This window comes from Streptomyces sp. NA02950 (assembly GCF_013364155.1).
In the GTDB taxonomy this organism is placed as follows: Bacteria; Actinomycetota; Actinomycetes; order Streptomycetales; family Streptomycetaceae; genus Streptomyces.
The window spans coordinates 173,015-230,685 of the sequence record NZ_CP054916.1 but is presented as its reverse complement, the minus strand read 5'-3'; the positions used below and the strand labels follow the sequence as shown (position 1 = coordinate 230,685).

The window sequence follows — 57,671 nt, the reverse complement described above, 5'->3', positions numbered from 1 at the left end:
CACGGCCTTGACGATCTCTCGCATCGCGGCCAGTGCCTTCGGCTCGTCATCGTCGTAGACATCGCCCTGGAGCATTTTGAGCACGTCGATCCGGTACCGAGGATCCTGCACGAACGCTGTGAACAGGATGTTGAGGCGATAGTAGATCGAGATGAACTCGTACCAGTTGCTCACCCCGCGCCGCAGCTGGGTCTCATAGGCGGAGAACCGCTTCTTGGAGTAGTCCCCCGCGCGGGCGGCGGCGATGATGTCCTCGCAGGCGATCCGGGCGCTGTTGAGCGCGACGGAGACACCGCTGGAGAAGATCGGGTCCACGAAGCGCGCGGCGTCACCGATCATGAGGAAGTTGTCGCCGCAGATCTGACTGAGGGCGTAGCTGTAGTCGCCCTCGGTCTTCAACGGCCGCATCTGGGTGCTGCTCTTGAGTGCGCTCAGCAGCTCCGGGCGGCTCGCGATCGTGTCCCAGAAGAACTTCTCCAGGTTGTCCTTGGATGCCTTGAGCCTGCTCTTCTGCGTGACGACGCCGATCGACGTGACCGTGTCCGTGATCGGGATCTGCCACACCCAGGTGTCGACCACGGGCAGGAAGTGGATGAAGATGAAGTCGGACTGCTCTTTGTTGACGGCCAGCGCCTTGCGGTCGAAGTGGTCGAACCAGGTGTGGATGGCGTACTGGTTGAACACCGGGTCCGGCTGCTTCACCTTGAGCTGGCTGCCCAGCATCGTCCTGCGGCCGCTGGCGTCGACCACCATCCGCACGGGCACGTCCACCCTCCGGCCGGCCAGGTTGCACTGGAGGACCGGATGCTCGGCGGCGAAGTCGACCCGGTTGACCCGGACCCCCTGGAACACCTTCGCCCCCTGCTCCTCCGCATGCTTGAGCAGGAGCAGGTCGAACTGGGAGCGGTCCACATGGAAGGTGTAGTCCTTCTGCACGCCCCGCTGGGCGCGTTCGTTGAACAGGATCTCCGCGGCGCGGAAGTCGTGGTCGAGTCCGGTGAAGCCCAGCTTGTCGATCGGGCCGCTTTCGGCGGAGGTCCATGCGGCGCCGTACTTCTTGGGGAAGCCGGCGGCCTCGACCTTGTCGAAGGCACCGATGTCCACCAGGACGGGTGTGGTCGCGGGGACCAGTGACTCTCCCACGTGGTCACGGGGGAAGTTCTCGGATTCGAACACGGCCACCTTCAGACCGGCCCTGGCGAGGTATGAGGCGGCGGTTGAGCCGGCCGGGCCGCCACCGATGATTCCTATCTCGAACTCGGGTTCCATCTGCTCTCCCCTGGTTGCCTTTGATGCGCTTGGGTGCTGGCCTCAGCTGATCTTGCGTCAGTCCTGGATGGTCTCGGTCTCGCGTGCCTCGGCGCGCAGCGACGTGACCATGTCCGTGATGGCGTTGAGGTCCTTGAGGTGCTTTCCGGTGATGTGGGTCGGGGGGACGGTGGTCCCGAGCTCCTCGCGGATATAGGTCAGGAGCCTCGCGGTGTTCATCGAATTGAGGATTCCCCATTCCAGAAGGGGGGTGTCCGAATCCAACGACGCGCTGCTGTCGTCGAGGAAGGTCCTTCGGATGTAGTCGGCGAGCTGGTCCTGGACTGCGTCGCGCGTCACGGATTCCTCCTGGGCGGTGACCTGTGGCGTGGGTGCGTGGCGAATGCCGCGTCAGAGTGGCTCCGGCTGCTCGGCGAGTGACCGGTGCGGTGTGGTGACTGGCCGGATTCCTCGGGGGAGCCCGTACGGACCGCGCCGGACTCCTCGGGCTCGGCGTCCAGCCCGGGCGAGCTGCTAAATCGTCGGGGAATGCGTGGGGGTCCGGTAGGCACGTGGGGACTCGACCAGGCGGAGGAACGCCTCGTCGAGGTCGTCCGTCGCCGCGGTGGCACGGATCGCCGCGGGCGTGTCGTCGGCGATGATCCCGCCTTCACGGATGAGGAGGATCCGGTCGCAGCGCGCGGCCTCGTCCATGACATGGCTGGAGACGAGGATGGTGACGCCGGAGGCGGCCAGATCCCGGAAGTGCTGCCACAACTCGCGCCGCAGCAGCGGGTCCTGCCCCACGGTGGGCTCGTCGAGCACGAGAACGCGCGGATCGGGGACCAGCGCACAGGCCAGCGAGGCGCGGGTGCGCTGCCCGCCCGACAGATCGCGTACGAACCGGTCCCTGGCACTCGTCAGGGCGACACGGTCGATCGCCCTCGCGGCTTCCTTCCTGCCCTTGCCGTGCAGTGCGGCGAAGTGCCTGACGTTCTCCTCCACCGTCAGATCCCCGTAGCAACTGGGGGACTGGGTCAGATATCCGACCTGACGGCGCAGGGCGGCCGAGCCCGCGGGCTGGCCGAGTACCGTCACATCGCCGCTCTTGATCTTCTGTACCCCGACGACCGACCGGATGAGTGTGGTCTTGCCACTGCCGCTCGGACCCAGGAGCCCGGTGACCGTACCCACCGCGGCGATGAAATTGACACCGCTCAGGACCGGCCGTCCGCCGCGGTGAACCACGAGATTCCTTACCTGAATAGCTGCTGGAGGCACTTCGTTCTCCGTCCTGGGGGTGGGAAACGCGGAAGACGCCCTCATGCCGTGCGCCGGCGCAGGGTCGCCGCGGTGGAGGCCAGGGCAGCCGCGGTCATGCCCACCATGACCACCACGCTCAACCACATGGAGGCGCCGCCGTAGGAATGCTCACGGGCCGCCGTCAGGGCACGGGAGACCGCCGAGAGCGGCAGTACACGTTCGAGTTGCTGGACCCATTCGGCCATGTCGGCGACCGGCCAGACGATTCCGCTGACGAGCATCTGTGGAATCATCACGCCGGGCAGGAACTGGAATGCCTGGCCCTCGTTCTGGCAGACGGCGCTCACCAGAAGCCCCAGGCTCATACCGAAGACACCGCTGAGCATGGCCAGAATTCCGAGGATCCACGGCGGACTGGCCGTTGACAGGTCACTCAGCCAGTACGCCACCGTCACGGTGATCACCGCCTGCGTCAGTGAGGCGATCACGGCGGCGCAGATATAGCCCGCGACGAGGTCAAGCCTGCTCGCGGGGGTCGAGAGGATCGCCTCCAGCGTTCCCCTGGTCCGTTCCCGGACGATGGCCGTGCTGCCGACCAGGAACATGGAGAACACCGGGAACACACCCACCATGATGACGCCGGTGGTGCTGAAGTCCGCCGCCGTCTCGAAGAGATGGCGCACGATGAGCAGGAGCAGTCCGGGAGTGATGATCAGCACCACCCTGGACCGGGGGTCCCGGAACAGCTCTTTGAGTACTCGACGGGTAATCGCCCGCGTCTTCTGGGGGGACATCAGGTCAGGAACCTCCGTGGTATTCCGCATGCTCGGCCCGTCACGGCGGACGAGCTACGCGCTCCGGCGTTGCAGGACGGTGAAGGCGCACACCGAGGACAGCAGGAGAATGATCAGGACGGTTGCGCCCAGGTTGAGCACGGCAGTCGAGGTGAGCGACGCGTGCGTCTGGAACTCGGTGACAGCCGCCACTGCGTACCGCCACGGGGCGACACTGGCGAGGACCTGCATCCACCGGTCCATGTCGTCGTACGGCCGGAACAGCCCGGACAGCATCAGATGGGGCGCGGCCGTCGCGGCCAGGACCTTGGTGAGCTGGATCTCATTGCGGGCGAGGTTCGCCGAGAATAGGCCGATCGCCACACCGAGGACGGAGCTGAGCAGGGCCATCAGGCCGATCACCCACCACGCCGCGGCCGTCTCCAGGCCGAGCGGGCCGTAGGTGACGGACAGCGTCATCCCGACCTGGACGACGGCCGGCAGGGTGAACGCGATTGCATAGCCCACGAGCACGTCGAGTCTGCTGACAGGGGCTGTGAGCAGGTATTCCAGCGTGCCCCGGTACCGCTCCCGCTGCACCGCGAAGGCGGCGAAGAGGAAGGTGGGAGCCGTCGGGAACAGGCCGACGACGATAGTTCCCACCCGATTGAACGACTCGGGGTGGTTGTTCAGGATCCCCGCGGTCAGCACCATGACGAAGGTGGGCGAGATCGTGAAGAGCACCATCGTCCTGATGTCTCTCCTGAGCTCCCGGAAGACCCGGTCCGCGATGCGTAGCGAGTTTCGTGTCAGCACGGATGATCACCTTTCTGGCGGCACGACCGTCGGGCCTGAGCGGTGCCGGGGGTTTCGGTGACGAAGGATGGCGGCCGGTTCACAGGACGCGGCGCCCCCTGACGAGCTCCCTGCTGCTCTCCCGCAGGAACCCGAGCATCAGCCTGCGCACGTCATCGGGTGCCTTGGTGGCGGCCCACCACATGGTCTTGGAGACCCTGCCGAGCGTGGGGTTGATGAACCGCAGGTCGCGCTCGGTCCAGCCCCAGTGCCGGGGTACGAATGGGGCGCGTTCGAGGTGGTCGTAGAGCGCGTCGGCCGCCTCCTGCCCGGTCACCTTGCCGGCCTCGTACGCGTCGCACTGCTCCACCATGTGGTTGAACAGCTCGGAGTAGCCCTCGTGGTCGGACCAGTGAAGGCCCGGGTTCTCGACGTTCTCCAGGTCCATCAGGTGGGCGTCGTCGCCGTCCTTGCGCCAGCGCCGAAAGGCTTCCAGGGAACGGAACGTTCCGGCATTGGAACCCCAGGCCCAGATGCGGAACACCGCCGACCACAGCTCATGGCTGGAGAACGACTGGTAGGCCGCGTTCACGAGCTTGTCGTTTCCGTCGAACAGCGCCTGCTGCCGGCTGTCGACATCGGCGAAGCGCTCCGCCGAGAAGTCGCCGTCCCTGACTGCGCGCAGGATGCGCCAGGCGAGGACGTTCACCGCCTCGCATGTGTTGTGCAGCCCTCGGGAGAACAGCGGGTCGATGAACGCCGCCGCGTGCGCGAGCAGCACCCAGCGGTCGCCCACGGTGCGCGAGGAGGAGTACTGCAGACGGTCGGTGGCCACCCACTCCCGCACGGGCCTGGACCCTGCGAACTGCCTGGCCACGTCGGGGAAGCGGTGAACATGCCGCCAGAAGTCCTCCTCGGGCATGACACCGGGCGTCTTCGGGTACCGCCGGTGATCGAGGGTGAGGCCGACGCTGCACAGCGGGTTCCGCGAGGAGGGGTGGTTGTCGAACGCGATGACCCAGAACCAGCCGTGATCGAACAGGTGGTGGACCGTGCCGTCGTACCAGGGCACCGGGGGAGTGTCCGCCTTGGCGTGCCGGATCGCGTCATCGGTCCTGGGGACGCCCAGCATATGGTTCCAGATCGCGCGTGAGTGGTGCTTGAAGCGGCACGGGTCCTCCCGCAGTCCGAACTTCGCGGCGAGCGGGGAGCGGTAGCCGCTGGCGTCGACCACGTAGCGGGCCCGGAACTGCTCGCCCCGCTCGGAGCTGATGGTCACCCCCGAGTCGTCGAAGTCGATGTCGTCCGCATGGAACCCGGTCCGCGTGGTGCAGCCGTACTTGACGGCGACGTTGTAGAGGTACGCGTCCGTGTCCTGGCGCAGCATGTGCGCGGCCGGGTGGAGCAGCAGCTTGGGAAAGTTGAACATCGTGAGCTGCCGGGGATCCTGGGGCTGGCCGTCCTGGTGGTTCATAAAGCCGAAGTGGATCTTCTGACCGTGTGCCGCGGAGATGATCTTCTGACATCCGGTGAACGTCGACAGCGTCATCAGCTCCGGCACGTCGTATCTCAGTGCCATGGTGCGCAGCGTCACCAGCATGTTGGGTATGGTGGACTCGCCGATGGCGAACTTGGGATGGGACTTGGCGTCCAGCAGGAGCACCTTGGCCCCGCCCCGCGCCAGAATGGCTCCGAGCATGGAGCCGGCGAATCCCGATCCCAGGACCGCGACGTCATAGACTGTCTTCTCTGCTTTGCCTGTTTCCAACCTGTCTGTGCCCACGCTCTGGCTCCCCGAGTGCGGTAGTCGGCCTAGTACTTGGTCGGTGCGGGAACCCGCAGTGAACGGCCGACCATCGGCCATCCGGCTACGAGGTGCTTGAACTCTTCCGAGATCTCGAACTCGCCCTTTCCGACGCGCTTTTTCATGAAGAGCGTGAGACCTTCGTGGGTGAGCTTTCCGATCTCCGGCGGTGCCTTCCTCTTCGCCCACCGGAGGGTGTTGAGAATTCCGAGGACGCTCGCGTCGATGCACTGCCGGTCCGGGTCCGCAAGGCCGAACGCGGGGGGAATGAAGTCGGCCTTCCGGAGGCGTTCGTGGATGGCGTTCGCCGCCGCTCCCGCGTCCAGCTCTTTACGCTGGACGGCCTGGCAGGCCTCGCTCACCTCGCGGAGCAGTTCGAGTACCGGCGCGTACGGCGACTCCTCGGGGATGGCCTTGCCCCGCCACCAGGCGTGCTCCAGCGGTTCGAGCGCAGCGGTGTCACGGGTGGCGAGGAACCGCGCGTAGGTCCGGTTGACCTCGAAGGTCGCCATGATCTGGCCCAGCGCCCAGATCCTGAACCAGGCGTTCCACAGGCGCCAGTCGCCGAAGGAGGTGTAGGCGTTGGCGCACAGGTCGTCGTTGAAGTCCAGCAGGCCCTGCTCCAGCTCCTGCATGTGCGCGAAGCGCTCGACGGAGAAATCGTTGTCGCGGATGGCGTCCAGGAGGCGGTGGGTCAGCGCGTGGACCGTCTCCATGGTGTTGGACATACCGCGGGAGAACAGCGGGTCGATGAAGCCCGCGGCGTGCGAGGTCAGGCACCAGCGGTGGCCGACGGTCTGGCGGGGCGAGTACTGGAGCCGTCCGGTGCGCACCCAGCTGCGGACCGGCCTTGCGCCCGTGAACTGGGCAGCGACGTCGGGGAACCGGGCGAGAAAGCGGCGGAACTCCTCCTCGGCGGAGCAGTCGGGCTCCGGGTGGAGGCGGGGATCCAGCTGGATGCCGACGCTGCACAGCGGGTTGGTCGCCCGTGGGTGGTTGTCGAAGGGGATGATCCACATCCAGCCGCCGCGGAACAGGTGGTGGAGGGTCCCCTCGTGCCACTTGGTCGGGAAGCCGCTGTCCGGGAGCCCGACATCGTCGAACGGGCGTACCCCGGTGAAGTGGTTGAACAGGGTACGCGAGTGGTGCTTGAACCGGGTCGGCTCCTCCCGCAGGCTGAGCTTCCTGGCCAGCACCGACCGGTAGCCGCTGGCGTCCACGATGAACTTCGCGCGCACCGACGCCCCGGTCGCCAGCTTCAGCGTCACCTCGTCGCTGCCGAGGTCCACGTCCACCACCGGCTGCTGCTGCCTGACGTGCGTGCCGTACTTGACCGCGACGGTCAGCATCCAGGAATCGATGTCCTGGCGGAAGTAGTGGTTCTCGGTATTGAGGACCTTGGGGATCTGGAAGTGGGTGCGTTCGCCGGGGAGCTGCCTTTTGCCTTCGCGGTGGTAAAGGAACCCGAAGTTGCGCTTGACCCCGCACTGCGTCGTGATGTTGGCGTAGACGCCTTCGAAGGTGGAGAGATGCTTGATCTCGGGCACCCCGTAGCGCTCGGCGACAAGGCGCATCATCATCGAGGTGAACGGAATCGTGGACTCGCCGATCGTGAACTTCGGGTGAGTGTCCGCGTCGATCAGCACCACATCCGCGCCGTTGCGCGCCAGACATGCGGCGAGGATGGACCCGGCCACCCCGGAACCGACGATCGCGACATCGTAGAGGTGGTCTCCGTCGCCCTTGTCAGCCATTGCTGCTCCTCCGTCTTCGCAGGGTTTCCGACGTGCCGTTGCGTACCGCGACGAGTACGTGTTCGGGCGGGCGGTTTCCTGGTGCTCGAGATGCCGGAATGCCGGAATGCCGGAACTCCTCGTCGTGCCGCCACGGCTGTCGGGACCGGGTTCGCGGTCCGGTCGGCGTGCGTGTCCAGCAGGCGCTCGTCGGACTGCGCTCCGGTGCCGGGCAACAGGTGCGGTCCCCTTCATCGGGTACCCGATGCGATGGCGGCGTCCGGAGCCGTCAGACTAATTCTTTCGCTGATGAACTCTACAGGCGGTGAATAATCGAGTTCAAGGCCTGACCGGGGACCCGTCTCCGTCAGGATGCCGTTTGCCGCTGTGACCTGCCGCTCGTCGCCCAGACCGAGCCGGTGCAGACGGGCGCGCACCGCCTCGGTGAAGGATGGCCCGTCATGGAAGAAATGGCCGCCCTCCACGACCGTGAGGTCGAAGGTGCCCGTTGTCTCCCGGCTCCAGGCGACCAGTCCGGCGGTGTCCGTGAGCCGGTCGCGCCGCCCCCCGAACGCCGCGACCGGGGTGGACAGCGGTGGCCCCGGCGTCCTGGTGTACGTCTCGGCCAGACGCAGGTCGGCTCGTAGCAGCGGGAGGTACAACCGCATCAGGTCCCGCTCTCCCAGCACCGGTCCCGGTGTGCCGCCCAGGCGTTCCAGCGCCTCCAGGAAGCGGGAGTCGGACAGTTGGTGGATGGGCCGGTGGGAGAGCCCGGCCGCCGGCCCGTTGCGGCCGGAGACGGCCAGGAGGCGGGGCGGGGTGCCGCGGGCCTCCTGTATCCGGGCGACCTCGTACGCCAGCAGCGCTCCGAGACTGTGCCCGGCGAGGACGTATGGGCCGGTCGTCCGGGCCCCCACCTGGTCCGCGAGGTCGTCGGCCAGGTGCGGCCACTCGGTGAGCAGCGGCTCGCGCATCCTGGTGAAGTGTCCCGGCAGGTCCAGTGGGACCAGTTCGACGGTGCCCGGGAGCCATCGCGACCAGCCGCGGTAGTAGCCCGCGCTGCCACCCGCGTGGGGCAGGACGAAGAGCCGGGCCGTGGGCTGCCGCGGTGATGCGGCGGACGGTTCCTGTGCGGCGTGCGCCGCGCCGACGTGAGGGCTGGTCACCGGACTCGTTCCTTTCGGGCGAGAGGGGGCGGGTGTGCCACGGACGGGCCGGCCGGATGCGCGGGCGGGCGCCGGGCGGGCAGCAGGTCGGCGAGCCGCCTGCGGTGGACCACGACCTCCACCTCCGGGGCGGCGACCGCCACCGCGGCGGGAAGGCGCCAGGCGTCGAACAGGTCGTGCAGCGTCCACTGCGCGGGCGGGCATCCGCCCTCGGGCACCGTCTCAAGTACCGTTTCGCCGTTCCCTCCCGGCCGGGTGGAGACAGCACGCAGATCGCCGCACAGACCCACGCCAAGCGCCTTGAGTACCGCCTCCTTGTGGGTCCAGCTCCGGAACAGCGCCTCCTGCGCCGCCGGTCCCGTGAGCCGGCGCCACCGGCCGTATTCGCGGTCGGACATCGCCGTGCGGGCCAGATCTGCGAGGCCCGACGAGACCCCGCGCGGCTGCTCCACGTCCACGCCGACCGGTCCCGCGGCGGTCAGGGCCACGGCCGCGAACCTCCCGGAGTGCGCGAGGTTGACATGCGGGCCCGAGCCGCCCGCGACACGCGGTTTGCCGCCCGGCCCCCGCTCCAGGCGGACCAGCAGCGGCGTCGAGCCGATCGCGTCGGCTACCAGAGCGCGCAGCGCGGCCTGCGCTCCCATGCGCTGCCCCCGGTGCCGGGGCAGCACGGTTGACAGTCGGTCGACCTCGGCCGCGGGCAGCAGCGCCCGGGCCCGTGTGGTGGCCTCCTCGTCGTCCACATCCACCAGCCACACCTGTGCTGTGGGTCGTGGCATGGGCCCTCCCTCCCTTGACAGAAAACTCATCATACATAGAATTCATTCACTGATGAATGAATTCCGTAGCCGACTGAAGGCGCTGTTGAGCTGGTCTTTTCGGGAGGGTGGTCACCGGTGCAGGGGGATACCGAGGCCGATATCGCAATCGTCGGAGTGGGGTGCCGCTTTCCAGGAGCAGTGGCGGACCTCGACGCCTACTGGGACCTGCTGGCCTCGGGCCGATCCACGGTGACGGGTGTCCCGGCGGATCGCTGGGGCGACCGCTTCCACGATCCGAGCCCGGAGCGCCCGGGCACCAGCTACTGCCCCCGCGGCTCCTTCCTGGAGGACATCGACCGCTTCGACGCCGACTTCTTCGGGATCTCCCCGCGCGAGGCCCACGAGGTCGACCCCCAGCAGCGGCTGCTGCTCGAGGCATCGTGGGCCGCGATGGAGGACTCCGGTGTCCCACGCGGCCAGTGGGCGGGCAGCCGCACCGGCGTCTACATGGGCATCCTCGCCGCGGACTACACGGTCCTGCACGCCAAGACCGCCGGTGCCGAGCGGATCAACCCGTACTACGCGAGCGGCAAGGAGTTCAGCTTCGGCGCCGGGCGGATCGCCTACACCTTCGGCCTGCACGGTCCCTGCCTGATGCTGAACACCGCCTGCTCCTCCTCGCTGATCGCGGTGCACCTCGCCGTGAAGGCGCTGCGTGCGCGGGAGTGCGACGCCGCGCTCGCCGGCGGGGTCAACCTGATGCTCACACCGGAGCTGAGCATCTTCATGAGCAAGGTGTGGGCGCTCTCCCCGAGCGGGGTCTGCCGGCCGTTCGACGCCGAGGCCGACGGTGTAATCCGCAGCGAGGGCTGCGGTGTCGTCGTCCTCAAGCGCTACCGGGACGCGGTCGCCGACGGTGATCGCATCTGGGCGGTCGTGCACGGCAGCGCCGCCAACCACGACGGACGCAGCGCGGGGCTCACGGCGCCCAACGCGGTGGCGCAACAGGACCTGCTCCGTACGGCTCTGCGCGACGCCGGCCGCTCTCCTTCGGACGTGGATTTCGTCGAGGCCCACGGCACCGGTACTCCGCTCGGCGACCCGCTCGAACTGTCCGCGCTGTCCGCGGTCCTCGGCGCCGGACGCCCCGCCGACCGCCCGCTGTACGTGGGCTCGCACAAGGCGAACTTCGGGCACATGGACTCCGCCGCCGGAATCGCCGGACTCCTGAAGGCTGTTCTCGTGGCCCGCAAGGGCACCACCCCACCGCAGATCAACCTGGAGCGGCCCACCCCGCAGATCGACTGGCAGCCCTCCGGCCTCGCTGTGCCCACGCGGCCCACCGCGCTTCGCCCCAGCGGCCGGCGGCCGCTCGTCGGGGTGAACGCGTTCGGGCTCTCGGGTACCAACGCCCATGTCCTGCTCGGGCCGCCGCCCGAGCCGCTCGACGTGCCCGCCGGGGTGCCCGGCGATGAGCGCACGAGCGGGAAGGGGCAGCCGGCCGGAACCGACGGGCACAGGCCGGTGCTGACCGTGTCCGGCCACACCCTCACCGCCCTGCGCGCCCAGGCCGCCGCCTACCGGGACCGCATCCGGCGGGACGACGGTGCGCCGCTGTCCGACCTGTTGCACACGGCCACGGCCCGCCGCACCCACCACGAGTACCGGCTCGCGGTGGTGGGCCGGACCGGACCGGAGCTGGCCGACCGGCTGGACGAGTACCTCGCGGACCGTACCTCCCCCTCCGTCATCGCCGGCGACGTCATGGACTGGTCCGCACGGCCGACCGTCCATGTGTTCTCCGGCCAGGGCTCGCAGTGGCCCGGTATGGCGATGGACCTCTACGGCGCGCAGCCGGTGCTCACCGAGACACTGGACGAATGCGACGCGCACTTCGCGCGGTACGGGGGCTGGTCGCTGCTGGACGAGCTGCGCCGCACCGAGGACAGCCGGCTTGAGGACACGGATATCGCCCAACCCGCCGTTTTCGCGGTCCAGTTGGGCCTGTCCCGACTGTGGGCGTCATGGGGGCTCGCGCCCGACGTGGTCGTGGGCCACAGTATGGGTGAGGTCGCGGCCGCCGTCGTCGCCGGAACGCTGACCCTTGCCGACGCGGCCGGCCTGATCGTGCACCGTGGCCGTCTCATGCGGGAGGCCGGCGGCTCCGGCCGGATGGTCGCCGTCGAGCTGCCTGCCGACGAGGTCGCGCCGATGCTCGAACCGTACGGCGACGAGGTCTGCGTCGCGGTCGTGAACGGCCCAGCCTCCGTCGTCATCGCCGGAGCCGCCGAGGCCGTGGAGCGGGCCACCGCCCAGCTGAAGGCCAGCAGGGCCCGCTGCCTGCCACTTCCCGTGGACTACGCGTTCCACTCACGGGCCGTGCGTCGGCACGGCGACGAGCTGGAACGGCTGCTCGGCGGCCTGGCCGTGCGCCCGCCGGAGATCACCATGCTCTCCAGCGTCGACCCGCTGCTGGACGTACCCGTTACCGACGCCGCCTACTGGGGGCGCAACGTCCGGGACACCGTCCGCTTCTGGCCCGCGATCGACCGCCTGCTGGAGCAGCACGACGCCGCCTTCATCGAGATCGGCGCGCACCCGGTCCTCCACCGGCCACTGCGCTCGGCACTGGCCCACCGGGGGCGCACCGGGCCCGTGGTGGCCTCACTCTCCCGGGACGAGCCCGCCGACGTCACGCTGGGACGGGCGCTGGGCGGTCTTCACGTCCGCGGCGTGGAGCCGGACTGGACACGGGTCAACGGAGGCCGGCACCGCCACGTCCCGCTGCCGCCGCTGCCGCTCGGCGGGGACTCGTACTGGCTGCCCGGCGTCGAGCGCGGCCGGCAGGGTGGAGTGCGCACGGGAACCGAAGGGCTCTCCGCCGAGGTGCGCATCCTCGACGCGGACGGACGGGTCGTCACCACGATCAACGGGACCGCGGGCACCGCCGCGGCCGTCACCCCTTCGGCTCCCGCCGCGGTCCCCGAACCCAACCGCCCCGGGGACGGTGCTGCCGCGCCGGCCCCCGCCGCGTCGGCGCAGGCGCCCGGCGCCACCGGAGACGGCACCGGGACGGCCGGCCGCCGGGAGCAGATCGCCGCCGTGGTGGGCCGGACCTGCGCCCAGGTGCTCGGGCACGACCCGGGCCGGCGCGTCTCCAGAATCAGGGGCTTCTTCGAGCTGGGCATGGACTCGTTCTCGCTCAGCGACTTCGTGAAGGCCCTGGAGCGGCACTTCGGCATCGAGCTGGGGGACAGCGCCGGTATCCACCACCCCACGATCGACCAGATCACCGACCACATTGCGGTCCTCGTCGCGGACCGGGCCGGTCAGGGGGAGACAGACGCCGGTAAACCGCCCGAACCGTCCGAGCTGCCCCCCTCGGCCCCGCCGGCCGTACCGGTGGCGCCGGGCCCGCCCGCGCGGGCGGGCCGCCCCGCACCGCCCGCCGCCGAGCCGCGGCCGGTGCCGGCCGCCGAGCCGATCGCGGTCGTGGGCATGGCGTGCCGGATGCCGGGCGCCGACGGTCTTGAGGAGTTCTGGCGGCTGCTGAGCCAAGGGACTGACGCCTCGTCGGACATCCCTGCCGACCGGTTCGACGCCGGAGCGCTGATCGCCCGCGGCACGGTCACCCCGGGCACGATCGTCACCGGCCGGGGCTCGTTCCTCGACCAGGTCGACGGCTTCGACAACGCCTTCTTCCGGATCTCCGCCCGCGAGGCGCGCAGCATGGACCCGCAGCAGCGGCTGTTCCTCGAAGTGGCGTGGGAGGCACTGGAGGACGCCGGTGTCCGCACCGCCGAGCTGCCCGGTTCCCGGGTCGGCCTCTACGTCGGGCTGAACACCACCGACTACATGCAGACGGTCACCAGCAACCCCGCCGACATCGACCTGTACTACGGCACCGGGAACTCGTTCTCCGGAACGGCGGGGCGGCTGTCGTACTTCCTGGGCGTACACGGCCCCAGCATGGCGCTCGACACGGCATGTTCCTCCTCGCTCACCGCCGTCCACCAGGCCTGCCAGGCGCTGCGGCTCGGTGAGGCCCAACTGGCCATCGCGGGCGGCTCCAACGTGATCACCACCCCCACCGTCTACCTGTCGATGTCCGCGGCCGGGGCGCTGTCGCCCGACGGGCGGTGCAAGACGTTCTCCTCGGACGCCGACGGCTACGGGCGTGGCGAGGGCGCAGGCGCCGTGGTGCTCAAAACACTCTCGCGCGCCCGGGCCGACGGGGACCGGGTCTACGCGCTCCTCCGCGGAAGCGCCGTCAACCACAACGGGGCCAGCGGCGGGCTCACCGTGCCCAGCGCCCAGGCGCAGCAGGAGGTGATCGCCGACGCCCTGGAGAGGGCCGGTCTCACCCCCGCGGACGTGGGTTACGTCGAGGCCCACGGCACCGGCACCCGGCTCGGCGACGGAGTCGAGCTCGCCGCGCTCGGCCGGGCCCTGGGCGCCGGGCGGCCGGCCGACGCCCCCCTGCTGGTCGGCTCGGTGAAGACGAACATCGGCCATCTGGAGGCCGCCGCCGGGATCGCGGGCCTCATCAAGACCGTACTCATCCTCGACCGGGGCGAGATCCCCCGGCATCTGCACCTGCGCGAGGCGAGCCGGGAGGTGGACTGGGACCGGCTCCCGGTCCGGGTCACCACGCGCCCGCGCCCCTGGCCGAAGGAGCCGGGCCGGGCCCGGGTCGCGGGCGTCAGCGCGTTCGGCTTCACCGGCACCAACGCACACGTCGTCCTCGGCGAGGCCGGCCCGGGGCCCGCCGAGGCGGGTACGGGGCCAGGACCCCGCCCCTACCTGCTCGCGGTCTCCGGCGGTAGCGAGACGGCGCTGAGGGCGGCCGCCGACCGGATGCGCGCCCGGCTCACGGTTGCGTGTCCCGCCGAGCTGGCGGACATCTGCCACACCGCGGGAGCCCGCCGCTCTCACCTGGAGCACCGGCTTGTGGTGACCGGCCGCAACGCCGCCGACCTGCGCGCGGCGCTCGCCGCGTACGCCTCGGGCGGCGCCGCGGCGGGCCTGCACCTGGGGAGCGCGCCACCGCGGGAAGTGCGCCGCCTCGTGGCCGTGTACGGCGAGGAGACGGCGGACTTGCCGTGGCGGCGGTGGGACGCTGCCGAGCCGGCGGTCGCCGCGGCGCTGGACGCACTGGACACCGAGACGGACCGACTGCTCGGCCGCTCCGCCCGGCAGGCGCTGCACGACGGTGCCGCCCGGCACGGCGACCCCGTCGCCGTGTTCGCGGCGCATCTCGCCCTCACGGCGATGTGGCGGGCGTACGGGGTGCGCCCGGCCGCCGTGGCCGGGCGCGGGACCGGCGAGATCGGTGCCGCCTGCGCGGCGGGGCTGCTCGACCTGCGGGACTCCGTGCGGGCGGTCGGCGGTCTGAACGGCGTACGACTGCACGGTGTGCCGTCCGCGGCAGTCCACTTGGACTCCGTGGCCGGCGGCAACCTCGCCGACTGGGCCCCTCCGTCCGCCGTGGCGCGCACCGGGTGGAGTGCCGCACTTGTCGACGCGGTTGCCGCGGAGGGGGCCGGGCTCGTGCTCGGCATCGGGCTCGACGCCCCGGCCGCCGAACTCGCCGCACCCGCCCGGCCCACCGATGCCGCACCCGGCCCCCTGCGGCTGGTCCCCGCCTCCTCCGACGGCCCGTACGACGAACAGGACGCCCTGGCGCACGCGGCCGCCGAACTCCATGTGCACGGAGGCGCCGTGGACTGGACCGCACTCCTGGGCGGCCCCCGGCCGGTGGTATCCCTGCCGGCATACCCATGGCAGCGGCGCCGGCACTGGATCGGCGCGGGAGCGAACGCCGACCGGGCGCCACGCCCCGATCGTTCTGACGGTTCCGACCACTCAGGGCTTCCCGGCCGGCCCGAACCCTCCGTACTTCCCGGGCCTTCCGGATCTCCCGTGCCGGTCACGCCGGTCGGCACCGGCCCCACAGCACCCGCGGCCGCCGCACCGGCCGCCGCACCGGCCGCCGCACCGCACGACGTGCCGTTCGTCGCCGAGCTTCGAGCGCTGGAGCCCGGGCTGCGTGCCGACCGGATGCTCACCTCGGTGCTCGCGGCCGTCGCCGACGCGCTCGGCGAGTCCTCGGGGGCCGATGTGGAGCCCGACCTCGGGTTCTTCGAACTCGGCCTCGACTCGGTCATGGCCGTGGCCCTCACCGACCAGCTGGGGCCGCAGCTCGGTGTCGAGCTTGAGCCCACGCTCACCTTCGAGCATCCCACCTCGCGTGCGCTCGCCCAGCACCTGCTGGACACGGCGGTCGGAGAGGCACCCGCCGCACCGGATGCCTCCACACCCCCGGCGGAGCCCGGCACGCCGGCCGGACACGAGCCCGGCGACGGCCTCGCCGACCTGTCCGACGACGACCTCATGAACCGTCTGTTGGCTCGGATCTCCAGCTCTCAGGCCCTGCTGAAGTAGGTGGCGAAGACGATGACCATTGAGTCGACACAGCCTGACCTCCGCCGGCACCTCGTTACCGCGCTGCGCACGATCGAGCAGCTGGAGGAGAAGCTGTCCACCAGCCGCGACGCGTGGCTCGACGAGCCGGTTGCCATCGTCGGCGTCGGATGCCGGTTCCCCGGCAACGTCGGCTCCCCGGAGGCGTTCTGGGAACTGCTGCGCAACGGCGTGGACGCCACGGGGGAGTTCCCCCTCGAACGTGCCGACGCCAGGCCTTTCCACGACGAGGACCGCGCCGCGCGGGGGAAGGCGTACACCACCCGGGGGGCCTTCCTGGACCGCGTGGACCGGTTCGAGCCCGAGGTGTTCGGCATCTCGCCGCGCGAGGCGCTCGGGATGGACCCGCAGCACCGGATCGCCCTGGAGGTGGCCTGGGAAGCGCTGGAACGCGCGGGGTACGCCCCCGACAGCCTGGACGGCAGCCGGACCGGTGTCTTCTTCGGCATCAGCACCACCGACTACGTACGGATGCGTCAGCAGGTCGGCGCCATCGAGGACGTCGACGCCTACCAGCTCGTCGGCGAACCGAGCTTCCTCGCCGGGCGGATTTCCTACACGCTCGGTCTGCGCGGGCCGAGTCAGGTTCTGGACACCGCCTGCTCGTCCTCGCTCGTCGCACTGCACCAGGCATGCCAGGCACTGCGCCTGCGCCAGTGCGACATGGCGCTGGCGGGCGGGGTGAACCTGCTGCTCTCGCCGTACGGGTTCGTGCTGATGAGCAAGTTCCAGGCGCTTTCACCCGACGGCCGGTGCAAGACGTTCTCCGCCGACGCGGACGGGTACGCGCGCGGCGAGGGCGCCGCGGTCGTCGTCCTGCGGCGGCTCGCCGACGCGCTGGAATCCGGGGACAACATCCTCGCCGTCGTACGCGGCACCGCGGTCAACCACGACGGCCGCTCCAGCGGACTGACCGTGCCGAACCCCGCCGCGCAGCAGGACATGCTCACCGCCGCGCTCGCGCAGGCCGGGGTCGAGCCGCACGAGGTGGACTACGTCGAGGCGCACGGCACCGGTACCTCGCTCGGCGACCCCATCGAGCTGCGCGCGCTCGACGCCGTCCTCGGCAGGGGAAGGCCGGAGCAGGACGCGCTGCTGGTCGGTTCGGTCAAGACCAACATCGGCCATCTGGAGCCCGTCGCCGGTCTCGCGGGCCTCATCAAGACCGTGCTCGCCATCCAGCACGGGGAGATCCCCCCGAGTCTCCACTTCGGCGAGCCCAACCCGAACGTGGACTGGGACCGGCTGAGGGTCCAGGTCACCGGCACCGGCCGGCCCTGGCCCGACCGGGGGCGGGCCCGGATCGGCGGGGTAAGCAGCTTCGGGGTCACCGGTACGAACGCGCACGCCGTCATCGCGTCGGCGCCGCCCCTGCCCTCCGCCGCCGCCGACGAGCCGTCGGACGGCCGCCGCCCGCACGGCCTCTTCCTCGCCTCGGCCCGCACCGAGCCCGCACTGCGCGAACTCGCCGAGGACTACGTACGCCACCTGCGCCGCGAACCGGACCTGTCCCTCGCCGACCTGTGCTACACGACGCATGTCGGCCGCGCCCAGCAGACCACCGGAATCGCCGCCGCCGTCTGCTCCCTGGACGAGCTGGCGGACATCCTGGAGGCGTATGCCGCGGGCCGTACCACGGCCGCGCTCGCCACCGGCACGCTCCCGCCGCACAAGTACCGCAAGACGGCCTGGCTGTTCAGCGGACAGGGCACGCAGTACGCCGGTATGGGCCGGGGACTGCTCGCCGAGCCCGCGTTCGCCGCGGCGTTCGCGGAGGCGGCCGCGGCGCTCGAACCGGGCCTCGACCGGCCGCTCCGTGAGGTGATCTGGCCCCCCGAAGGACAGGACAGCGCGATCGACGACACCGGCTGCGCCCAGCCCGCGCTGTTCGCCCTGGAGTACGCGCTGGGAAAGCTGCTCCTCTCCTGGGGTCTGCGCCCCGCCGCGCTCGCCGGGCACAGTGTCGGGGAGATCACCGCGGCGTGCCTCGCGGGTGTGTTCGGCCTCGCCGACGCCGCGAAGCTCGTCGCCGCACGGGCCCGGCTGATGGCGGAGCTGCCCACGGGCGGAGTGATGGTCGCGCTGCGCTGCGACGAGGCCACGGCGGCTGCGGCGATCGAGCCCTACGCCGGGAAGGTGGCGATCGGCGCGGTCAACGGCCCTGAGGAGGTGGTGATCTCCGGCGCGCAGTTCGAGGTGGCGGTGGTGCGGGCGGCGCTGGAGAGCCGGGGGATCGCGGCCCGTGCGCTCACCGTCTCGCACGCGTTCCACTCCCCGCTGATGGAGCCCATCGTCGACCGCTTCCGCGAGGCCCTGGCGGAGCTCTCCTACGCCCCTCCCAGCATCCCGGTCATCTCCGACGTCACCGGCCGGCGCTGGACGGACGCCGAGATCGGCCCGGAGTACTGGGTGCGCCACGCGCTCGGCGCCGTCCGCTTCGCGGACGCGCTCGCCACCCTGCACGACGACGGTTTCCGTACCTTCTGCGAGATCGGCCCTTCACCGGTCCTCTCGGCGCTGGGCGCGCGCTGCCTGGGTGAGGACGGCACCTTCGTACCGACCCTGCGCCGGGGAGCGGACGACCTGCGACAGGTGCTGCATGCGGCGGGCAGGCTGCGGCTGCACGGTGCGCGCGTCGACTGGGACGCGTTCCACCGGGGTGAGCCCGTACGCCGGGTGCCGTTGCCGACCACGCCCTGGCGGGGCGACTCCTACTGGTTCACGGAGGCCGGGCCCGCCGTGGCCGCATCGGGAGCGGCTGGGCACGCTGACCTGGCCGCCGTCCCCGGGATACCGGGGATGCGCGGCCGGGTGCGCGGCGCCGTGCCGGCCTACGAACTCGACCTGGACGCCGAACACTGGACAGCGCTCGTCCGCAAGGACAAGGACGGCAGGCCGTTCCTGACATCGGGAGCGCTGGCGGATGCCGCGCTCGCCGCGGCCGAGGACTACCTGGGCGGCCGGTTCCACCGAGTGGAGGAACTGGCCGGCACCGAGCCCGTGCCGCTCGACGGGGACCGTACGGTGCAGATCGTGATCGTCCCGGCGGACGACGGGCGGGCGCGCTGCGAGTACCGCAGCCTCTCCGCGACGGAGGAGGCCGCCGGTGCGCCCTGGCGGCTGCACGCCCACTGCGTCCTTGGCCGCAGGGCCTCCGTCCGCCCTGCGGACGGATCGTCCGAGCCCCCCGGAATTCCCGGCAGCCTTGACGCCACCCGCTACGGCCGCACGCTCCGGATCGCGCGAGACGCGCTGTCCGGGAGCCTGGCCGCCGCGCTCGGCCAGGCCCTCGACGGTGATGACGGGGTGCTGCTCGCCCTGGACGGGAGGGGCAGCCGGGCCGAGGTCGTGGACGCCGCCGTGGCGGCGGCCTCGCTGGCCTCGGACCCGGGCGGCCGGGAGGGCGCGGCGCAGCCCGGAGTCGCGCTGAGGGTGGTCGGCCTGGCCTGTGCCGCGCCCGGGGCGGTCCGGTACGTGCGCGCCCGGCGGGTCGGCGGCGGTGCCGACCCGGCCGCCGGAACCGGCGAGGCGGTCGCCACCCTCGACTTCTACGCCGAGGACGGCTCCCGCATCGGCGGCGCCGACGAGGTGCACGTCCTCGGCGCCCGGCACGTCCCGGCCGCCCCCGCGCCATGGCGCGATCCCGGTGAGCTGCTGTACGACGCCACATGGCAGCGCCTGGCCGTCCCCAGCGCGCAGGAACCGGTGGCGGACGAGGACTTTCTGCTGCTCGCGGACCGCTCCGGCTTCGCCGGCCGGCTCGCCGCCGAGCTGCGCGAGCGCGGCGCCCGCGCCGTGGTGGAGCCTCCGCCGCTGCGGGAGACCGCCGACGGCCCCGCGCCCGACCCGGGGGCGCTGCAGGAGTTGGTCTCCGCCTGGCGTGCACAGGCGGCGCGACCGGGCCGGATCCTGGTGCTGACGGGGCTGGACGCGCCTCGGCTCGACCACACCGACGCCTGGGATCTGGAGGAGTACGCCGCACGGGCCGATCTGCTGACCGTCTCGGTCGTGCAGGAGCTTGTCTCGCGGACCGACTGCGACCGGACCCGGGTCACCTTGGTCACCCGGGGCGCGATGCCGGCCCGCGCGGACGACGAGGTGCGGGCGGCCGCCGCGCACACCCTGTGGGGCCTCGGCCGGGTCATCGCGCTCGAACACCCGGAGCGGTGGGGCGGTTCGATCGACCTGGACCCGAGGGAGAGCGACCAGGACACCGACCGGCTCATCGCGGCGCTGGCCCGCACGGACGAGGAGGACGAGCAGGGGCTGCGCGACGGCGACGTGTACGTCGGCCGCATCGTCGCCCGGCAGCCGGACGCGGGCGAGCTGCGGCGCACCCCGCAGGTCCGGCCGGACGGCAGCTATCTGATCACTGGTGCCTTCGGCGCCATCGGCCTGGCGCTCGCAGGCCGGCTGGCCAGGGCGGGGGCCGGCCGCCTGGTGCTGCTCGGCCGCACACCCCTCCCGGACCGGTCCGCTTGGTCGCGGGAGCTGCCCCCGTCCGTGCGCACGCGCGTGGAGGCGGTACGGGAGCTGGAGCGGCTGGGCGCGGAGGTCTCGGTCGTCACGGCGGACGTCGCCGACGAAGGCGCGATGATCAAGGTCTTTCAGGGGCTGGAGAATGATCCGTTGCCGCTGCGTGGTGTCGTGCACGCCGCTGGTGTCTCGCTGCCCCAGTACCTCAGGGACGCCGACGCCGAGACCTACCGCAAGGTGTGGCGGCCGAAGGTGCTGGGCGGATGGCTGGTCCATCAGCTGTCCCGCACCGCCGAGCTGGACTTCTTCCTCGGGTTCTCCTCCATCGCGGCCACCTGGGGCTCGCAGCATCTGGCCGCTTACTCGGCCGGCAACGCGTTCCTCGACGGTCTCGCCCACCACCGCAGGGCTCTGGGCCTGCCCGCGCTCACCGTGGCCTGGGGACCGTGGGAGCTTGCCTCCAACCTCTTCGACGACGAGGTGATGGCCTTCCTCACCGCCACCGGGCTCTCCCCGCTCTCCGGTCCGCAGTGTCTGAGCCTCCTCGGCGGGCTGCTCGGTTCCGACCGTGCCCACCAGGTGGTCTGCGCGGTCTCCTGGCCGACGTACAAGCCGGTGATGGAAGCCAGGATCGAGCGGCCGATGCTGCGCACCATCGCACTGCCGGACGACCAGGACGCCCTGGACGGCCGGAGCAGGCTAGTCGAGCTGCTGCTCGCGGATGCCGCGCAGCCGTCGCGGCGGGAACGGCTCACCGGTTTCCTGCGGGACACCGTGGCCGAGGTGGCCGGTGTCCAGGCGGAGAGCATCGACACCGAGGCCGATGTCCTGGCCCTGGGCCTGGACTCGCTGATGGTGATGGACGTGGTGCGCCGCTGCAAGCAGCACCTGCGGCTGACCATCAGGGCGAGTCAGCTGTTCGAGCGCACCACCCTCGCCGAGTGGACCGATCTCGTGGACACCGAGTTCACCCGTGCGCACGGGGTCTCCGCGGAGCAGACCGGCACCTCGGGCGTGTCCGGCACCCCCGTACCGGAGGCCGACCCCACCGACCCCGCATGGATCCGGACCGATGTCACGCTCGACCCGTCGATCCGCCCGGCCGACGGTCACGCCGAGGTGCCGGACGAGCCCCGCCATGTGCTGCTCACCGGCGCCACCGGCTTCGTCGGCGCGCACCTGCTGCACGCCCTGCTCCGCCGGACCGGGGCGACCGTGCACTGCCTGGTGCGCTGCACGGACGCCAAGGACGGTCTGCGCCGGATCCGGGCGAACCACAAGCGCTATCTGACCTGGCCGAGGGGCGCGGCGTCACGGATCACCGTCGTACCGGGCGACCTGGAGAAGCCGCTGCTCGGCCTGGACGAGAAGACCTTCGACGAGCTGGGTGACCTTCTCGACGGCATCATCCACAACGGCGCGTGGGTCAACTTCAGCCACACCTACGACCGGCTCCGTGCGGCGAACCTGACCGGCACCGAGGAGATCCTGCGCCTGTCCTGCCGCGGCCGGCCCACCCCCGTGCACCACGTCTCCACCTACGGCATCTGGGGTGTCCCGGCCGAAGGCCGGAGCGTGATCCACGAGGACGGCGACATCGCCGGAGCCGGGAAGCTGGTCACCGGCTATGTGCAGACCAAGTGGGCAGCCGAGCAGCTGGTCGAGCTGGGCCGGGAGCGCGGTATCCCCATCGACGTCTACCGCCCCGGCCGGGTGCTCGGCGACTCACGCACCGGCGCCGCGCTCACCACACACTTCACCACCCGGGTCATCAAGGGCTGTGTCCAGCTCGGCCTGGTCCCGGAGCTGGACTTCGACATCGAGATGACGCCCATCGACTACGTCGCCTCCGCCCTCGTCGCGATCGCCACCCGCGCCAAGCCGCTCGGCATCAACTACCACCTGGTCAACCGCCGCACCCTGCCCTTCGCCACGCTCGCCGAGGTGCTGTCCCACAGGTACCCGGTCCGCACCGTACCGGTCGACCAGTGGTGGGAGGCGCTGCGGGCCTCCTACGGCGAACGGGAGAACGAACTGCACCCCGTGATGGACGTCGTGGAGGCGTTCGTAGTCGGTGGCGAGGAGGCGGTCGACTACGACGACGAGAACGCGAGGGCGGCCCTGACGGGGACGGGAATCACCTGCCCGCCCCTGGACGAGCGGCTGCTCGACACCTATCTCGGCTGGATGACGCGCACCGGCTACCTGCCGGAACCGGTGGCGCACAGCTGACCGCGCCACTCCACCACTTACACCACTCCGACGACTTCAGCGATGACGGAGGACAGCGATGACGGACAAGCCCCCGCACCCGCGGGACCGCGCGCAGGCGCGCGGGCCGAAGGCGGCATCCCCCCAGTACGACGTTGCCGTGCTGGGCAGCCACCTCACCGCCGGCCTCCTTGCCGCGATCCTCGCCCGGCACGGCGCCCGTGTGGTGCTGGTCGACACGCCCGGCGACCGCGCCGGACCCACGGGTGAGACGACGGTGCCGTACACCTCCGAGGTGTTCACGCTGCTGGCGGAGCGGTTCAACGTGCCCGAGATCGCAACGTTCGCGCACTTCACCGACCTGCCCGAGGAGGTGCGCAGGACCAGCGGCATCAAGCGGAGCCTGGGCTTCGTCTACCACGACGAGGGCCTCGAGCACGACCCGCGCAAGGCCGTCCAGTTCAACGTCCCCGGAGAGCACACCGAGTGGCATCTGTACCGCCCCCAGGTGGACGAGTACGCCCGGAGGATCGCCGAGCGGTACGGCGTGCACACCGACGGGTCCCGGCGGGTGCTCACCGGGGCCCGGATGGACGCCGAGGGCGGCGCCCTCACACTCGCCGGGGGCAGGGCCGTGGCCGCCCGGTACGTGGTCGACGCGTCCGGTCCCGACTCCCTCTTCCTCGCCCACACGGCTGCCGCACACGAGGGCTCCGGCCGCATGCCGGTCCGCTCCCGCCTGCTCTCGGCGCACTTCAGCGGGGTGCGGCCGTTCGAGACGGTGGTCCCTCCCGGGCGCCACCCCGGAACAACCCCGTGGTCGCACGGCACCTTTCACCATGTCTTCGACGGTGGCTGGATCCAGATCGTCGACTTCCGCAACCACGACACCTCGGCGAACGTGCTGTGCAGCGTCACCGCCGGCGTGTGCCCCGAGCGGTTCAGGGACCTGCCGGACGACCCGGACGCGGCCTTCCGGGCGCTGATCTCCCGCTACCCGAGCATCGCCGCACAGTTCGCCACCGCCGTCACCGCCACCACATGGGTGAGTGAACCGCTCTGGCAGCGGCGGACCGTGCGGACCTCGGGACCACGGTGGCTCGCGATCGACCGGGCGGCCGTCCGCGCCGAGGAGGTGCTGGCCAGGGATGTGACCGTCGGCATGGAGATCGTGCACGCCGCCGCGGCCGGACTGCTGCGTGTCCTTGCCAACCCGGCGCGCGAGACCGAGGAGTTCTCCCGTATCGCCGCGTTCCAGGCACGTCTGATCGACTACAACGACGACCTTCAGCTGGCCCTGCGCACGGCAAGCCGTCACTTCCAGCTGTTCAACGCCTATCTGCGGGTCTGGCTGCTGTGGCAGATCCTCGCCGACATGTCGCTGAAGCGGGCTCGGATGGAGTGCGGCGACGGCCCCGGCAGGTCCTGGGCGGCCGTGGAGGAGGCCGACTCCGCGTTGTGGTTCCGCACTCCGGAGGGCCTGAGGCGTGGGCTGCGCTACCTCTTCACGAAACTCGCCGCCGTCCGCGCCGGCGAGGCCGGGGCGACCGACGCGGCACGCGGCATCTTCGGCTGGCTCAGGAAGGAGCGGTTCGTCCCCCCGCTCTACCGCTTCGGCGATCCGAAGGCCCGGGTGTACACGTTCACCTTCTGGCGCCGGATCCAAATGCTGCTGTGGGTCAAAACGCTCGCGCCCGCGGACTTCAAGCGGCTGTTGACGCGCGACAACGTCACCGGCCGCAGGCAGACGGGGCCCTCCTCACCCGCCGCCGCGCCGGCTCGCCCGGTGACCACCCGCCCTCCCCAGCACCCCGTGCGTTCCGCGACCAGGGAGAGGAGCGGCCGGGCATGAGTCCCGCCGGTCAAACCGTGATACGTGTGACAGCAGGAGTGGCCGGATGAACCTGGCCGACACCCCGGTGCAACCCATACCAGGGCACACCCTTCTGCTCTTACTCCTCCAGGTGGGGCTGCTGCTCGCGCTGGGGCTGTCGCTGGGACGGCTCGCCCAGCGCGTGGGCATGCCGGCCATCGTGGGGGAGCTCGCCGCAGGCGTGCTTCTCGGCCCCTCACTGCTCGCGAATATCGCCCCCGGCGTGTCCGGCTGGCTCTTCCCCCGCGACGCCGCCCAGATGCACCTGCTCGACGCCATCGGCCAGATCGGCGTCCTGCTCCTGGTCGGGTTCACCGGGATGCACCTGGACCTGAAAATGGTCCGGAGGTACGGCAGGAGAGCGGCGACCGTCAGCGGCGCCGGCCTCCTCGTCCCACTCGCGCTCGGCATCTGGCTGGGCTTCCTGCTGCCCGTCGAGCTGCGTTCACCAGGCGCCGACACCACCGTCTTCGCCCTCTTCGTCGGCGTGGCGATGTGCGTGAGCGCGATCCCGGTGATCGCCCGGACGCTGATCGACATGAAGCTCATCCACCGGAACGTCGGCCAGATGATCCTGGTGGCCGGGAGCATCGACGACGCCTTCGGCTGGCTCATGGTCTCGGTGGTGGCCGCGATGGCCACCACGGGGGTGGAGGCCGGCCGGGTGGCGCTCTCCGTCGGGTATCTGGCGCTGCTCATCCTCTTCGCGGCCACGATCGGCCGGGTTGTGGTACGCGCGGTGATGCGCGCGGCGCACCGCTCCGGGGAGCGCGGCCGCCCTGTCGCCGCCGCCGTCGTCCTGATCGTCCTGTCGTCGGCGGGCACCCATGCGATGGGCCTGGAGTCGGTCCTCGGCGCGTTCGTCTGCGGCATCGTCATCAGCACGTGCAAGGACGTCGAGGCGGCGCGGCTGGAGCCGTTGAACACCACGGTGCTGTGGTTCCTGGCGCCGCTGTTCTTCGCCACGGCGGGGCTGCGGATGGACCTCACCGCGCTCGCCGATCCGCAGATCGCCGCCTGGGCGCTGGCGGTCGTGGTGGTCGCGGTCGTCGGCAAGTTCATGGGTGCCTTCGCCGGCGCACTCACCGGACGGATGAACCGGTGGGAGGCCCTGGCGCTCGGCGCGGGGTTGAACGCCCGGGGCGTGATCGAGGTGATCATCGCGATGGTCGGGGTCAGACTCGGCCTGCTCAGCACGGAGATGTACAGCATCGTCGTCCTGGTGGCGGTGCTCACCTCCGTCATGGCCCCGCCCCTGCTGCGCATGGCCATGAACCGTGTCGAGCGCACGGCCGAGGAGGAGCTTCGCGAGCACAAGGTGCTGGCGCTGCAAGGTCTGCAAGCCGGCCGCAAGGACTCCCCGTAGCCCGCGGCACCCACGCCACATCAATCCGACACCAGCGCGACACCAACGGAGGAACTGTGCACTTCGACTGGAGCGCCGAGCAGCAGGCGGCGTACGAGGCCACGCTGGCAGCGGTACGGAAGGAGTTTCCCGGACCGGTGCGCGATGGCTCGTTCAGCCGTAAGGACTGGCTGGTGCTCGGCGGACTCGGCCTGCTCGGGCTGAGCGTCCCGGCCGAGTACGGCGGCGGGGGCCTGGGCGCCCTCGAGACCGCGCACCGGGTCGAGGCGTTCGGCCGCGGTTGCCCCGACACCGGTCTCGTCTTCGCCGCGAGCGCCCACCTGTTCGCCTGCGCCATGCCGCTTGTGGGGTTCGCCGGCGCGGCCGCCAAGAAGCGCTTCCTGCCCGGCATCGCCTCGGGCGAGCTGGTGGCGGGCAACGCCATGACGGAGGAGGGGGCGGGCTCCGACGTCTCCCGGCTGGCCACGATTGCCACCGAGGCGCCCGGCGGCTTCGTCCTCAACGGCACCAAGAGCTTCGTCAGCAACGGCCCGGAGGCCGACGTCTTCGTCACCTACGCGACCACAGACCCGAGCCTCGGCCACCTGGGGATCACCGGGTTCGTCGTGGCGCGCGAGACCGGGGGCCTGCACGTCGGTGGACCCCAAGAGAAGATGGGCCTGCAGTCCGTCCCGGCGGGACCGGTGACGTTCGAGGACTGCTTCGTCCCCAAGGAGCAGGTGCTCGGGGTGCCGGGCCAGGGCGGGGCGATCTTCCAGCACTCGATGAGCTGGGAGCGCGCCTGCCTGTTCGCCGGGTACGTCGGCATGCTCGACCGGGTCATGGAACAGTCCGTGGAATACGCCCGCTCCCGGCGGCAGTTCGGGGCGCCGATCGGCAACCACCAGTCGGTGTCCAACCGCGTCGCGGACATGAAGCTGCGGCTGGAGGGCGCCCGGCTGCTGTTGTACAGCGCCTGCTGGCAGATGGACCAGGGCAGACCGTCCCTGATCGGCACCGCCCTGTCCAAGCTGGCCGTATCGCAGGCCGCGGTCGCCAACGCGCTGGACGCGGTCGCCGTCTTCGGCGGGCGGGGCTATCTGCGCGAATGGGGTGTCGAGGCCGTGCTGCGCGACTCGATACCCGCCACGATCTTCTCCGGAACCTCGGACATTCAGCGGCTCGTCATCGCAAAGGAGCTCGGCCTGTGAGACTTCACCAGCTCGTGACCGACTCGGCCCGCATCGCGCCGCGGGCGCTCGCCGTGGCCGGACCCGACGGAAGGCTCACCTACGGACAGCTGGACCGGCTCGCCGACCGGTACGCCTCCGCACTGCGAGCGCACGGCGTGGGCGCGGGGGACCGGGTCGTCATCTGGACCGGCAAGAGCGTGCACGCCGTCGCCGCGATGCAGGGCGCACTGCGCACCGGTGCCGTCTACGTACCGGTCGCCGCCTCCAACCCGCCCGCCAGGGTGGCCCGTATCGCGGCTGACTGCTCTGCCTCGATCACCACCGTCGACCCGGGGCTCGCGGCCGGGGTGGACACGCTGCAGCGGATCCCGGGCGTGCCCGCCCTCGGTCTCCTCGACCTGCTCGACGAGGTCGGGGAGGTCGGGGAGCCGCCCCGCGCCGGCCCGTACGACAACCGCCCGGACGACTGCGCGTACATCCTCTACACTTCCGGTTCCACGGGCGACCCCAAGGGTGTCTGCCTCAGCCACCGCAACGCGCTCGCCTTCGTGGACTGGGCCGTGCGGGCGCTGCACGTGACCTCCGCCGACCGGTTGTCCAACCATGCGCCGTTCAACTTCGACCTCTCCGTGTTCGACCTGTACGCGGCCTTCCGGGCAGGAGCCTCGGTGCACCTCATCCCGCCCGAGCTGTCCTACGCCCCCGTGGAACTGGTGCGGTTCCTGCGGGAGCGGGAGATCACGGTGTGGTACTCGGTGCCCTCGGCGCTGACACTGATGATGCGCGAGGGCGGCCTGCTGGAAGGCGATCCGCCCACGGCGCTGCGTGCCTGCGTCTTCGCAGGGGAGCCCTTCCCCATCGGCCAGGTCACGCAGGTGCGCAAGGCCTGGCCGGGCGTGCGTCTGCTCAACTGGTACGGACCCACCGAGACCAACGTCTGCACCTGGTACGAGGTCGACGAGTCCGATCTCGGCCGCACGGGCTCGCTGCCCATCGGGACGGCGTCCTGCGGCGACACGGTGGAGTTGGACCCTCCGGGAGGGGAGGGGGAGATCGTGGTGCGGGGTCCCACCGTGATGCTCGGCTACTGGGGCAGGCCACCGCAGCGGGGCCCTTACCGCACCGGGGACATCGGGCGGCTCGACACCGACGGCAACCTGCTCTACGTCGGGCGTCGCGACCACATGGTGAAGGTACGCGGCAACCGGATCGAGCTGGGCGAGATCGAGGCCGCCGTCAGCGCCCTGCCCGGTGTGGCCGATGTGGCGGTGGTCGTGGTCGGCTCGGGCCTGTCGGCGCGGCTGCACGCCGTGGTCGTACCGGCTCCGGGCGCAGCGGTGACGCTGCTCGACCTCAAGCGCCAGTGCGCCGGGCGACTGCCCGCCTACATGGTCGTGGACGCCATGCATCGCGTGGCATCCCTGATGTTCACCGACAACGGAAAGAAGGACCGCCCCGCCATGGTGGCAGCCATAGAACGGAGCGAACTGTGACCCCGCAAGCCTCACTGCCGCGCATCGGCCAGGATGCTGCCACGCTCCCCTCGGTCGACGGCGCCCTGTTCCGCACGCTGATGGGCTCGCTGATGAGCGGCGTGAGCATCCTCACCACGGCACGCGCGGACAACACCCCGATGGGCATGACCTGCTCGGCCGTGTGCAGTGTCTCCCAGGAACCGCCTCTGCTGCTGGCCTGCGTGCAGACTCCGAGCAGCACGCTGGACGCCATCACCGACCGCGGCAGCTTCGCCGTCAACTTCCTGGACGCCGAGTCCAACGGCATCTCCGACCTGTTCGCCAGCCGGGTTCCGGACAAGTTCGCCCAGGTCGAATGGTGCCTGAGCGAGCTGACGGGGACGCCCCTGCTCGGCAGCAGCGTCGCGCACGCCGAATGCGCGGTCCACGGGCTTGTCGAGGCCGGTGACCACATCGTCGTGCTGGGCCGGATCGTGGCAGGGGAAGCGAGGCCCGACCGCTTTCCGCTCGGCTATTGGCGCGGCTGCTACACCCGGACGCTGCGGATACCGCGGCGAGGCGGCAAGCGGCGCTGAGCCCGACGGTGTCGGCCATCGGCCGGAGGTGAATGGCGCGGTTCATTCACCTCCGGCCGATGGTGTAACGCCCGTTTCCGGGCCTGCTAGTGGGACTGGAGGCGGAAGCACCTGCCGCCTCGGCGGGGGAGATAGGTCTCCCTCAGCCGTACGGGGACGCCGGTCCAGGACACGCGGTAGGTGGAGAGGTAGCCGCCCCGCCCGCCGATGATGAGACGCACCATGTTGTCCGCGGAGCGCTCCACGGTCATGGCGCGGGGCACGTCGGGCAGGTCAACGGCCTTGCCTACCTGATCGCCGGTCGCGTAGTCGTAGGTGTGCAGATCCCCCTCGTCGCAGGCGAGGTGGACGAGTCCGCCTGCGGAGACGGCGGCAACGGTGGCGCAGGGCTGCCCGCCCCAGCGCCGCGGGACGGTGTCCTGGGCCGGGGGGACCTCCAGCAACCCATCGGGGCAGCAGACGTAGACGGCGCCGTCCTGGCACCAGATCCGTTCCGGAGGCGTCTTGGTGTCGATCCACCACAGTTCGTCGGCTGCGTTCGCCGCGAAGGCGCACACCACCCCGTCCCGATTGCCCAGGATCCGCTCTCCTGCCGGGCCGTAGGCGGCGGCGGAGAGCGGCACGCCGTCGAGCGAGAGACAGGCGAGTGATTCCCCCGTCCCCGCGTCCAGCTCCACGGCACCGACACCGGTGGCGACGAGTACTCGTTTGTGGTCGGCGGAGACCGCGATTCCGGCACCTGTGTCGTCGAGTGGCCTGTGCCAGATCAGATTGCCGCCGTCGTCGGCGCAGAAGACGACATCCTTCTGTCCGATTCCGAGATAGCCGCCGGGTGTCGCGGCCAGATGACGGGTGACTCCAAACCGGCTCACGCGGTGTGCCGACAGGAGCAGCGCGGGGCCGCCCACGAGGTCATGGTGTACTTCCAGGACCGCGACGCCGTCGTCGGTACCGCAGTAGAGCCGTCCAGGTTCGTCCAGGGCCGGGGTGAGGGCCCAGGCACTCTGGCGCGGCATCGGCGCGCGTGCCTGGACGCAGTCGAGATCGGGATCGATCTTGACGAGTTCGTTGGAGAGGGTGAGTGCGAAGAGGCTGCCGTCCCGCCCCACGGTGAGATCGGTCAGCTGGTTCGGGAACCCGCCGATAGTCCTGACCAGTTGCGGGGTGGGATCGGTGTTGTCGATGACATGGATGACGCCTTCGGGGCTTCCCGCGTACGCCGTGGCGTGGTCGGGTGAGAACTTCAGGAAGGTCAGCTCGTAGCGGGAGAACGGGAACTCGCACTCCACGGCTCCGTCGAGCGTCACGATGACCACCCCGCCGCGGAGCCCGGACCGCTTCTCGCCGACGCATTCCACGGCCCAGAACCGGTCGTGGTGGGCGTCGTAGCGGATCTGCTGAATGCGTCCGCACTCGACGGTGGCGACGACGGGGAACGCAGGGGTGGCCAAAGACCCCAGGAAGACCCGTCCGAGCCGGTCCACTATCGTATGGACACTCGGGTGCTCCGTGCACAGGTGCCGGCTCGGACTGTCGCCGGCAGGCGAGGGAAGCACCGCCTCGACCGAGAACGTCTTGGTGTCCACCACGACCAGGCGTCCGCGACGGTCGGTGGTGTGGATCCGCCCGTTCCACGCGGTCAGGGCCGCGCCGTCCACCGCGTCGGGAACCGTTGGGGAGGTGCCGTGGCACACCGTTTGCAGGTCGAGACGTCCGACCAGGTCCAGGGTGTCCAGGGACCACTTCGTGAGGCGGCCCCGGCGGTCCTTGCCCACCACCCACTCGCCGGTCGCCAGCATGCTGCGGATGGGGGCTCCGCCGTGTACGGCCGGTGAGGACAACTGCGGCTGGAGGTTGTCATCCAGGAGATGAACCTGTCCGGCGCTGTCTGCGGCAAGTAGCCCCACTTTGTCTACGTAATTGATACTAGTTAAGCAAACCGCGATGTCCATGCAACGCCCCCCGTGATTCGCATTGCGGTGCTACGCCGATGAATGCGCATGGTGCGTGTCCCGTTCTGTGAGAATGCCCGGGGAACACCGCGGTAGTCGTGAGGGGCCGTACGAGTACGCACGGACACCGCCTGGAGTCCCCCGTCCAAGTCGCGGGCGACGATGCGCCGCCCGCGAGTACAAGCCTGCCCCCCTCCAGGGTAGGGTGAAGCAAGCTCTGATGAAATTTCCACCGTCCATTGGAAAGTTTCTTACTGGCTCTGTGAACGGCCATGAAGTGCGGGCTATACTCCGCTTCTCGCCGCCCTGTCGCGGAGCGTCACGGTGGTTGGTCCGCGACGAGGACCTGCCGGCGAAGGAGTTCGAATCCGGACTGGCCGGACCCCTTTCTCTTGATCCGCTTGGACCACGCTTAGACCCAATGCCGTTGTGTTAGAGGCGCTAACACAATGAGGTGGATCGGTCCTGGTGCCCGTGCCTGGACGGCCAGTTGGGCGTTGTCCGGCCGTGGGGACTTCGCCTTGGATCGTGTCGGACGACTTGTGGGAGCGGATCGAGCCGCTGCTGCCGAAGAAGGAACGGCGGTTCCGGCACCCGGGCCGCAAACCCGTCCCGGACCGGCAGGTGCTGTGCGGGATCCTGTTCGTGCTCCACACCGGCATCCAGTGGGAACACCTTCCCCAGGAGCTCGGTTTCGGGTCGGGCATGACGTGCTGGCGACGGCTGCGGGACTGGAACCAGGCCGGGGTGTGGCAGCAGCTGCACGAGGTGCTGCTGGCCGAGCTGAACGCCGCCGCCCGTCTGGACTGGTCGACAGCGGTGGTGGACTCCAGCCAGGTCAGGGCGTTAAAAGAGGGCTCCAGACGGGCCCGTCGCCGGTCGACCGGGGACGAGCCGGCTCCAAACACCACCTGATCACCGACGGGCACGGCACCCCGCTCGCGGCCATCCTCACCGGCGGCAACCGCAACGACGTCACCCAGCTCATGCCCCTGCTCGATGCCATCCCGCCCGTCCGGGGCAGGCCCGGCCGGCCCCGCCGCAAGCCTCAGTCGGTCTTCGCCGACCGAGGCTACGACCACGACGTCTACCGCGACCAGGTCCGCACGCGCTGGATCATCCCAGTCATCGCCCGACGGGGCACACCGCACGGCAGTGGCCTGGGCATCTACCGGTGGGTGGTTGAGCGCACGTTCGCCTGGCTGCACGGCTTCAAACGACTGCGCGTCCGCTGGGAACGCCGAGCCGACATCCACGAAGCGTTCCTCAAGCTCGCCTGCTGCCTGATCACCCACCGCCAAGTCCACTCATTGTGTTAGCTGCTCTTAGGCCTTGGGCGTGGGTTCCTGGGTAGTGGTCCCAGGGGGTGATTCGGGTGTCTGCGCGTGTGTCTGAGTTGTCGGGCCTGGGGCTGTTGACCTGGGTGTATCCACCGGGGTTGGTGGATCGGGTGGTGGCGGCTTGTGGGTGCGCGGAGCAACGCAAGCGGCTGCTTCCCGCGCGGCTGGTGGTGTACTTCGCGCTGGGGCCGGCGCTGTTCTCTCCGGCTCCGTATCTGGAAGTGATGCGGCACCTGGCGGAGGGATTGCGGCGCCAGGGGCTGCTGGGCGGCTGGCATGTGCCGGCGAAGTCCTCGCTGTTCCGGGCCCGACAGCGGCTGGGCTGTGAGCCACTGCGGGTGCTGTTCGCCACGACCGCCAAGCCGATGGCCACCGAGGCGGCACCCGGCGCGTTCTGGCGGGGCTTGCGGCTGCTGGAGGTGGACGGGACCTGCTGGGACGTCGCGGACAGCGAAGCCAACGAGGCCGCGTTCGGACGTCCGGGCAATGGCCGCGGGCCGGGGAAGAGCGCGTTCCCGCAGATGCGGATGGCTGCGTTGGTGGAGGTGGGCAGCCATGCGGTGCTGGACGCGGAACTCGCCGGCTGCCGCACCGGGGAAGTGTCACCCTGGTCGGCTGTCTGCCACGGTCACTCGGCCCGGGCCAGCTCGTCCTGGCCGACCGTGAGTTCCTCGGTGTCCCGTTGTGGCAGGCCTTCACCGCCACCGGCGCCGATCTGCTGTGGCGCGTGCCCGCCAACCGCGTCCTGCCGGTCCTCAAGCAGTTCCGGGACGGGTCATGGCTCTCACAGATCCGGGCAAGCAGCGGCCCTGCCCGGCATGAGCCGGTCACCGTCCGGGTTCTGGCCTACCAGCTCAAGGTACCGCAGCAGGGCAGGGGCAGCAGCCGCACTTCGGCGTGGGGTGTGCCGATCCGCGGCGGCTGCATCCGGGCTGGCAGCACCGGGCGGGCCGGTGCGGCGACCTCGTCCAGTTCCGCACGATGTTCCGGCAAGGCCCGGCGCAATCCCTGGTGCAGCCGCGGGAACGCGGTCGCCGACGCCCCATTTCCTGCCCTGCGAGGCTGCCCTCAGGCAGGGGCAACTGGAGCCAGAATCCAGAGACCTCGCGCCCCGATACAACCCGGCATTGCCGACGCTGAGCGACGGACGGTCCCGGTCGCCGTCGAGCAGGTCTTTCGCCCCGCCACACGGAATGCAAACGCCTCGCCAGTGGAGGCACGTCACGCGGGCCAATTCGGGATCCGCTTACGAGCTCTACGCTGCCCTGCAATCGGTCGGATGAGTCGACAACTCGAGCTCGCGGGTGCGGATGTGTGTGGCATCGTCGACCCGTTCTACCTCAGAGGCAGTCATCACGGATGTACGCTACCTGCTTTCGCATGGTGAGCAGGCATTGGCGTTCGACACGATGTGCTCGTCGGATGTCCCGTTCACCGGGCTGAGCCCGCGGCAATTCGGCAAGCGCCCTCACTGCATTACGGCGCGTGGGTGGGGATCTGCTCCGTCACGCGCGATCGTCAGTCGGGTACGGCGCCGACCAGGCCGCCGTCGATGACGAGGTCTTGGCCGTTGACGTAGGACGCGTCGGAGGAGGCGAGGAATGCCACGGTGGCTGCGATCTCCTCCGGGCGTCCGAAGCGGCCTGCGGCGATCCCGCCGGTCAGTGCCTTCGCCTCCGCCGCACTCAGTGCGGCAAAGGGGTACATCGGGGTGTCGATGTAGCCGGGGCTGATGGAGTTGACGCGGATGCCGCGCGGGGCGAGTGCGGCGGCGAGGGTCCGGGCGAGGTTGTGCACGGCGGCTTTGGTCGCCGAGTACAGGGTGAGGACACTGTTGCCCCGGTGGAGGGTCCACGATGCGTTGATGACGATCGAGCCTCCGTCTGCGAGCAGCGGCAGTGCCTTTTGGACGGTGAAGAACACCCCCTTGAAGTTGACGTCGACGCCGTGGTCGAAGTCCGGCTCGGTGATGTTCTCGAACGGCAGGAACGTGCCGGTGCCCGCGTTGGCGAAGAGGGTGTCGAGGCGGCCGTGACGGTCGCGGACCGTCTCCATCAGCACGTCGACCGCGGCGAGGTCGGCCGCGTCGGCGACGACCCCCGAGGCGTTGGGGCCGAGGTGCCGGACCGCGTCGTCCACTCGTTGGCGGGTGCGGCCGGTGACGACGACGCGAGCGCCTTCGGTGATGAGGCGGCGTGCGGTCGCCATCCCCATGCCACTGGTGCCGCCGGTGATGAGGACGGTCTTCCCCGTGAAGCGGTTCATGCTGGTTCTCCCGTCAGGGTGTGCGCGATGTGGTCGGTGAGGTGGGGCAGCCAGTCGGCCCGGGCGTTGCCGAGGAGGTGATCGCCGTGCGGAACGGAGAGGTAGGTGCCGTGCGGTGCCAGACGGGCCAGGGGCTCGCCGTTTGTCACGCCGGGTATGACGTCCTGGCCTCCGTCCACGACCAGTAGTGGGGCTGAGATGCGCGGTGCCAGGGCGGTGAGGTCAACATGGCGGGCGAAGTCGCGGGCGGCGTCAGCCCCTCCAGCGCGTCGGGCCATGATGTCCTTCACCGGCGGGGGCAGTTCCGCCCAGTCGAGACGGAAGGGGCCGCTGACGGTGGCGATCGCTGCCACGCGTGGCTCCAGCGCCGCGGACCGGGCCGCGAAATAGCCGCCCAGGCTGAGGCCGACGAGCCCGACGCGGCCGACGCCGAGGGCGTCGACGACCCGGCCCACGACCTGCTCGTAGTCCGGCCTGAGGGCTGTCGTGGCCGCGAGCACGCCCTGTCCGGGCCCGTCCATCGCGAACACCGCCAGGCCCCTGGCCAGCAGCGCGGACGCCAGATCGAGGAACTCCTCCTTGGCCGAGTCCAGGCCGGGGACGATGACGACTGTGCCGGGGGCGTCGGAGGGGCCGCGCAGCCAGCCGGTGAATCCCTCGCCGCTCACGCGCCGCGCACGGGCCTCCAGCACGGTGAGTGCTCGGCTCAGGGCATGGTCCGCCTCGGCGGCGGCGCGATGGGCCTCCGCGTGCGGCGCGAGCGTGGCGAGGTGGAACCACCGGGCCGCCGTCATCAGGTGCTCCCCGGCCGAGACGGAAGATCCCGCCTTCTCCGCACGCTCCAGGTAGGCCTGGCCGATGCGCTGGAAGGACGAGCCCCAGTCGGCGACGGAGGTGAGGCTGTCGGTGACGCGCCGGTATTCGTGCGGGTCGACACCCGCGCCGGTGGCGCGTGTGCACTGGGCGGCGGCGTACTCGGGGACGTTCAGTGCGTTCATCGTGTTCCTCGCGTCAGCAGGACGGCCTTGCCGCGGATCCGGCGCTCGCGCAGGTCGACCAGTGTGTCGGCGGTCTTCGTCCAATCGGCGACCCGGCCGATCTCCGGGTGCAGCCGCCCCTGTGCCACGAGGCGCACCAGTGTCGCGAGGTCGGAGCCGTACGGGGCGCCGGCGTAGTGGAAGTGCTGGATCGTCACGCGCTCGGGCCCGCTCAGCAGGTGGAAGAAGTCGAGGGTCACCGGGGTGCGGCTCGCCTGGCCGAACCAGACGAGCATGCCGCCGGGACGCACCTTCGACAGGGCGACCGAGAGGTCCGGCCCGCCCGTGGACTCCAGGACGACGTCGAAAGGCCCTTGAGCCGCTGTCACTTCATGCACCACCTCCGCTCCAAGCTCAGCGAGCCGCTCGCCGCGCGCCGGCATGGCCGTCATCGCGGTCACCTCGGCTCCGGCCCCGACGGCCAGCTCGGTGACGTAGTGGCCGACCCCGCCCGAGGCGCCCGTCAGCAGCACCCGCCTGCCGGCCAGAGAGCCGACCGTGCGCAACAGTCGCAGGGCGGTGATCCCGGCCAGCGGCAGAGCTGCCGCCCGTACGCTGTCGATGGTGTCCGGGAGCACCGCGAGAGAGTGAGTGGGCACGGCCGTGTACTCGGCCCATCCGCCCTGCGCTGGATGTCCGACCACGCGGGTGCCGATGCCAGGGCCCGAGCCGTCGGCTGCCGGCTGCACGACGAGCCCGGCGATGTCCTTGCCGGGCACCAGCTCCGGCCGGGGGTGTTCGAGGAGGAACGTCTCGCCCCGGTTCAGCGCGAACGCCTCGACCTTGACCAGTGCCTCACCGGGCTCCAGGACGGGCTGCGGTGCCTCCGTGAAGGCGACGGGAAGCGCCGCGTCCCCTGTGGGAATGAGTCTTTGCACGCTGAGGATGCAACCTCCACAGCCACCCCGGGATCCAACAACGAACGGACGAGGCTGACAACCGTTGGTTGTCACCTATGGTGGCGAACATGGATCTCGACCTGGGGCAGGTGCGTGCTTTCGTGCGCGCCGCCGAGGAACTGCATTTCGGGCGGGCGGCAGGGACACTCGCCATCTCCCAGCAGGCGCTGTCCAAGAGAATCGCGCGGCTGGAATCTCTGCTCGGCACCGAGCTTTTCCAGCGCGGCGGCAACGGCGTACGCCTCACCGAGACTGGAGAGCGCTTCCTTCCGCCGGCCCGGCAGACGCTCGCCACCGCCGACGCCGCGGTCGCGGCGGCGATCGGCAAGGACCGTCCGCTGCGCGTCGACGTCTGGGGACACCTCTACGCGCCGATGCGGACACTGACCCAGGTCGCCGGCCGGGCCGGAGAGCTGGTGCTGGGGCACGGGCGCGATCTGCCATCGGTGACGGCGGCCCTCCTGCACGGCGATGTCGACGCGGCCTTCGGCCGGGTCCACCCCCCGCTGCACCCCGGGCTGGCACACCGCCTCGTCCGCCTCGAACCAGTGGACGCCGTACTGAGCGCGGACCATCGACTTGCAGCCGCAGCAACCCTGAGACCCGAGCAGTTGAGCGGCAGCGTGCTCTGGGCACCAGCTGCGCTGGACCGACTCGACTTCCTCCACCAGTTCGCCGACGGATTCGACATCCGGCACACTGCCACGAGCGTCAACCTGGGGCTCACCCACTTCCTCGAAGAGGTGGCCGGCGACCCGCGTCGATTCTCGCTGCTGCCCGCCGACGTCCCCCTGCCGGAGGTCCCAGGGGTGCGCTCCGTCCCCCTGGTCAACCCCACGCCGCTGTACGCCTGGTCACTGCTGTGGCGCACCGGCAACGGGCACCCGGGACTGAACCGCCTCACCGCCGCATGCGGCGCGCAAGCAGCGCAGAACCGATGGCTGGAGTACGACCCGGCGCACGACTGGCTGCCCGAGCCACCCGCGGTGAACGGCGGCGCCGAGCCGGCCGGGCATGTCAGCCGGGAGACATCCCGATCACGCTGAGCCCTTTTCGTCGGGCACTGCCGGACACTTCGCCGCGTCCACCCCACCCTCGCACAGCTGGTCGGCATTCCCGAAGGCACGGTCAAGAGCCGCCTGCACACGGCCGTGGCCGACGGCCGCCGACGAGGCCCCGGCCCGTTCGAGAGGTCCGTGGACGCGGCGATCGTCGCGCCTTGCCTGGGTATAAACGAAGCGAAGACGCTACGCGGCTGCACGTCGTCCTGTCGCCTGTACACCGCCCGTTGGTCGCTGGCCGACCTCGAACCCGCGCGGCCTCCCGACCGCCGTCCCGGATTCGGACCGACAGCCCCCAGCAGCCCGGGCACGCCGGCCGTGCCCCGGCCCCGGTCGGCGATTGACCCGACGACGCGGCGGGCCCTACGTGTGCCACTGACGATCACCGATTACGCCTGGGCCGCGGTCTTCTGCTTGAGGCGTTCGTATGGGGTTTGGCCGCTGAGGCCGCCGTGGGGGCGATGGTAGTTGTAGTAGTCCTCCCACTCGCGCAGCTTGTCGTTGAAGACCTCGGCGTCGTCGATGATGACGCCGTCGAGCAGCCGGTAGAACTCCTCGGCGTCGATGCGGTGGGAGCGTTCGACCTTGCCGTTCAGACGTGGTGTGCGGGGCTTGATGTAGGTGTGGGCGATGCCCTTGTCGAGCACGTGCCAGTGGAAGGCAGTCTGGAACTCGGCACCGTTGTCGGTCTGGACCACCTCGACCTGGAACGGCAGGCGCTGGATGACGTAGTCGAGGAACTGAATGGCCGTCTTCTGGTTCAGCGCGGGATAGATCCGCAGGATGCGCAGGCGAGTGCAGTCGTCGATGGCCGTGAACTGGTAGTACTTGTTGCGGCCGCCGCGCCATCCCTGGGCTGCGGAGGCGAGGGGCTCGATGAACTTCACGTCGATCTGCACGCGGTGGCCGGGCAGCTGCTTCTCGTACCGCTTCCACCGCTTGTCGTGGCGCTTGTAGCGTTGCGAGGCCGGCAGGCGGCCCATGTCCAGACGGTGCAGGATCCGCCACACGCCCGACTTGCTGATGGTGACGTCGTGGTACCGCTTGAGGTACATCGCGATCTTCTCCGGGCCGAAGTGGTAGTTCTGCCGCAGGTAGATGATCTTCCCGACCACCTCGACGTGCGTCGCGTTCGGCGACGTCTTCGGCGCCTTGGAGCGGGTGCGCAGCCCCTCCGCTCCCTCGGCCTGGTAGCGGCGGTACCACGTGTAGTACGCCTGCCGGCTGATCCCGAAGTACCGGCAGGACATCGCGACGTTCCCGGTGACCTCTTCGACATGGCGTATCACCGCCAGCCGCCGCTTGCCCTCACGGTCAAGCGGCGGGGCGGTGGGAGTGGACTTCGGCATGTGGATCTCCGTAGTGATCAGAGACCCAGGTGTCAACGATGATCGTCAGTTTTAGAGTTTCAGCCACCTGATCATTCTTGCCGTCATCTCCGGGCAAAGGAGCTGAACCTGGGGGCCGCTTGTGAGACCAGGTCGCCATCTTCTCCCGTATCGCAGTGCCTCAACGGATAAGGTCCTGCGGATGGACATCACAGACCTGACGCCTCTGGAACGTCGCATCTGGCAGGCGGTCCCTCGTGGCGCAGCGATCGACGTCCGCCGAGACGAAAATGAGGACCCCGCGACGATTCAGAGCGCGGAACGGACTGTTCGGGCTGAGGTCATCCGGGCCGTCCTCCTGGGAAGTTCATCCGAACCCGGCGAAGCGCCCGCTCTGCGCGTCGCCGGAGCGAGAATTACCGGCGTCCTCGACCTCCAGCACGCAGAGATACACCACCCAATCTGTCTGACCTCCTGCCACTTCCAGCACTCCTTGGAACTCGACGGGACGCAGACCCGCCAACTCGACCTCAGCGGGTCCTGTCTTCCCTCTCTGGCGGCCACGTCCCTACGCATCGATGGCGCACTCCGGCTCACGAACTGCCGGATAGCGGGAAGTGCCCAGCTGAGCAACGCGGAGATATCCAGCGGGATCTTCCTGGACCACGCGCACCTCGGGACTGGTGGCGGATGGGCCCTCCAACTCGATCACGCCTCTGTCGGTGCCGATGTATGGGCACCCGGCCTCGTGACACTGGGTGGGATCCGCCTCAGCACGGCGCATATCGCAGGGGCTATCGATCTAGAAGATGCCCAGGTCAAGAACGCGAATGGCGATGCCCTCGACGCCGCACGGCTCACCATCGGAACCGTCCTCAACGCTGGTGGCCTCACTGCCGAAGGCCGGGTCAGGCTTACCGGCGCCAAGGTCACAGGCTGGATCTCCTTCATCGAAGCCAAGCTCAGCAACCCAGGCGGCGTCGCAATGGGCATCAGCAGCTGCGAAGCCACCCAGCTGACGCTGCGAGATGCACAACCAGTTTCCGGCGACGTCAACATGCACTACGCCAGCTTCAAGGTCATCGAGGCTGCACCACAGGTCTGGCCAGCCACGGTACGCCTGGAGGGACTGACATACGAGGCGCTTACCCCGCGCCTTCCCGCCGCAGACCGACTCGCCTTGCTGCAGCGCGATGCGGACGGCTTCGTCCCTCACAGCTACGAGCAGCTCGCGGCCTCCTACCGCCGCTTCGGTGATGACGCCGACGCCCGCACAGTCCAACTCGCCAAGCAGCGTCGACGCCGGGTCACTCTGCCCTGGTACGCCAAGCTATGGGGTTATCTCCAGGACGCGACCGTGGGCTACGGCTTCCGCCCCACCCGTGCCGGTGGCTGGCTCCTGGCCCTGCTCCTTCTGGGCTCAGTCGCGTATGGAATGCACCATCCACCCCCTGCCGAGCACGGCAAAGGCCCAGGATTCAATGCCCCCATATACACCCTGGACCTCCTGCTGCCGATCATCGACTTCGGTCAGCAGAATGCCTTCACACCCACCGGCGTTTATCAGTGGTTGTCCTACCTACTGATCGCCGTCGGTTGGGTTCTCGCCACGACCGTCGCCGCCGGGATCACACGCACCCTCAGCCGCCAATAGCGCTCGCTTGCATCCACGCTCTCCATCAGGAGGTGCTCGGCGAGTCCTGAGGAAGTCCCGTCAACAACTCGGTGCCGCCTGGCGCAGCAACCGAGCGACACGTCACAACGGGGCGAACCTTGCCTGGTGCGGCACTAGTAGGACTCCGTTAGGTCTGTCTTGATCTTGGTGTGGCCCTGCTGGGCAGAGGTTGGTGGCAGGTGGCGCAGATGCCGGTCCAGCAGTTCAGGAGGTCTTGGAGGGCGTCGAGGGTCTGGTAGAGGGTGAGTCCGGTGTGTCGGCTTTTGGGGACAGGCGCTGTTCGGTGAGGAAGGCGTGGGCGGCGGTGACCAGGGTGGCGTGGTGGTGCCGGCCGTTCCAGGAGCGGCCTTCGAAGTGGTCCAGGCCGAGGCCGTGCTTGAGTTCGCGGTAGTCGTGTTCGATCCGCCGGCGGATCTTTGCCGGGCGGACCAGGTCGGCGACGGCGGTGTCCTCGGGCAGGTCCGACAGCCAGAAGCGGGTCGGTTCGTCCTCGCCGTCGGGCCATTGGGCGAGCAGCCGCACCTGGGGCAGGACGCCGTCCCACTGGCCGTGCTCGGCCTCCGCGGCTGCCTGGGCCGGCCGGCGTGAGCGTACCCCGGCCGGCCGGACAGGCATGGTGAGGAAGCAGGAGGTCATCGGTCCGCGGGAGCCTTCCCGCCAGGTCACCTCGCTGAAGGCTTCCCGTCCGGCGGCCGCGGCCAGTTCCGCTACCGTCACCGGTGGCTGTCGGTAGCGGGGCACCGGCCGGCCGGCGGCCGGTGCCGGACCAGGCGGGGACGGCGGGGACCACCCTCGTGGCGCTGGACGGTGATATCGCCGCGGATGCCGACTGCGTAACGGATGGCCCGCTGGTCCTTCCGCGGTACCGAGGCGAACACCTCCGCCACGAATAACGCCAACGTGGCCCGAGAACGGTTCACTTCATGTGCATCCACACACCCACCATGCAGCTGAACACAACCGACGCAAAGACCTGACGGAGTCCTACTAGGTCGTTCCCTTCCTCGCCCGGGCAACCGGCACCGCTCGCGGGCAATCCACGGCGAACTCGCAACCATAGGCGTCACAGTCGCGGCCTCCGTCGGCTGGGAGATCCGAGCAACGGCATCCGCGGTCAGTCGTCGTCCAGGGGCCGCTGCATGCGGCGCAGCTTGGGGCGCTCCGAGTTCACCGCGTCGGAGAGGTGTTCACCGAGTTCGGCCACGGTCGGCGCCTCGAACAGAGTTCCGATCGACACATCGATGCCGAGAGTGGAGCGAATGCGGCTGACCACTCGCGTGGCCAGCAGGGAATGCCCGCCCAGTTCGAAGAAGTTGTCGTCGATGCCGACGTGCTCGACCCCGAGCACTTCTCCGAACAGCTTGCACAGGGTCTCCTCGCGCGGAGTACGCGGTCGGCGTCCTGCCACCGAGGTGAGATCCGGCACCGGCAGCGCTCTGCGATCCAGTTTCCCGTTGGGTGACAGGGGCAGTGCGTCCAGGACCATTACCGCGGTGGGCACCATGTAGTCCGGCAATGTCCGGGCTGCGTACCGGCGCACATCGGTCACATCGACGGTACGGCCCGCCACCGGCACGACATAGCCCACCAGCCTTGCGTCACCGGGACGGTCCTCGCGGGCCACCACCACCGCCTGGGCGATGTCGGGGCGGGCGGTGAAGGTGGCTGCGATCTCCCCGGGTTCGATACGCAGTCCGCGTAGTTTGATCTGGTCGTCGGTGCGGCCCAGGTACTCCAGGCTGCCGTCGGGCCGCCAGCGGGCCAGGTCGCCGGTGCGGTACATCCGCTCTCCCGGAGCGCCCAGGGGGCAGGCGACAAACCGCTCGGCGGTCAGTCCGGGACGGTTGACATAGCCCCGCGCCAGCTGCACACCCGCCAGATACAGCTCACCCCGCACCCCCGGCGGGACCGGGCACAACGCCTCGTCCAGGACATACGCCCGGGTGTTGGGCATCGGTGCGCCGATGGGCACCGCACTGCCGTCGTCCCTGGTGCAGCGCCAGGCGGTGACATCGACCGATGCTTCGGTGGGACCGTAGAGATTGAGCAACGGCACATCCAGCACGCTCTGGAAGTCATCCCGCAGCCCGGCCGGCAACGCCTCGCCGCCGCAGAGCATGATCTTCAGATGGGTGGAGGCCCGGGCGGCCGGCTCCCGGAGGAACGCCTGCAGCACCGACGGCACGAAGTTGGCCACCGTGATGTGTTCCCGCTGCATCAGCTGGGCCAGATAGCCCGGATCCCGGTGTCCGCCGGGGGCCGCCATGACCAGCGTCGCGCCCTGAGCCAGCGGCCAGAAGATCTCCGAAACCGATACATCGAAGGCGATCGGGGTTTTGTGGAGCACCCGGTCCGAAGAACCGAGTGCGTACTGTCCCTGGATGGCTGCCAGCCGGTTGACGATGCCCTCATGCGGGATGATCACGCCCTTGGGCTGTCCGGTCGATCCGGAGGTGTACATCACATACGCCGGGTGAGCGGGCGTGAGGGATTCCGGGATCCCGCGGGCCGGTTCACACCCCGCCAGGTCCGCGACCGTGCGCGGGTCATCGAGGATGACCACCGGCAGGGAATGCGTGTCCGGCAGCACCGGCCGCAGCCCCTCCACGGTGATCACCAGGGCCGGGCGGGCGTCGCGCAGCATGTACTCCAGCCGGCCCGGCGGGTAGTCCGGGTCCAGCGGAAGGTAGGCGCCTCCGGCCCGGTGCACCGCCAGCAGCGCGACCACCAGATCCACCGACCGCTCCAGCGCCACTGCCACCACCGACTCCGGCCCCACCCCCTGACCGGCCAGATAACCCGCCAGCCGCCCCACCCGCCCATCAAGCTCCGCGTAACTCACAGCGGTATCCCCGCACACCACCGCCACAGCCTGCGGAGCGGCAGCCACCTGCGCCTGGAACAACCCCGGCAGCACCCCCGGCACCACCTGACGGGCGGTGTCGTTGAAACCATGCACCACCCGGTCACGCTCTCCCGCATCAAGCAGCAAGATCTGCTGCGGCCCGGCATCGGCAGCCGTCTCCAGCAGGGACGCCAACGACTCCAGCGCGTTGTGCACCCACCCGGCCACGACACCGGGATCCACCGGGGCGGCCGCGGCGACGGTCAGCTCGAAACCCTCACCGGTGTCATCCACCGAGCAAGCCAGGGGATAGTTCGAGCGCTCGCGGCTGAACACCACCTCGATACCCTCCAGTCCGGTGATGAGTTCCTGGCTGGAGGAGGGGTTATGGCGGTAGTTGAGGAGTGAGGTGAACAAGGGGGCCCCGGTGGGGCGACCGGTGGCCTGCTGGGCCAGGCTCAGCGGCGCGTGCTCGTGATCGAGCAGGTCGGCAAGCTGCCGCTGCAGCCCCTGGACCGCATCGGCGACACCCCCTGCGCCCAGACGGACACGCGCCGGCAGCGTGTTGATGAACGGGCCCGGTACCCGGTCGGCACCCGCCCCCGCCTGCATCCGCCCGAACAGCACCGTGCCGAAGACGACATCCTGGCGGCCCGAGGCCACCGCGACCACCCGTGCCCACACCAGATGGAACAACGCCGCCGGACTCACCCCCAGCCGCCGCGCCTGCTGCCGTACCCGCCCGGCCACACCGGCATCGACCACCCGTACCGCCTCATGCACCTGACGCCCATCGCCATGCACATCCACCAGCCCGAACGGCGCGGTCGGCTCATCCACCCCCGCCAGCAGCCCCGCGAAGAACTCCTCGTGCTCCCGACGCGAGATACGCAGCCGCGCCTGAGCCACAAAGTCCCGGAACGGCAACGGAACCCCAAGCCCCGCCTCACACCCCTCCAAAAACGCCCGCACCTCCCCCAACAACACCTCCGATGCGGTGTGATCATGGATAAGGTGGTGCACCTGGACCAGGGCCAGGTGCCGCTGAGTACCGGGCACCGCGGCGGTCAGGACACGCAGCAGCGGCGCACGGCCCACCATCAGTGGCGTATCGCCCGCCCGGAGCAGGGCGTGGGTCAGCCCAGCGACATCCCCACCGGCGTGCGGGGAGGCGGTACCGGGATCAGGGTCATCCTCACCGGCGTGCGGGGAGGCGGTACCGGGATCAGGGTCATCCTCACCGGCGTGCGGGGAGGCGGTACCGGGATCAGGGTCATCCCCACCGGCGTGCGGGGAGGCGGTACCGGGATCGATGTCCAGGTGTTCGGTGTGGATGCGGGCCTCGCGCTGTACGACCTGCACCGGCTCGGGCAGGCCCTCCCACAGCACCGCCGTGCGCAGGATGTCATGCCGGTCCACCACACACTGCAGCGCACGCAAGAACGCCCTCAGACGCTCCCGGTCCTCCAGCATGAGGAGGTCCGACAACACATGGACATCGCTGGTCTCCGGTTCGAGGAGGTGGTGGAAGAGCAGGCCCTCCTGCAAAGGCGCCAGGGGGTAGACATCCGCGATGTTCGGCGCGCCGCCCGGAATCCTGGCCACGATGCCGTCGATCTCCGCCTGATCCAGGTCCACCAGCGTCAGCATCTGCGGCGTGATCCGCTCCGCCCCGGCCGGAATACCGTTGGCAGGCACCACCACCTCACCGCGGCCCACCGCCGACCGCGCCAGACTCTCCACCGTCGGCGTCGCGAACAACGCCCGCACATCGACAGCAACCCCCCGCGCCCGCAGACGCTCCACCACCGTCACCGCCATCAGCGACTGCAGTCCGAGCTCGAAGAAGTTGTCATCGATCCCGATGTCCGGCACACCGACGACCTCCGCGATCACCGCGCACAACACCTCTTCCAGCATCGTGCGAGGCGCCCTGCCCACCACAGCCACGCCATACTCCGGCACCGGCAGCGCCCTGCGATCCAGTTTCCCGTTGGGTGACAGGGGCAGTGCGTCCAGGATGACGACTGTCGCCGGGATCATGTAGTCGGGCAGGTGCCGGCCGGTGAAGTGGCGCAGTTGCTGTGGGTCCACGGGCCGTTGGGGGGTGGTGGGTACCGCGTAGCCGACGAGTCGGCGGTCGCCGGGACGGTCCTCGCGGACGACCACCACCGCCTCGGCGATGTCGGGGTGGGCGGCCAGAGCGGATTCGATCTCGCCGGGTTCGATGCGGAAGCCGCGTAGTTTGATCTGGTCGTCGGTGCGGCCCAGGTACTCCAGGCTGCCGTCGGGCCGCCAGCGGGCCAGGTCGCCGGTGCGGTACATCCGCTCTCCCGGAGCGCCCAGGGGGCAGGCGACAAACCGCTCGGCGGTCAGTCCGGGACGGTTGACATAGCCCCGCGCCAGCTGCACACCCGCCAGATACAGCTCACCCCGCACCCCCGGCGGGACCGGGCACAACGCCTCGTCCAGAACATACGCCCGGGTGTTCCACACCGGTGCACCGATCGGCACCGCACTGCCGTCGTCCCTGGTGCAGCGCCAGGCGGTGACATCGACCGACGCCTCGGTGGGACCGTACACATTGTGCAACGGCACATCCAGCACGGCCTGGAGCTCATCCCGCAGCCCGGCCGACAACGCCTCACCGCCACAGAACACCGCCCGCAGCGCCGTACACGCCGCGGCATCCGGCTCCCGGAGAAACGCCTGCAGCATCGACGGCACGAAATCGGCCACCGTGATCCGCTCCCGCCGTATCAGCTCGGCCAGATAGCCCGGATCCCGGTGTCCGCCCGGGGCCGCCACCACCAGCGTCGCGCCCTGAGCCAGCGGCCAGAAGATCTCCGAAACCGATGCGTCGAACCCGATCGGGGTCTTATGGAGCACCCGGTCCGAAGAACCGAGTGCGTACTGTCCCTGGAGCGAGGCCAGTCGGTTGACGATGCCCTCATGCGGGATGATCACGCCCTTGGGCTGTCCGGTCGATCCGGAGGTGTACATCACATACGCCGGGTGAGCGGGCGTGAGGGATTCCGGGATCCCGCGGGCCGGTTCACACCCCGCCAGGTCCGCGACCGTGTGCGGGTCATCGAGGATGACCACCGGCAGGGAATGCGTGTCCGGCAGCACCGGCCGCAGCCCCTCCACGGTGATCACCAGGGCCGGGCGGGCGTCGCGCAGCATGTACTCCAGCCGGCCCGGCGGGTAGTCCGGGTCCAGCGGAAGGTAGGCGCCTCCGGCCCGGTGCACCGCCAGCAGCGCGACCACCAGATCCACCGACCGCTCCAGCGCCACTGCCACCACCGACTCCGGCCCCACCCCCTGACCGGCCAGATAACCCGCCAGCCGCCCCACCCGCCCATCAAGCTCCGCGTAACTCACAGCGGTATCCCCGCACACCACCGCCACAGCCTGCGGAGCGGCAGCCACCCGCGCCTGGAACAACCCCGGCACCACCCCCGGCACCACCTGACGGGCGGTGTCGTTGAAACCATGCACCACCCGGTCACGCTCCTCCGCCGTCAGCAGATCCATCTCGGCGAGGCGGCGCTCGGCATCGTCGGGGACGCGTTCCAGCAGACGTACCATACGGTCGAGGTGAGTGGTGGCCTGCTCAAGGTCGTAGCTGTCGGCGTTGACGTCGAGCATGATCTGCATGCCACGTCCGTCGTGTCGGTCGTAGACGGTGACCGACATGTCCTCAACCGGGCCGATGGCCAGGTTGTGCGCTGTCACGCCGGCCCCACCGAGGTCGAACATGCCATCGTCGAAAGTCATCACGTTGACGCTGGGGCCGACGACCCTCGCCCCTCCCGGGGGCAGACCGAGATCGCGGTGGATGGCCTCCAGTGGGTAGCGCTGGTGGGGCAGCGCCTCCCGCATGTGCTGCGACGTCCGGCGTACGAGCTGGGGAAACGTGAGGTCGGCGTCCACGGACAACCGGATGGGGAGCATGTTCGACATCATGCATGGCGTCCGGCGGGCTTCCTGGTACACGCGTGCCGTCACCGGGAGTCCGAGGACGACGTCACGTCCGGAGCCGGACTTGTGCATGTACAGCGCCACGAGCGCCCCGATGACCGCAGGGAAAGCACGGCTGACGGTGGTCCTGATCCGTTCGCGCAGCTCGGGGGTGATGTCTGCCGTGACACGGAGGGTCCGACGGGAGTCAGGCTGATGACGGGAGCCGGGCAGCCTGGAGTGGTCGGAGAGGGGCTGTGCGGGAGCGCAGCGGGCGAGCCGCTCCGCCCAGTACAGGCGGTCGAGTGCGAACTGCTCGGAGTCGCGGTAGCGGAGGTCCGCCTCCACCAGTGAGGCCAGCCGTCCGAAACCGGAGGGGCCGGGTTCCGTGCCGTGGAACCGGGCGTTGTAGAGGTGTCCCACTCGCTGGGCGAACAGCGAGCCCCCGTAGCCGTCCAACGCGATGTGGTGCACCTTCTGGTACCAGAAGAAACGCTTGTCGGACACCTTGATGAGTGCGACGGACACCAGTGGTGCCGTTGTGAGGTCCACGTCACGGTCCAGGTCCGCCGACATGAACTGGTGCGCCGCCGCCTCCGCGGAGGGCTCGTCGGAGAGGTCCAGCCACTGGATGACGGGCCTGGGGGCTGCACCCGTTGTCTGGTAGAGCCCCTCGTTTTCCTCCGTGACGCGGATGCTCCCGGACTCCACCTCGTCGAATGCCTGATACCAGGCCTTCTCGAACACCTCTCCCTCGACGGGACCATCGATATCGTAGTACTCAGCGATCCAATAGCCCCGGTTCCCACCGGTCTGACTGGCGAACCAGACACCGAGCTGGGAAGACATGAGGGGGAGACGGGTACCGGCTGCAGTCACGACAACTTCCCAGTGAGGGTGGGTTCTTGGACGAGGAGTAGGGGCCGCTCGTGCGATCGGTCAGTGGGGGACCGCGGGCGGTGGAGCGGTCAGACGGATGCGTCGCGCAGGCTCAAGGGACGTATGTCGGTCCAGTGCTCATTCACATAGGCGACACAGGCGTCCTGCCCCGCCGCGCCGAAGACGGTCGTCCAGCCCGCTGGGACCTCCAGCTGAGCCGGCCAGATCGAGTGCTGTTCCTCGGAGTTGACCAGCACCAGAAACTCACCTTCTGCATCCTCGAATGGGTTCGTCATGGGGTGTCTCACCTTTCGACTGTGTGGGTACGACGCCGTGTGCACGGGATGAGCCCCTGATGGGCAACGTGGCGTGGATGGTGGGAAGGGAGCGGCGGGCTCCCTGCGCGACTCAGCGTTGGAGGTCAGGCACCGGACCACCCTTGGTCCCGGTGTCGAACGCCCGGTGGGAAAGGTCTTCGCGTACCAGGTCCACGAGGTGCCGTGCCTGCTCGCGCGAGGGGAAGTGGCCCCCGGAGCGTACGCACAGCCGGAAGGACGACGAGGACCGGTCCCGCCAGGCGGCCAGATCCGCGGGCGACACGCCGTCGTCGGCGTCGCCGCCGACGGCCAGGATGGGGACCGGCAGCCGACGGTAGCTCCTGCGGTAGGTACGCAGCAGGCGCAGGTCGTTGCGTATGACCTCCAGGAAGTAAGCCCGCATGCTGCTCTCGAGGAGCACCCGTGGATCCGTGCCTCCCATGGGCAGCACGTTCTCGATCAACTCCTCGTCGGTGACATCGGCCCCGTGGCGGAGAGGGGAGTCCTCGCTTCCGGAGTATGAGGAGACGACGAGCAGTTCGGGGGCGCGCCGACCGTGCCGCAGCAGCCAGGCGGTGATCTCCGCGGCGATGGCGGCGCCCATGCTGTGCCCGAACAGAACGATGGGGCGGTCGGACGCCTCGGCGACGGCAGGGCCCAGGACCCCGTTGACCAGCGTCGTCATTGTGTCGACCAGGGGCGCGCCCGCCTGCCCCTCCCGCCCGGGCAGTTGGACAGGCTGGACATCGAGGTCACGGCCGCCCTCGGGAATCCAGTCCCGATAGGCGAGGGCGCCGCCACCGGCGTGTGGGACGCAGAACAGCCGGGCCACAGCATCTGTGTTCCGGCGGTGCCAGAAGGGGAGAGTCGCGCTGCTCATACGGCCTCACGTGCAGGCAGGCATCGTCGCCGCGAGCTGCGGCATGAGCCGGTCCGGCAGTCCGAGCAGGGCCGTCCGACGTGCGCGGCGGCGCCGTCCGCAGCCGGCGGGCCGGTGCGGTCTGCCACCTGGGCGACCTTCTCGCGCCGCAGGCCGGGCATGCGCCGCCGGGGCCCGGTGGGCAGGCCCATCCGACCGGCCCGGACGCGGACCCGCCGGGACTTCGGGAATGCGGCGAGTTCGGGAAGTTGCACGCCCTCATCCTCAACTCGCGCAGGTGGGCTTAACCAGGGGATGCCATCCCCCGGGTTGATGTCCCCTGGATGGAGGGCGGAACCCAGGCCGATCGTGGAGAGGACGCGGGGCGCGGCGACATCAGCGTGCCGCGGCCCACCCCCACAGGAGCCCCATGCACATCCCGAACATCACAGTCTCCACCAGCCGCCCGATGCCCCCACGTGTCGTCGTGATTCCCCGCAATGGGCGGCTTCTTACGCCGAGCCGCGCCGGGGACACCCGAAGTTCAGTGAGCGAACTCTGCGGCGGCTGCCCCGGGCCGGGGGCAGGTGGTGCGAGCAGCTCGGCCGGTCCAGTGCGGCACCAGCACGCGGTCCGGCAGCGGCGCGTGAACCGCACAGATCCGAACGACGGACGACCTGCGCGGTCACGACTTGGTGAGGAACCCGTCACATGACACAGCCCTACCCCGCCGTTGACGCGCCCCACCCGGACTCGGCCAACGAGGGCTGCCCCGGCCGGAACCCTGACGGCGGCGTCGACACCCCCCTGGAATACCGTCTCGACGCGGCAGAGGCCACCGCTCTCCGCAAGATCGCCTCGGACCTCGCGGACGTCTACGGGGCGCCCAGCCTGCCGGACTTCTTCGACCAGGCCCACGCGGCCGAGGAGCTGTTGCCCGCCGGGCTGCGCTCCTTTCTCCTCTCCTTCCGCCGGACCGAGCGCGCAGCCGCGTGTCTGGTACACGGCTTCCGGGTGGACGACGTATTGCTGGGACCCACACCGGAGCACTGGCGCCAGGCCATCCACGGCAAGTCGGCCAGGGATCAGGAGCTATGGCTGGCGCTGTGCGGGATGGTGCTGGGCGACCCGTTCGGCTGGGTGACCCTGCAGGAGGGGCGAATCATCCAGAACATCCTGCCGATCAGCGGCGACGAGGAACGGCAGAGCGGCTACGGCAGCGAAAGCCTGCTGGAGTTCCACACCGAGGACGGCTTCCACCCGAACCGCTGCGACTACCTGCTGCTGTTCGGGCTGCGCAATCCGGACCGGGTGCCGACCATCGTCGCGTCCGTCCGCCACACCCGGCTCAGCGACCGCGACCGCACGGTGCTCGCCGAGGGCCGTTTCCATATCCTGCCGGACACCGAGCACATCCGTCAGTTGGAAAAGGACGCACCCGGTCATCCCGCACTGGCGAAGTTGTACGAGATGGTGGAACGGCCGCCGCTCACCGCTGTTCTGTCCGGCGACCGGCTCAATCCCTACCTGCGAATCGACCGACCCTTCATGCGTGTCCGATCCGGTGACACCGAGGCCGAGGCCGCGCTCGACCGGCTCATGGCCGAGCTCCACCGTGTGCAGCAGGACATCGTGGTGGCCCCCGGCTCACTCCTGATCGTGGACAACTACCGTGCGGTACACGGCCGCCGGCCGTTCAGCGCGCGATACGACGGCACGGACCGCTGGCTGAAGAAGCTCACCGTCAGCCGCAACCTACGGCGCAATTTCAGTGGTTACGCCCTCGACAGCCACCGCGTCATCGTCTGAGCCCGTACCGCGGATAAGGAATCACCGACCCATGCGCACCATCATCGTGTCCGGCGCGTCCAGCGGAATCGGGCTCGCCACCGCTGAGCGTTTCGCCCGTTCCGGCGACCATGTGATCAATCTCGACCTGTTGCCACCGGCGCCCGACACGGTCAACGGCACCCGTGAGGGCGGAGGCCGGGTCAGATGGATCGAGGTGGACGTCGCCGACTGGTCCTCCGTCAGGGAAGTCGTCGACCGGGTACACGCCGAGCGCGGCCGGATCGACGTGGTCATCGCCAACGCCGGAATCAGCGTTCGGCGCGGCATCCTGGACCTCACCGAGGACGAGGTACGGCGCACTCTGGACGTCAATCTGATGGGTGTCCTCGCCCTGTGGCGCCATGCCACCCCACACATGCTGCGCCAGGGCGAAGGCGTGCTGCTCGCGACGGCGTCCGTCAACGGCTCCCGCGGCTACCCGCTCTACGCCGACTACAACGCCAGCAAAGCGGCTGTGGCCTCGCTGTGCCAGACCTTTGCCATCGAGCTCAGCCCGATGATCAGGACGGCCTGCGTCGCTCCAGGTGCCGTTCTGACGCCCATGCAGCGCGCCGAATACACCGACTCCATGCTCGACGAGGTCAACGAGCGTATTCCGGCCCGCAGGCATGCCCGTCCGGAGGAGATCGCGGACGTCTTCCACTTCCTGGCTTCGCCGCAAGCGTCATTCGTGTCGGGCCAGCAGTTCGTGGTGGACGGAGCGGAAACGGCCGGTGCGACCACCGCATTCTTCCCGGGGCCCACGGGGCCACTGCGCTGAGAGCGCCCATCTGTCTCCCCTCCCCGAGATCGAGGAAGCCAAAGCATGATCCCCCTGTCGTTTGCCCAGCGCCGGTTGTGGTTCCTCAACCAGTTGGAGGGGCCGAACGCGACCTACAACCTCCCCATCGGCCTGCGCCTTTCCGGTCTGCTGGACGTGCCGGCGCTGGAGATGGCGCTGGCGGACGTCGTCGAGCGGCATGAGAGCCTGCGGACGGTCTTCCCCGACCACGACGGTGTGCCGCGGCAGAAGGTGCTGAAGCCGGGGGTGGCCCAGCCGGTGCTGCGTGTGACCGAAGTGGGCGATGAAGGGCCGGCTGCGGCGCTTGCGGAGGCAGCCGGGCATGGCTTCGACTTGTCGGTGGACGCACCGTTGCGGGCGCACCTGTTCCGCCTGGACGCGCGGACGCATGTGCTCCTGCTGGTCTTGCACCACATCGCTGGGGACGGCTGGTCGCTGGCTCCGCTGGCGCGGGATGTGGCACAGGCGTACGCGGCCCGCATCGCCGGCCGAGCCCCTGATTGGGCCGAGTTGCCCGTGCAGTACGCCGACTACACCCTGTGGCAGCACGAGTTGCTCGGCAGCGAAGACGACCTTGACAGCCTGATCAGCCGCCAGGTGGCCTACTGGACCGAGACCCTGGCGGGCCTGCCGGACGAGCTGGAGCTGCCGGTGTCCCGGCCGCGTCCGGCCACCGCCTCCCACCGCGGAGACACCATCGAGGTGCGCATCGACGCCGACGTCCACCGTCGGCTCACCGACCTGGCCCGCGCCTGCCAGGCCAGCCCCTTCATGATCGTCCAGGCCGCCCTGGCCGCCCTGCTGACCCGCCTCGGCGCCGGCCACGACATCCCCATCGGCACCCCTCTCGCCGGACGCACCGATGAGGCACTCGACGACCTGGTCGGCTTCTTCATCAACACCCTGGTGCTTCGCACCGACACCAGCGGGGACCCGCCCTTCCGAGTCCTGATCGATCGGGTCAAGCAGGCCGACCTGGCCGCCTACGCCCACCAGGAGCTGCCCTTCGAACGCCTGGTGGAGATCGTCAACCCGGTGCGCTCCACCGCACGCCACCCACTGTTCCAGGTCATGCTCGCCTTCCAGAACAACGAGGTGCCCAAGCTGGAACTGCCGGGCCTGAACGTCGAGCCCCATCCGGTCATCGCAGCGATCGCCAAATTCGACCTCTCCGTCAACCTGACCGAACACTTCACCCAGGACGGCGCGCCCGACGGACTGACCGGAGTCCTGGAATACGCCCTCGATCTGTTCGACGCCGACCGCGCCGAACAGATCGCCAACTGGCTCACCCGCCTCCTCCACCATGTCACTACCTACCCCGACCAGCCCCTCAGTGCCATCCCCCTGCTTGATGCGGGAGAGCGTGACCGGGTGGTGCATGGTTTCAACGACACCGCCCGTCAGGTGGTGCCGGGGGTGGTGCCGGGGTTGTTCCAGGCGCGGGTGGCTGCCGCTCCGCAGGCTGTGGCGGTGGTGTGCGGGGATACCGCTGTGAGTTACGCGGAGCTTGATGGGCGGGTGGGGCGGCTGGCGGGTTATCTGGCCGGTCAGGGGGTGGGGCCGGAGTCGGTGGTGGCAGTGGCGCTGGAGCGGTCGGTGGATCTGGTGGTCGCGCTGCTGGCGGTGCACCGGGCCGGAGGCGCCTACCTTCCGCTGGACCCGGACTACCCGCCGGGCCGGCTGGAGTACATGCTGCGCGACGCCCGCCCGGCCCTGGTGATCACCGTGGAGGGGCTGCGGCCGGTGCTGCCGGACACGCATTCCCTGCCGGTGGTCATCCTCGATGACCCGCACACGGTCGCGGACCTGGCGGGGTGTGAACCGGCCCGCGGGATCCCGGAATCCCTCACGCCCGCTCACCCGGCGTATGTGATGTATACCTCCGGGTCGACCGGACAGCCCAAGGGCGTGGTCATCCCGCATGAGGGTGTGGTGAACCGGTTGGCGTGGATGCAGGAGTGGCATCCGATCGGGCCGGGTGACCGGGTGGTGCAGAAGACGCCATACAGCTTTGACGTGTCGGTGTGGGAATTCTTCTGGCCGCTGGCTCAGGGCGGGACGTTGGTGGTGGCGGCCCCGGGCGGACACCGGGATCCGGGTTATCTGGCCGAGCTGATACGGCGGGAGGGGGTCACGGTGGCCCATTTCGTGCCGTCGGTGCTGCAGGTGTTTCTCCGGGAGCCGGATGCCGCGGCGTGTACGGCGCTGCGGGCGGTGTTCTGCAGCGGTGAGGCGTTGCCGGCCGGGCTGCGGGATGACTTCCAGAGCGTGCTGGATGTCCCCTTGCTCAATCTCTACGGTCCCACCGAGGCGTCGGTCGATGTCACCGCCTGGCGCTGCACCAGGGACGACGGCAGTGCGGTGCCGATCGGTGCACCGGTGTGGAACACCCGGGCGTATGTTCTGGACGAGGCGTTGTGCCCGGTCCCGCCGGGGGTGCGGGGTGAGCTGTATCTGGCGGGTGTGCAGCTGGCGCGGGGCTATGTCAACCGTCCCGGACTGACCGCCGAGCGGTTTGTCGCCTGCCCCCTGGGCGCTCCGGGAGAGCGGATGTACCGCACCGGCGACCTGGCCCGCTGGCGGCCCGACGGCAGCCTGGAGTACCTGGGCCGCACCGACGACCAGATCAAACTACGCGGACTGCGTATCGAACCCGGGGAGATCGCAGCCACCTTCACCGCCCGCCCCGACATCGCCCAGGCGGTGGTGGTGGCCCGCGAGGACCGTCCCGGTGACGCAAGGCTGGTGGGCTATGTCGTGCCGGTGGCGGGCCGTGCCGTCGATGTGACCGATGTGCGCCGGTACGCAGCCCGGACATTGCCGGACTACATGGTGCCCACCGCGGTAATGGTCCTGGACGCACTGCCCCTGTCACCCAACGGGAAACTGGATCGCAGGGCGCTGCCGGTGCCGGAGTATGGCGTGGCTGTGGTGGGCAGGGCGCCTCGCACGATGCTGGAAGAGGTGTTGTGCGCGGTGATCGCGGAGGTCGTCGGTGTGCCGGACATCGGGATCGATGACAACTTCTTCGAGCTCGGACTGCAGTCGCTGATGGCGGTGACGGTGGTGGAGCGTCTGCGGGCGCGGGGGGTTGCTGTCGATGTGCGGGCGTTGTTCGCGACGCCGACGGTGGAGAGTCTGGCGCGGTCGGCGGTGGGCCGCGGTGAGGTGGTGGTGCCTGCCAACGGTATTCCGGCCGGGGCGGAGCGGATCACGCCGCAGATGCTGACGCTGGTGGACCTGGATCAGGCGGAGATCGACGGCATCGTGGCCAGGATTCCGGGCGGCGCGCCGAACATCGCGGATGTCTACCCCCTGGCGCCTTTGCAGGAGGGCCTGCTCTTCCACCACCTCCTCGAACCGGAGACCAGCGATGTCCATGTGTTGTCGGTCGTCTTCATGCTGGAGGACCGGGAGCGTCTGAGGGCGTTCTTGCGTGCGCTGCAGTGTGTGGTGGACCGGCATGACATCCTGCGCACGGCGGTGCTGTGGGAGGGCCTGCCCGAGCCGGTGCAGGTCGTCCAGCGCGAGGCCCGCATCCACACCGAACACCTGGACATCGATCCCGGTACCGCCTCCCCGCACGCCGGTGGGGATGTCGCTGGGCTGACCTACGCCCTGCTCCGGGCGGGCGATACGCCACTGATGGTGGGCCGTGCGCCGCTGCTGCGTGTCCTGACCGCCGCGGTGCCCGGTACTCAGCGGCACCTGGCCCTGGTCCAGGTGCACCACCTCGTTCATGACCGGCTTGCGTTGGAGGTGTTGTTGGGGGAGGTGCGGGCGTTTTTGGAGGGGTGTGAGGCGGGGCTTGGGGTTCCGTTGCCGTTCCGGGACTTTGTGGCTCAGGCGCGGCTGCGTATCTCGCGTCGGGAGCATGAGGAGTTCTTCGCGGGGCTGCTGGCGGGGGTGGATGAGCCGACCGCGCCGTTCGGGCTGGTGGATGTGCATGGCGATGGGCGTCAGGTGCATGAGGCGGTGCGGGTGGTCGATGCCGGTGTGGCCGGGCGGGTACGGCAGCAGGCGCGGCGGCTGGGGGTGAGTCCGGCGGCGTTGTTCCATCTGGTGTGGGCACGGGTGGTCGCGGTGGCCTCGGGCCGCCAGGATGTCGTCTTCGGCACGGTGCTGTTCGGGCGGATGCAGGCGGGGGCGGGTGCCGACCGGGTACCGGGCCCGTTCATCAACACGCTGCCGGCGCGTGTCCGTCTGGGCGCAGGGGGTGTCGCCGATGCGGTCCAGGGGCTGCAGCGGCAGCTTGCCGACCTGCTCGATCACGAGCACGCGCCGCTGAGCCTGGCCCAGCAGGCCACCGGTCGCCCCACCGGGGCCCCCTTGTTCACCTCACTCCTCAACTACCGCCATAACCCCTCCTCCAGCCAGGAACTCATCACCGGACTGGAGGGTATCGAGGTGGTGTTCAGCCGCGAGCGCTCGAACTATCCCCTGGCTTGCTCGGTGGATGACACCGGTGAGGGTTTCGAGCTGACCGTCGCCGCGGCCGCCCCGGTGGATCCCGGTGTCGTGGCCGGGTGGGTGCACAACGCGCTGGAGTCGTTGGCGTCCCTGCTGGAGACGGCTGCCGATGCCGGGCCGCAGCAGATCTTGCTGCTTGATGCGGGAGAGCGTGACCGGGTGGTGCATGGTTTCAACGACACCGCCCGTCAGGTGGTGCCGGGGGTGCTGCCGGGGTTGTTCCAGGCGCAGGTGGCTGCCGCTCCGCAGGCTGTGGCGGTGGTGTGCGGGGATACCGCTGTGAGTTACGCGGAGCTTGATGGGCGGGTGGGGCGGCTGGCGGGTTATCTGGCCGGTCAGGGGGTGGGGCCGGAGTCGGTGGTGGCAGTGGCGCTGGAGCGGTCGGTGGATCTGGTGGTCGCGCTGCTGGCGGTGCACCGGGCCGGAGGCGCCTACCTTCCGCTGGACCCGGACTACCCGCCGGGCCGGCTGGAGTACATGCTGCGCGACGCCCGCCCGGCCCTGGTGATCACCGTGGAGGGGCTGCGGCCGGTGCTGCCGGACACGCATTCCCTGCCGGTGGTCATCCTCGATGACCCGCGCACGGTCGCGGACCTGGCGGGGTGTGAACCGGCCCGCGGGATCCCGGAATCCCTCACGCCCGCTCACCCGGCGTATGTGATGTACACCTCCGGATCGACCGGACAGCCCAAGGGCGTGATCATCCCGCATGAGGGCATCGTCAACCGGCTGGCAGCCATCCAGGGACAGTACGCACTCGGTTCTTCGGACCGGGTGCTCCACAAAACCCCGATCGCCTTCGATGTATCGGTTTCGGAGATCTTCTGGCCGCTGGCTCAGGGCGCGACGCTGGTCATGGCGGCCCCCGGCGGACACCGGGATCCGGGCTATCTGGCCCAGCTGATGCAGCGGGAACACATCACGGTGGCCAACTTCGTGCCGTCGGTGCTGCAGGCGTTCCTCCGGGAGCCG

General features: G+C 69.9%; 30 protein-coding genes and 4 pseudogenes (2 of these 34 running past the window's edge). 14 read left to right on the top strand and 20 right to left on the bottom strand.

Going from position 1 to position 57,671, the window contains the following annotated elements:
- The 9 genes from HUT19_RS00945 to HUT19_RS00905 all read right to left on the bottom strand — a co-directional run.
- Positions 1 to 1,269 carry the 5' portion of an NAD(P)/FAD-dependent oxidoreductase gene (locus HUT19_RS00945; protein WP_176178619.1) on the bottom strand. The gene continues 75 nt to the left of window position 1, outside the view, so the window shows 1,269 of its 1,344 coding nt (coding positions 1-1,269); the start codon lies at positions 1,267 to 1,269; its stop codon lies beyond the left edge, outside the window.
- Positions 1,270 to 1,326: 57 nt separating this feature from the next.
- The gene (locus tag HUT19_RS00940; protein ID WP_176178618.1) at positions 1,327 to 1,608 is read right to left on the bottom strand and encodes a phosphopantetheine-binding protein; all 282 of its coding nucleotides are present in this window, start codon (positions 1,606 to 1,608) and stop codon (positions 1,327 to 1,329) included.
- A 174-nt stretch (positions 1,609 to 1,782) separates the two neighbouring features.
- Positions 1,783 to 2,496 (bottom strand): ABC transporter ATP-binding protein, encoded by a 714-nt coding sequence (locus tag HUT19_RS00935; protein WP_368661672.1) that lies wholly within the window; start codon positions 2,494 to 2,496, stop codon positions 1,783 to 1,785.
- 74 nt (positions 2,497 to 2,570) lie between these two features.
- Entirely contained in the window at positions 2,571 to 3,305 is a 735-nt protein-coding gene (locus HUT19_RS00930; protein WP_176178616.1) for an ABC transporter permease, read from the bottom strand.
- A 54-nt stretch (positions 3,306 to 3,359) separates the two neighbouring features.
- The gene (locus tag HUT19_RS00925) at positions 3,360 to 4,100 is read right to left on the bottom strand and encodes an ABC transporter permease (RefSeq protein WP_176178615.1); all 741 of its coding nucleotides are present in this window, start codon (positions 4,098 to 4,100) and stop codon (positions 3,360 to 3,362) included.
- Between the two features lie 79 nt (positions 4,101 to 4,179).
- Entirely contained in the window at positions 4,180 to 5,862 is a 1,683-nt protein-coding gene (locus HUT19_RS00920; RefSeq protein ID WP_303331530.1) for an NAD(P)/FAD-dependent oxidoreductase, read from the bottom strand.
- A gap of 29 nt (positions 5,863 to 5,891) precedes the next feature.
- On the bottom strand, positions 5,892 to 7,637 hold the full coding sequence (locus HUT19_RS00915; RefSeq protein ID WP_176178613.1) for an NAD(P)/FAD-dependent oxidoreductase: 1,746 nt from the start codon (positions 7,635 to 7,637) through the stop codon (positions 5,892 to 5,894).
- Positions 7,638 to 7,867: 230 nt separating this feature from the next.
- Entirely contained in the window at positions 7,868 to 8,782 is a 915-nt protein-coding gene (locus HUT19_RS00910) for a thioesterase II family protein (RefSeq protein ID WP_176178612.1), read from the bottom strand.
- Positions 8,779 to 9,561: a 4'-phosphopantetheinyl transferase superfamily protein gene (locus tag HUT19_RS00905; RefSeq protein WP_176178611.1), complete on the bottom strand. Its 783-nt coding sequence runs from the start codon at positions 9,559 to 9,561 to the stop codon at positions 8,779 to 8,781. The genes HUT19_RS00910 and HUT19_RS00905 overlap by 4 nt, the downstream gene beginning before the upstream one ends.
- Positions 9,562 to 9,678: 117 nt before the next feature.
- Here HUT19_RS00905 and HUT19_RS00900 point away from each other — a divergent pair, with 117 nt between their 5' ends.
- From HUT19_RS00900 to HUT19_RS00870, 7 genes are read left to right on the top strand one after another with little or no spacing between them, the layout of a single operon-like run.
- The gene (locus HUT19_RS00900; RefSeq protein WP_176178610.1) at positions 9,679 to 15,987 is read left to right on the top strand and encodes a type I polyketide synthase; all 6,309 of its coding nucleotides are present in this window, start codon (positions 9,679 to 9,681) and stop codon (positions 15,985 to 15,987) included.
- Between the two features lie 12 nt (positions 15,988 to 15,999).
- On the top strand, positions 16,000 to 22,734 hold the full coding sequence (locus tag HUT19_RS00895; protein ID WP_176178609.1) for a type I polyketide synthase: 6,735 nt from the start codon (positions 16,000 to 16,002) through the stop codon (positions 22,732 to 22,734).
- A gap of 58 nt (positions 22,735 to 22,792) precedes the next feature.
- The gene (locus HUT19_RS00890; RefSeq protein ID WP_176178608.1) at positions 22,793 to 24,565 is read left to right on the top strand and encodes an NAD(P)/FAD-dependent oxidoreductase; all 1,773 of its coding nucleotides are present in this window, start codon (positions 22,793 to 22,795) and stop codon (positions 24,563 to 24,565) included.
- Positions 24,566 to 24,611: 46 nt separating this feature from the next.
- Entirely contained in the window at positions 24,612 to 25,952 is a 1,341-nt protein-coding gene (locus HUT19_RS00885) for a cation:proton antiporter (protein WP_176178607.1), read from the top strand.
- A 56-nt stretch (positions 25,953 to 26,008) separates the two neighbouring features.
- On the top strand, positions 26,009 to 27,142 hold the full coding sequence (locus HUT19_RS00880; protein WP_176178606.1) for an acyl-CoA dehydrogenase family protein: 1,134 nt from the start codon (positions 26,009 to 26,011) through the stop codon (positions 27,140 to 27,142).
- Positions 27,139 to 28,617 carry an amino acid adenylation domain-containing protein gene (locus tag HUT19_RS00875; RefSeq protein WP_254885347.1) on the top strand — a complete coding sequence of 493 codons (1,479 nt, stop codon included), beginning with the start codon at positions 27,139 to 27,141 and terminating at the stop codon, positions 28,615 to 28,617. The genes HUT19_RS00880 and HUT19_RS00875 overlap by 4 nt, the downstream gene beginning before the upstream one ends.
- Complete coding sequence (locus HUT19_RS00870; RefSeq protein WP_254885346.1) at positions 28,614 to 29,174, top strand: flavin reductase family protein; 561 nt, start codon at positions 28,614 to 28,616, stop codon at positions 29,172 to 29,174. Before HUT19_RS00875 ends, HUT19_RS00870 begins: the two co-directional genes overlap by 4 nt.
- A gap of 86 nt (positions 29,175 to 29,260) precedes the next feature.
- Here the strand turns inward: HUT19_RS00870 and HUT19_RS00865 are convergent, their stop codons facing one another.
- Positions 29,261 to 30,973 carry a PQQ-binding-like beta-propeller repeat protein gene (locus HUT19_RS00865; protein WP_176178604.1) on the bottom strand — a complete coding sequence of 571 codons (1,713 nt, stop codon included), beginning with the start codon at positions 30,971 to 30,973 and terminating at the stop codon, positions 29,261 to 29,263.
- Between the two features lie 621 nt (positions 30,974 to 31,594).
- Here HUT19_RS00865 and HUT19_RS00860 point away from each other — a divergent pair.
- Positions 31,595 to 32,445: pseudogene (locus HUT19_RS00860) on the top strand (IS5 family transposase).
- Positions 32,446 to 32,492: 47 nt separating this feature from the next.
- Positions 32,493 to 32,804, top strand: a pseudogene (locus HUT19_RS44150) (transposase domain-containing protein); the annotation flags it as partial.
- A gap of 508 nt (positions 32,805 to 33,312) precedes the next feature.
- On the opposite strand, the gene HUT19_RS42550 reads toward HUT19_RS44150, so the two are convergent.
- The 4 genes from HUT19_RS42550 to HUT19_RS00840 all read right to left on the bottom strand — a co-directional run bounded on the left by HUT19_RS42550 (position 33,313) and on the right by HUT19_RS00840 (position 36,646).
- Positions 33,313 to 33,459, bottom strand: a complete 147-nt coding sequence (locus HUT19_RS42550; RefSeq protein WP_254885344.1) for a hypothetical protein — start codon at positions 33,457 to 33,459, stop codon at positions 33,313 to 33,315.
- A 525-nt stretch (positions 33,460 to 33,984) separates the two neighbouring features.
- A complete protein-coding gene (locus HUT19_RS00850) occupies positions 33,985 to 34,731 on the bottom strand; it encodes an SDR family oxidoreductase (protein ID WP_176178602.1) in 747 nt (248 codons plus the stop codon).
- Positions 34,728 to 35,720, bottom strand: a complete 993-nt coding sequence (locus tag HUT19_RS00845; protein WP_176186313.1) for a S9 family peptidase — start codon at positions 35,718 to 35,720, stop codon at positions 34,728 to 34,730. Before HUT19_RS00845 ends, HUT19_RS00850 begins: the two co-directional genes overlap by 4 nt.
- Before the next feature lie 5 nt (positions 35,721 to 35,725).
- Entirely contained in the window at positions 35,726 to 36,646 is a 921-nt protein-coding gene (locus HUT19_RS00840) for a zinc-binding dehydrogenase (protein WP_176178601.1), read from the bottom strand.
- A gap of 89 nt (positions 36,647 to 36,735) precedes the next feature.
- On the opposite strand from HUT19_RS00840, the gene HUT19_RS00835 reads away from it, so the two are divergent.
- Positions 36,736 to 37,713: a LysR family transcriptional regulator gene (locus HUT19_RS00835; RefSeq protein WP_176178600.1), complete on the top strand. Its 978-nt coding sequence runs from the start codon at positions 36,736 to 36,738 to the stop codon at positions 37,711 to 37,713.
- A gap of 404 nt (positions 37,714 to 38,117) precedes the next feature.
- On the opposite strand, the gene HUT19_RS00830 is transcribed toward HUT19_RS00835, so the two are convergent.
- Positions 38,118 to 39,077, bottom strand: coding sequence for an IS481 family transposase (locus HUT19_RS00830; protein WP_176178599.1), 960 nt, complete (start codon positions 39,075 to 39,077; stop codon positions 38,118 to 38,120).
- A 181-nt stretch (positions 39,078 to 39,258) separates the two neighbouring features.
- On the opposite strand from HUT19_RS00830, the gene HUT19_RS00825 reads away from it, so the two are divergent.
- Positions 39,259 to 40,710 (top strand): membrane-associated oxidoreductase, encoded by a 1,452-nt coding sequence (locus HUT19_RS00825; RefSeq protein ID WP_176178598.1) that lies wholly within the window; start codon positions 39,259 to 39,261, stop codon positions 40,708 to 40,710.
- A gap of 225 nt (positions 40,711 to 40,935) precedes the next feature.
- Here the strand turns inward: HUT19_RS00825 and HUT19_RS00820 are convergent.
- The 5 genes and pseudogenes from HUT19_RS00820 to HUT19_RS42545 all read right to left on the bottom strand — a co-directional run.
- Positions 40,936 to 41,555 (bottom strand): annotated as a pseudogene (locus HUT19_RS00820) (transposase); the annotation flags it as partial.
- A 290-nt stretch (positions 41,556 to 41,845) separates the two neighbouring features.
- Positions 41,846 to 48,388: a non-ribosomal peptide synthetase gene (locus tag HUT19_RS00815; RefSeq protein WP_176178596.1), complete on the bottom strand. Its 6,543-nt coding sequence runs from the start codon at positions 48,386 to 48,388 to the stop codon at positions 41,846 to 41,848.
- A gap of 119 nt (positions 48,389 to 48,507) precedes the next feature.
- Complete coding sequence (locus tag HUT19_RS00810; RefSeq protein ID WP_176178595.1) at positions 48,508 to 48,714, bottom strand: MbtH family protein; 207 nt, start codon at positions 48,712 to 48,714, stop codon at positions 48,508 to 48,510.
- A gap of 112 nt (positions 48,715 to 48,826) precedes the next feature.
- On the bottom strand, positions 48,827 to 49,615 hold the full coding sequence (locus HUT19_RS00805; RefSeq protein ID WP_176178594.1) for a thioesterase II family protein: 789 nt from the start codon (positions 49,613 to 49,615) through the stop codon (positions 48,827 to 48,829).
- 122 nt (positions 49,616 to 49,737) lie between these two features.
- Positions 49,738 to 49,869, bottom strand: a pseudogene (locus HUT19_RS42545) (transcriptional regulator); the annotation flags it as partial.
- Between the two features lie 436 nt (positions 49,870 to 50,305).
- Here HUT19_RS42545 and gntD point away from each other — a divergent pair.
- The 3 genes in view from gntD to HUT19_RS00790 are tightly spaced (at most 45 nt apart) and all read left to right on the top strand, a layout consistent with a single transcriptional unit that may run on beyond the window.
- Positions 50,306 to 51,403 carry a guanitoxin biosynthesis L-enduracididine beta-hydroxylase GntD gene (gntD, locus tag HUT19_RS00800; RefSeq protein ID WP_176178593.1) on the top strand — a complete coding sequence of 366 codons (1,098 nt, stop codon included), beginning with the start codon at positions 50,306 to 50,308 and terminating at the stop codon, positions 51,401 to 51,403.
- Positions 51,404 to 51,434: 31 nt separating this feature from the next.
- Entirely contained in the window at positions 51,435 to 52,205 is a 771-nt protein-coding gene (locus HUT19_RS00795; RefSeq protein ID WP_176178592.1) for an SDR family NAD(P)-dependent oxidoreductase, read from the top strand.
- A gap of 45 nt (positions 52,206 to 52,250) precedes the next feature.
- Positions 52,251 to 57,671 carry the 5' portion of a non-ribosomal peptide synthetase gene (locus tag HUT19_RS00790; protein ID WP_176178591.1) on the top strand. 5,037 nt of this gene lie beyond the right edge of the window, so 5,421 of the gene's 10,458 nt are visible here — the first part of the coding sequence; it begins with the start codon at positions 52,251 to 52,253; its stop codon lies beyond the right edge, outside the window.

What these genes read in the sequence shown, in the direction of transcription:
- HUT19_RS00930 (WP_176178616.1), bottom strand. Translation starts at nt 3,305, where the DNA reads ATGTCCCCCCAGAAGACGCGGGCGATTACCCGTCGAGTACTCAAAGAG.
- HUT19_RS00915 (WP_176178613.1), bottom strand. Translation starts at nt 7,637, where the DNA reads ATGGCTGACAAGGGCGACGGAGACCACCTCTACGATGTCGCGATCGTC.
- HUT19_RS00905 (WP_176178611.1), bottom strand. Translation starts at nt 9,561, where the DNA reads ATGCCACGACCCACAGCACAGGTGTGGCTGGTGGATGTGGACGACGAG.
- HUT19_RS00895 (WP_176178609.1), top strand. Translation starts at nt 16,000, where the DNA reads ATGACCATTGAGTCGACACAGCCTGACCTCCGCCGGCACCTCGTTACC.
- HUT19_RS00890 (WP_176178608.1), top strand. Translation starts at nt 22,793, where the DNA reads ATGACGGACAAGCCCCCGCACCCGCGGGACCGCGCGCAGGCGCGCGGG.
- HUT19_RS00885 (WP_176178607.1), top strand. Translation starts at nt 24,612, where the DNA reads ATGAACCTGGCCGACACCCCGGTGCAACCCATACCAGGGCACACCCTT.
- HUT19_RS00865 (WP_176178604.1), bottom strand. Translation starts at nt 30,973, where the DNA reads ATGCTGGCGACCGGCGAGTGGGTGGTGGGCAAGGACCGCCGGGGCCGC.
- HUT19_RS00850 (WP_176178602.1), bottom strand. Translation starts at nt 34,731, where the DNA reads ATGAACCGCTTCACGGGGAAGACCGTCCTCATCACCGGCGGCACCAGT.
- HUT19_RS00835 (WP_176178600.1), top strand. Translation starts at nt 36,736, where the DNA reads ATGGATCTCGACCTGGGGCAGGTGCGTGCTTTCGTGCGCGCCGCCGAG.
- HUT19_RS00830 (WP_176178599.1), bottom strand. Translation starts at nt 39,077, where the DNA reads ATGCCGAAGTCCACTCCCACCGCCCCGCCGCTTGACCGTGAGGGCAAG.
- HUT19_RS00825 (WP_176178598.1), top strand. Translation starts at nt 39,259, where the DNA reads ATGGACATCACAGACCTGACGCCTCTGGAACGTCGCATCTGGCAGGCG.
- HUT19_RS00815 (WP_176178596.1), bottom strand. Translation starts at nt 48,388, where the DNA reads ATGTCTTCCCAGCTCGGTGTCTGGTTCGCCAGTCAGACCGGTGGGAAC.
- HUT19_RS00810 (WP_176178595.1), bottom strand. Translation starts at nt 48,714, where the DNA reads ATGACGAACCCATTCGAGGATGCAGAAGGTGAGTTTCTGGTGCTGGTC.
- HUT19_RS00805 (WP_176178594.1), bottom strand. Translation starts at nt 49,615, where the DNA reads ATGAGCAGCGCGACTCTCCCCTTCTGGCACCGCCGGAACACAGATGCT.
- gntD (WP_176178593.1), top strand. Translation starts at nt 50,306, where the DNA reads ATGACACAGCCCTACCCCGCCGTTGACGCGCCCCACCCGGACTCGGCC.
- HUT19_RS00795 (WP_176178592.1), top strand. Translation starts at nt 51,435, where the DNA reads ATGCGCACCATCATCGTGTCCGGCGCGTCCAGCGGAATCGGGCTCGCC.